The following is a 57,671-nucleotide window of genomic DNA, read 5'->3' as shown; positions in this document are numbered from 1 at the left end:
CGAAGAACCTTTCTGGAGCACTGAGAAAAGCATGGCTAAGATCCTCATTATCGATGACGACGCCCAACTCTGCGAAACCATGCAGAGTCTGACTTCACGTCTCAACCACGAGTGCCAAAGCGCCCAGACGCTGCACGAGGGACTCCAGGCCTTGAAAAACGACGATTACGACCTGGTCTTCCTTGATGTTCGCCTTCCCGACGGAAACGGTCTCGATGTCTTGCAAGATATCAAGGGCGCCCGGTCCCAGCCCGAAGTGGTCATCCTCACCGGACAAGGCGACCCTGACGGCGCTGAACTGGCCATCCAGCGGGGGGTCTGGGACTATCTGATCAAACCCTCGCCCATCAAACAGACCAAGCTGACCCTGACCCGGGCGCTGACCTACCGCGAAGAAAAACAGAATAAAAGCAATGTGGTCGCCCTGAATCTGGAAAATGTCATCGGACGCAGCGCGAAAATGAAGGCCTGTTTTGACCTTATCGCCCAGGGTGCCCCCTCCGATTCCAACGTCCTGATCACAGGAGAGACCGGAACGGGTAAAGAACTCTTTGCCCGTACCTTCCACAACAACAGCCCCCGTGCCAAAGGCCCCTTTGTCGTAGTCGACTGCGCCTCTTTGACCGAGAGCCTGGTCGAAAGCACCCTTTTCGGACACAAAAAAGGGGCGTTTACAGGGGCCCAGGAAGACAGGGACGGGTTGGTTAAACTGGCCCATGGCGGGACCTTGTTTCTCGACGAGATCGGGGAATTGCCGCTGTCCATCCAGAAAGCGTTTCTGCGCGTCCTGCAAGAGCGCCGTTTTCGCCCGGTGGGGGAAACCAAGGAAGTCCAAAGTGACTTCAGACTCATTGCCGCCACGAACAAGGACCTTGCCGCATTGGTGGAATCCGGGGAATTCCGTCAGGACCTGCTGTTCAGGCTCAAGACCATGCACCTCGATCTCCCTCCGCTCCGAGAACGCCCGGAAGACATCAAACCCTTGGCCATGTATTTTCTGGACAAGATGTGCGAAGAGCACAAACTCCCGACAAAAGGCTATGATGCTGATTTTTTTGCCACCCTGGCCGCCTATGGCTGGCCCGGCAATGTGCGGGAGCTTTTTAATGTCCTGGAGCGGGCCTTTGTGGCGGCTGGCGAGGAGCAAACCCTCTATGCCATGCACCTGCCACAGGACATTCGTATCAAGGTCACCAAAGCGACCTTGCGGCAGAGTTGTCAAAGCAATTCCTCTAAATCCCAGGGGGCAATGGAGGCGGCAAAGGACCTTACAAGTGGCCCGTCTGGACCTCAGGACGGCGTTTTTCCTTCCCCATTGCCGCCACTCAAGGAATTCCGCGCGCTTATGGAGCGACGCTATCTTGAGCACCTCATTCGCATGACCGAGGCCGACATCAAGGAAATTCTTGAAATTTCAGGCCTATCTCGCTCCCATTTCTACGCCATGGTCAAAAAGCACGGCATCACGTTCTAAGGCCGAGCCTGTGCTCTTGAAACGCAAACACAAGCTCCCCTGTCCCGGCCGGGACAGGGGAGCTTGTGTTTGGAAAACCCTCCATTCATGACAACTGCCATGTGGTCTCACTTGAGCTGCTGAGCCCGCAAACGGTGCCATCCACCCCAGAGCACCACGGCTGTGGTCAGTAACAACAGCGTTGGGACCACAAAGGCGGCCGAGAGTCCGGCGATTTCGGCCACGGCCCCGAGAATCAACGGACTGGAAAAGGTCGCCGCCGTGATAGTCGTAAAACGGAGCCCCATGGCCAAGCCGCTGTTCTCGCTGTGAGACAAATCCGAGACCATAACCATGGACAGCGGCTGCGATATGCCGAATCCAAGTCCGAAAACCACCAGTGCTCCGGCCACGCCCCATTGATTGTGCACCAGCGGCATCAGGGCCACGGGAATGGTGATCAGGACCAAGGCGATCGCGACAAGAAAAGGCCGACTCGTGGCCCCCATCAGACGACCAACCCAGACCCGCACCACGGTCATGGCCACAGCAAACAAAGAGAGATAGGCTCCGATCAATCCTGGAGAAAATCCCTTTTGGCGCAGCAAAAGGGGCAAGAACGATCCCCGCAGGCTGACGGCAAAAAGGATGCTCAAGGTAAATAGCAAAACCCCGAGAAAGCGCTTGTCTTTCAGCAAGGTTCCCGCTTCCCGCCATTGCGGAATCTGCCCCGGCGTGCCCGTTTTCTCGTGACGGACCCAAATGGCGCTCAAACCTGTCAGGGCAAGCCCCACGGCAAGGATAAAGACCGTGGTATATCCCGCCACCGAGACAATCCACCCCCCAACCACGGGTCCTGTTCCCTGCCCCAGGGCCGCGGCGAACGAGAGCAGTCCGAACCCCCTCTCCCGCTTGCCTTGTTGCGGTATCTGCGACACCGCCGCCTGGGAGGAAACGATCAGGAATAAAAACCCCAACCCGCCGGACAACTGGGCCACAAAAATCCCCCAAGGACCTTGCGCCACCAGCAACAACAGGCTGTAGACAATATTGCCCGCAGCCGCCACAAGCAGCATCGTCCGCACCGCCACCTTGTCCGCCACACGCCCCACATACAGAGCCAAACACAGGGAGAGCAGATTAAATCCCGAGACGATCACTCCGACAAAGGCTGAAGAGGCCCCCATTTCCGAAGCATACAACGGGACCAGGGGCAGGACCATGCCGTGGCGGAAAAAATGAAAGAAATACAATGCGGCCAACACCGCCAGGGTCCGTGCGGTCATGCCAGACTCCTGTCCCTGCGCGGGCTATGCAAGAAAGAAGCGGATGCGTGGGCATCCGCTTGCGAAAGTGGTGAAGGGCCTGTAGCGACCCCAGAAGGGGATTTGGGCGAAGATATGGTACAATTATTCCCGAGAACCAGGGAAGGAAAGCATTTTGAATGAATCATTGGAGAGTTTTTCCGGTGAAATATTCGCAAAAAAATGCGGGAAATAACTAAAAATTGAGGGATAGTATTTCTCGACCATCCGGTAATAGGTCCCGTCCCAGCGGATTTTTTCCATAAACCGGTTAAAGGCCTGCCGCAACTGTATATCGTGTGGCCGAAAAGCGCAGGCCATGTATTGCAGGGACGACACCGGCCCAAGGACCTTGAGTTGTCCAGGCCAATGGGACAGGGCCATGAGCACGCTGGGAACGTCAAGTAATACAGCTTCCACCTGCCCATCCAAAAGACGCGGCACAAGTTGAGCCGGTCGCAAGTCCCTCACCTTGAGCGGGGGCCTTGCCGATTTGACGCCATATAGTTCAGGGTCCAGGCAAGTGTCAGGAAGCCCTATGAGTTCCAGGTCGTGGAGTTTGCCCTTTGTGCGGGCGATATCCCCTTGTGCCGCCCCGGTCGGCTGGATAGGCTGCACCGGCGTATCGCCCCGCACCACAACCAGAACCTGAGTCAAAAAGGTCGGATTGGAGAATGCCACCAATTGTTTCCGCCACTCCAAGGCCGTGACACCGCTACACAGGACATCTCCGCTGATCGGCCGCTTCTCTCCCAGCCGCAGCGTGCCGTTTTTTTCAAGGACTTGCCGGCCAAGCAAATCCTCAACGGCTCGGGACCATTGGGTCGGAACGAATTGGTATTCCACTCCCAGCCAGGAGGCAAATTGCCGTATCAATTCGATCGACAATCCCTCACGACCGCTGGTGACGAAATTCGCATATTCCTCGACCCCAAGATGGCGAAGAACGCCCCGTTCACGAACAGACTCCAGCCCCGAGGCCGGAGCCGAAACGCTGAGCAAGAGAAGACACGTACTCCACAAAAAACTCAGCACGACCACCCGGAATGGGTGCAGCATAGAGAATAACTCCTTGGCCGTTGCACAGAAGACGAATCGTGCAGAGCGTGCATGAAGTCGTGCATCAATGTCAATGTCCCTTGCTGCGTGGCACCACTTCAGCCAAACGATCGGGAAGCCGTCCCCTGATCTTGCACCTCAGCCGCGGCGGTTGCCGCTTCCTCCGCATCGCCCAGATAATAGGAGCCAATCGCCTTCATGTCCGGACCGAGTTCATAGACCAGCGGGATGCCAGTAGGGATATTGAGCCCGGTGATGGCCTCGTCACTCACGCCCTCCAAATGTTTCACCAGTGCCCGCAGGCTGTTCCCATGCGCCACAAGAAGAACTCGGCGATTTTCCTGGATCCGGGGCACGATTTCTCGATTCCAATACGGTAGGACCCTGGCCACGGTATCTGCCAGACTCTCTGTCCGGGGACGTCCAGCCTGCTGGAGCCTCGAATAGCGCGGGTCGTGTTCCGGCAATCGGGGATCTCCTTCCGGCAGTGCTGGCGGGCGGACCGCATAGCCCCGCCGCCACTGGAATACTTGCTCCTCGCCGTACTGCGCAGCGGTTTGTCCTTTGTCCAATCCCTGCAACGCCCCATAATGGCGTTCGTTCAAACACCACTGCTTGACCACCGGCAACCACATGCGATCCATGGCTTCCTGGATCAACCACAACGTCTTGATAGCCCGCTTCAAAAAAGAGGTATAGCAGATATCGAAATCCAGTCCGGCCGCAAGGAGTTGCCCCGCCGCCCGAAGGGCCTCCTTTTCGCCTGCAGGGCTCAGCGGAACATCCGTCCAACCGGTAAATTTATTCTCCTTATTCCAAGTGCTCTGACCGTGGCGAACCAAAACGATTCGAAACATACCTGCTCCCTTTACATTGCTCATCCTATCCGGCTACCTTGCTTTGAAAATCCGAATCCATTTCGCCTTTGGCCACAAGGAGCGCCGCATGTCCCCGCTTTTTCGTAAAAAAGACGAGTCCAGCCAAGAACAGCAATGGTTTTTGCCCCAAGAGCAACAAACCTATCTCCGGGAACTCTTTCAACAACTCAACGCCCCGGTCCAGATCCATCTCTATACCGCCAAAGGGACAAACGACGCCTATAACGATTTTGCCCGCAAATTCTGCACCGATCTCGCCCGCCTTTCCGAGAGCATAACCGTCCACGAACACGATCTCCAGGAGGAATCGGCCCAAAACGGGAAGGTGACACGATCTCCGACACTACTGATCAATCCCGAGCAATTCAATATCCGCTTTACCGGAGCGCCGGCGGGCGAAGAGGGGCGGTCGTTCATTCAGACACTGCTGCTGGTCTCCACAAAAAACACCGAACTCGGGGCAGAAAGCAAGCAGTTGTTGCATGATCTCGACGACGAGCGGCGGATCCGGGTCTTTGTCAACCCGAACTGCCCGTATTGTCCTGGTCAATGCATTAACGCCATCAAGGCTGCGGTTCAGCGACCCGATCTGGTCAGCGCTGAATGCGTCGAAACTGTTGAAAATCCCGATCTTGCCGACACCTACGCTGTGGGCTCAGTCCCGCACACAGTGATCAACGAGTGGGAAGCGAGCAAAGGGTTGTTGCCCCTTGAGGCCTTCCTCTACGAATTGGTGACCCTCACTCCGGTCCAAGAAGCGTTGGACGCGTCTGAAGAGACCCATTCTCACGCTGAAAGACCGGTGGAATCGTGTGATGTGGTCATTGTCGGTGCTGGGCCGGCTGGGCTGACAGCCGCGATTTACCTTGAACGCGCCGGGCTGCAGACCGTTGTTCTCGAAAAAGACATCATTGGGGGACAGGTGGCCGTGACCCCGGTTGTTGAGAACTATCCCGCGTTCACCTCCATCGGTGGCAAACAACTCATGGAGATGGTTGAAAGCCAGGCCCGCGAATACGCCGACATCCGCGAAGGCGAGGAGGTCGAAGAGATCAAGGTTGGCAAAGCCATCGAAACCTTGACCCGCAGGAGTACCTACCACAGCAAGAGCCTTCTCCTTGCTACGGGAGCGACCTGGAAAAAACTGGACGTTCCCGGAGAAGACCGTCTTTTTGGCAAAGGCGTGGGCTATTGCGCAACCTGCGACGGGTATCTCTTCAAAGAAAAACGGGTCCATATAGTCGGGGGAGGCAACACCGCGGTCACTGAAGCCCTGCACCTCAAAAACCTCGGGGCCGAAGTTGCGCTCATTCATAGACGAGACGCCCTGCGTGCCGAGCCCCACCTCCAGCGGAGCCTGGAACACGAAAATATCCCCGTCCTTTGGAATACGATCGTCGAAGAAATTGTGGGCCAGGACAAGGTGACGGGGCTACGGCTCAAAAATGTCCAATCCGGAACACCTCAAGAAGTGGCGACCGACGGCATATTCATTGCCGTGGGGGAATCGCCCAACACCCAATTGGCCAGAGACCTGGGGATCACCCTCGACGCCCACGGCTATATCCAGGCCGACCGGTCCTGCCGGACCACTATTCCCCGGATTTATGCTGCCGGCGATGCCATCGGCGGGGTCAACCAGATTGTCACCGCCGTCGGTGAAGGAGCCACCGCGGCTTTGAGCATCTTCCATGACTGGCAAAAGACAAACCGGAACACGTAATTATTGCATGCAAAACCGCTTCTGGAATTCTGTCCACGGCCACAATACCCCGAGCAGAACTATTATGGCATAGCGTGGCTCGTCGACGATTTCGCTCCCCACTCCCAGGGGTGAGGAGCTACCGTAAGAGTCTCTACCCTCCCAGCGAATGGCTACCTCCCTTCCATACCGAGAAATTTGGAACAAGCACTCCGGCCGCCGCGATTGTATTTGGTCCAACAGGACTCCATTTCGGGCAAACGGCCTGGAAGGAAACCGATCCCGCGTCATTGTCCCACCAGCTGTAAGCTCCTCAGGATCAAGACAAAACCCCCAATAATCCTTTGCCCGCCTCTCGGATTGAATTCCCTTTGTCCCATTTTCAGCCCTCCAGAGAAAATTCGACCTGTTTTTCTAGCATCATGGCTGTTTAGTGGTTAAAAGCGTCAGAAAGCGCTCAAAAATGAAATTTTCCGGACGAATCCCCCCATTTCCACGAGTTGCCTTCTCCCCCCGGTTTCACGTATATAATAGCTGAAAGTGGCAGCAGGGTCCTGAAATCACCAACACAACTCCGTCCCTGCCGGACCCTCCGGATTACAGGAATCCGGTCGAGCTGTCGCTACCCCCAATATGCCGAATCTCAAGCGACCTTCTTTTCAGAGCTGTTTCTCCTCCCTTCACCGTGCCGTTCCTGCGTGCCAGCGGGATGGGTATGTGCCACCGCATACCTGGTTTTTTTTCTTCACCCTGTTTCGCTGACCACCGACCCGAACTGATGAAAAGATGTTCAGGGCAATTGTCCTGGCAATAGTTCAAGTCTTCACTATTCATATTGAAAACCAAGCCGCACGAGGCCGTATGATCACCTACGATTCAGTGAGCAAAATCTATGGTTCCGGGCCAGGCGCTGTAACGGCCCTGGATAATGTGTCCTTTCATATTGAAAAAGGCGAGGTGGTGGTTTTTCTCGGCCCATCGGGCTGCGGCAAAACCACCACCTTGCGCCTGACCAACCGCCTGGACAGCATCACCCGAGGGACCATTACCATTGGGGGGCGCGACATCAATGAACAGGATCCTGTCCGACTGCGCCAGTCCATGGGCTATGTCATTCAGGAAATCGGGCTCTTTCCCAACAAGACCATTGCCCAGAACATCGCTGTCGTCCCTCGCATGCTCGGTTGGTCCAAGGACAAAATCTCGGAACGCACCGATGAGCTCCTGCGCATGGTCCAGTTAGATCCAGCTTTGTATCGGGACCGCTATCCGGCCGAACTCTCCGGCGGTCAGCAACAGCGAATCGGAGTTGCTCGGGGGCTGGCCGCCGATCCAGAGATCCTGCTAATGGACGAACCCTTTGGAGCCATCGACCCTATCAACAGGGAACAAATTCAGGATGAATTTCTGAAGGTCCAGGAAAAACTGAAAAAAACTATCGCCTTTGTTTCCCATGACATCCACGAAGCGATCAAGATGGGGGATAAAATCGCTCTTTTCAGTGAGGGTCGCCTCATCCAATACGATACCCCGGAAATGATCCTGACCCAGCCCAAAAACAAATTTGTGGCCGACTTCGTCGGCTCCGACAGGGCCCTCAAAGTGCTGGGATTGATGCGGGTCCGCGATGCCATGAACCCTGTGCCGCTGAACATCATCCAGGGCGACACCCTGGCTCCGGCAGCCATAGGCTTTCTGGAGGAGAAAAAACGCCGCTACGGCGTCGTCGTGGACGGGGGCAAGCCGGTTGGCTTCGTATCCCTCAAGGACCTCAAGTTTGAAACCGGCCCTGTGCGTGACGTGGCCACCCCCTTTCCGGTCATGGCCCAGGGCCGTCAACCGCTCCGCGACGCCCTGTCCATGATGCTCATGCACGACCTCATTTTGCTCTGCGTCATCGACGGCAACGGCGACTTCATCGGCACCGTCAGCTATCAAAACATCCAGCGAGCCATCTTGGACGTCTATTCCGATGAGACCGAAGACCGGGACGTGACCCGCTAAGAAGGACGTATGCTATGGATATTCTAGGTTTTCTCCAAAGCAACGCCGACCAGGCCCTGTATCTGACATGGGAGCACATGTGGATCGTCGGCCTCTCGGTAGGCATCGCCACGGTGATCGGCGTCCCGGTGGGGATCCTGATCACCAAATACGAGACCTTGGCCAAGCGGGTTATCAACGCCGCCAATATCTTTATGACCATCCCCTCCATCGCCTTGTTTGGACTCATGCTGCCGATGCTGTCCTTGTTCGGCCACGGCCTGGGGAAAGTGCCGGCGGTTATTGCCCTGGTGCTCTACAGCCAGCTGCCAATTATCAGAAACACCTATGTGGCGATCAAAAACGTGCCGCCTGCAGTGGTCAATGCCGGACGGGGCATGGGCATGTCCAATTGGCAATTATTAAAAGAAGTCGAATTGCCCATCGCCATCCCGGTTATTTTAGCCGGCCTGCGAACGGCAGCGGTCATGAACATCGGCATTGCCGCCATCGCCACCTTCGTCGGTGCCGGGGGGCTTGGCGTCTATATCCAGCAGGGGATCGACCGGGTCTACGATGAAATGATCGTCGCCGGCGCCATTCTTGTGTCCGTGTTCGCCATTGTGGTCGACGGCGGAATGGCCGGCATCGAGCACGCCCTGACGCCGAAGGGCCTCAAGATCCAGAGGAAGCAGAGCAAATGAGTATTATTCTGCGTAAAATCTACCACACCGGCTTGATCGCCCTGTTATTGACCCTCGGCGTCGTGGCCGAACGGGTCGGGCTGATTGAGTATCTCTCGGACCCATATGAATACCCGTACATTGTAAAACTGTTGTACCAGCACCTCTATCTGGTCGGCGTCAGCATGGCCCTGGCCACCGGTTTAGGCCTGCTCATCGGCATAGCGCTTACCCGTCGCCGGCTGCGCAGATTTGCAGGTGTGGTCATGTACATCGTCAGCCTGGGACAAACCATTCCCTCTCTGGCGGTCTTGGCCCTGATGATGAGCGTTCTGGGAATCGGTTCCCGGACAGCGATTTTCGCCCTTTTTGTTTACTCCATCCTGCCCATTGCCCGGAACACCCTGGCCGGAATCACCTCCGTGTCCCCGGCCATGATCGATGCCGCCAAGGGCATGGGCATGCCGGATTGGCGTATCCTGCTTGAAGTGGAGTTGCCCAACGCCATGACTGTCATTCTGACCGGATTCCGGGTCGCTCTGGTGATCAATATTGGGACCACCGCTTTGGCGTATCTCATCGGCGCCGGAGGCCTCGGTGATCTCATTTTTACCGGCATCAATCTCATGCAGACGGAAAAACTGCTGGCTGGCGCCATTCCCACCACGCTCCTGGCCCTGCTCGGCGATTTCCTGTGTACCATCTTAAGCCTGTTGCTGGTGTCGCGAGGCCTGCGCCTCGCCGATTCCCAATAACCATCCGACACCCAAACCTATGGAGGCTCCAATGTTCAACATTCCCCGTTCATTTCTGACCCTTGTCTTGAGTGCCCTGGTGCTCATGGCCGGTAGTACCACGCTGAACGCCTCGCCGCTCATCGTGGGCGGTAAGAATTATACTGAACAGTATATCCTTGCCGAATGCGCCCAAATCCTCCTCGAAGACGCGGGAATCGAAGCCAAGACCAAGACCGGCGTCGGTTCCGCCCTGGCCCGTAAATCCCTCGTCAATGCCCAGTTTGATCTCTATTTCGAATACACCGGTACGGCCTACACCGTGTATTACGAGCAAGACGACCAGGCGGTCATGACTCATCCGGACAAGGTCTACGAGTGGGTCAAAAGCCACGATGCCGACAAGAATCTGGTCTGGCTCGACCCGATCCAGTTCAACAACACCTACACCTTGATGATGCGCGAAAAACAGGCCGACGCCCTGGGCATCACCAGTATCTCCGATTTCGGCGCCTATGTAGACGACAACCCGGATGAACTGCTCTTTGCCACAGACGTGGAATTCTGGGAACGTCCAGATGGGTTCAAGGCCCTGATGCGCACCTATGACTTCCGCATGCCGATCGATCAGATCAAAAAGATGTCCACGGGACTGACGTACAAGGCCTTGCGTGAAGGCCAGGCCGACGTGGCCATGGGCTTTTCCACCGACGGTCGCATCGCGGCTTTCGGATTCGTCCTCCTCGAGGACGACAAGCAGTTCTTTCCCGTCTACAATCCTGCGCCGGTCGTTCGAAAGGACGTTCTCGAACAATACCCCGAAATTCGGGACATATTGAAACCGCTGGCCCAAAAGCTGGATACCAACCAGATGCAGCAACTCAACAAGGCAGTGGATGTCGACCACAAAGAGCTCAAGGCAGTGGCCACTCAATGGCTCCAGGACAACGGCCTGATCGAATAACTTCGGCGCACACACGCGGTGTTTCCGAAACGCATTGCAACACGCCTGGGCTTGGCCCAGGCGTGTTGCAATGTTCATACGCGGACCTTTTTCCATCTCCCAAGGGAAAATCGCAAAAAACACGGCCCTCCGGGGTCGGCCTCTTGACCTCCAGCATGGAACCAATACACTCTGTTCTTCGCATCACACCACCGCCAAGGAACACCGCCCACTGCCGCGCATCGGCCCTGGCATTGAAACCAAGGACATTTGCTCCACCCCGTGGCCCCTCACTTTTCCACACTCAGTGTTCTTCTTCCGGTCTATAACGGCGCAACGACCCTTCCAGCAGCCCTGGACAGCCTTCTGGATCAGACCCGGCCCGATTTCGAGGTCGTGGCTGTGGACGATGGTTCGACCGACGACACAGCCACAATCTTGGAGCGCTACGCCCAACGCGACCCCCGTATCAAACCGATTTTCTCAGCCCACAACGGCATCGTCGGCGCGCTGAACCTGGGCCTCACACACTGCAATGCTCCTTATATCGCGCGCATGGACTGCGACGACATCAGCCACCCCCAACGCCTGGAACGCCAGGCAGACTGCCTGGAAAGCCAGACGGATATTGACCTGATCTCCTGCCGCGTAGAGTTTCCCCGTTGCCGAGCCAATTCGGGCTACGCCCGTTACGTCGACTGGACCAACCACGTCTGCACCCCGGACCAAATCCGCAATCTGCGTTTCATTGAATCCCCTTTCGCCCACCCCTCGGTCATGTTCAGAGCCGAACTCGTCCACCGTTTCGGGGGATATGCCGCGGGCGTTTTTCCCGAAGATTACGAATTGTGGCTGCGGTGGCTCGACAACGGCGTCAATATGGCCAAAACCCCAGAAACTCTGCTCACCTGGAACGATCCCCCTGACCGCCTCTCCAGGACCGATCCGCGCTGCAGCACTGAGGCGTTCTACCGCATCAAGGCTCACTATCTGGCCAAATGGCTGCAGACTCACAATCCACACCACCCGGACATCGTTGTCTGGGGGGCCGGACGCAAAACCAGGCAGCGGGCTTCGTTGTTGACCGAGCAAGGCCTTCGCATCCGGGCTTTTATCGATGTTGCTCCAAACAAGATCGGCCGCCCCATTCACGGCATTCCGGTCTGGGGACCCCACGACCTTCCTGCGCCGGGAAGCTGTTTTGTCGTACCTCTGGTCGCCTCCCGCGGCGCCAGGACAACAATCATGCGCTTTCTCGGCACGCAGGGTTACACCCTCGGCATCAATATCATTCCCGCTGCATGAGATAATGGCTGCCACCCGGTGCAAGGCACTTGCCCGCCGCATCGGGACATGATAGCAGCCCTAGCTGGCTCACAGCCACGAATGCAAACGATTTTGCGTCCAGCCGCGCTCGAATTTCGCGCCGACGCCCCACATACCACTCAAGCCCAATAATGCGGGCCCAGCAGGTTCTCATGATCGATATCGCTGAAATCGTCCGCCAGTTCGCCATATTGGCCGTCCCGGTCCTTATGGCCATCACCTTCCATGAGGTAGCCCACGGCTATGTCGCCTACTTACTTGGCGATCCTACTGCCAAACAGGCCGGAAGGTTGACCTTCAACCCCATCAAGCACCTCGACCCCATTGGCGCCCTGGCCCTGTTTATCGTCAAAATAGGCTGGGCCAAACCGGTGCCGGTCAATCCCGCTTATTTCAGCAACCCCCGACAGGGGATGATTCTCGTCTCTCTGGCCGGACCAGTGACCAACTTTGTGTTGGCGGTGTGTTTCGCCCTGGTGTTCCATGCCCTGTTCTGGCTGTTCGGCCAAAGCGCGTCGGAACAGGTCATTCGTGTCGTCCAGCCAGTAGTCTACATGGCCCAGGCCGGGGTGCTGGTGAACATCGGGCTCGGAATTTTCAATCTCCTGCCGGTCCCCCCCCTGGATGGGAGCAATATCCTCGCCGGCCTTTTACCGCCCCGATACGCCCAGATCTATCAACAACAATCCAAATACGGATTTATACTCCTGATCCTCTTGTTTTTGACCGGAGCGGTACAAAAAGTCATTGTCCCGGTCATATACGGACTGGCCTCCTTCCTGTTGCCCATGTAAAAGCGGGCACCAGATGAGGTGAACGCTGGTCCTGCAGGCCATACGCCTGGTGCTCCTTTCAAGAGCTCCGGAGCCAGTTTCACGGCAAGAACAACGACTGCTTTCGAGGCGCTGGCAACGTGCTGCGGCTTGAACCAAACCAGAACTGACTGTTGCAAAACTCCTTACAATGCAGGTCATTCAAAAATCCCAAGGGACGGCGATACAACGTTCAAGGTCGCAGCGTACGTATCTGTACGTACAATTTTGAACCTATTACAGCTGTCTCCCATTGGGAGATTTGCAACGACCTGATAAACCGCAAGGGTGTCCCCCACTATGTCTGATTCCAAACGTATCGTATCTGGCATGCGTCCTACCGGACCGCTGCACCTCGGCCACTATTTCGGAGTCCTGCAGAACTGGACACAATTGCAGGAAGAATACGATTGCTATTTTTTCATTGCCGACTGGCACGCCTTGACCAGCGAATACAATGACCCGACCCATATCAAATCCTTTGTACCCCAATTGGTCATGGATTGGGTCGCCGGCGGACTGGATCCTTCAAAATGCACCTTGTTTCTTCAATCGCACATCAAGGCCCACAGCGAACTCCACCTGCTGTTGTCCATGATCACACCGCTGGGATGGCTGGAGCGCAATCCGACCTACAAGGAAATCAAACAGGAGCTTGCGGCCAAGGATCTCAATACCTACGGCTTTCTTGGCTATCCGGTCCTCATGAGTTCAGACATCCTCATGTACCGCCCGGAGCTGGTTCCGGTGGGGCATGACCAACTTCCGCACCTGGAGCTCTGCCGGGAAATCGCCCGCCGCTTCAATCACCTCTACGGCGACTTCTTCCCGGAACCCCAGGCCAAACTGACCGAGACGGCCAAGCTTCCCGGTCTGGACGGCCGCAAAATGAGCAAAAGCTACGGCAATGCCATCCATTTGGGTGAGGACATGGAGACCATCAAGCCAAAAATCATGTCCATGCTCACGGACACGGCCCGGAAGCGGCTCAAGGATCCGGGGGATCCGGAAAATTGCAATCTGTTTCCCTACCTGGAACTGCTCGCCTCTCCCGAGGAAACCGCTGAGGTCCATGAGGGCTGCACCCAGGCCACTCGGGGCTGCATGGCCTGCAAGAAATCCCTTTTAGCCCATATGGACCGCTTCTTGACCCCCATACAGCAACGCCGCCGGGAACTCGAAAAAAATCCCGACGAAGTCTGGGATATTATCCATCAGGGCACAGCCCGAGCCGCTGAAGAAGCCGCTCAAACCCTGCAGGCCATCCACGAACGGCTGAACATGGATTATTGATCTTAATCCTTAGCAATTCTTGATAAAAATCAGCCCCTGGATTCAATGAATTGAATCCAGGGGCCGCCATTCCAGGAAGAACCCCCGCTGGCACTGTGTGCCAGCGGGGGTTCTTCCTGGAGTTTTCAGCTTTCGGTCTCAAAGGCGGTCCCGAAAGCGCTCTACTTTGCGCCGCCCGGTTGTCAGGTCCCAGTCAATGCGCACGGCTCCGGCGCGAGCAGTCGTCTCGACGGGGATATCCTGCGCCGCAAGGGCCGTTAGGACCTCCTGGTGCGGAAAACGAAAGGGGTGCAGAAAACCGGCGCTGACCACAGCCAGATCCGGTTCAACAGCTGCATACAAATCCGGCGAAACACTGCTACGGCTACCGTGATGGGGCACGACGAGAACCTCGCTGCGAAGCCCGGCGGTATTTTGCAACAAGGTGGTGAGACCATTTTTCTCAATATCACCGCACAACAGGGCCAGCCCCCGTCCCTCGGCGCACAGACGCAGAACCAATGAATGGTCGTTTTTCCCAGAAGCCCCCCATTGCCGAGGGGGGTGGAGCACCTCCAGACAACACGAACCACCCAATGGGATCGTTTCACCTCGAGAAACAACCGATACCCCCACCTCCCTGGACTGCAGGGCTTCTTCCAACTCCTTCCCGTCACGTCCCTTCGGCCAGTCGCCGTTGAAGACAAACCTGTTGACCTGACAGCGCTGGGCCACCGTTATCAGCCCCCGGTGGTGATCAAAATCCGGGTGGGTCAAAACCGCATACTCCAAAGCAGGTCCGTCTCCCCAGGTCAGAGGTGGCAAAACGGCAAAGCGGGCCAGATCGAAATCCGGATTCCAGGACCCGCCACCATCAACCAGGACCCGGCGCCCGGTCGGCCCCTGGAGCAAGATGGCTTGTCCCTGGCCGACATCAAGGACGGCCATTTGGACATGACCGTGGTGCGTCCCCTGCCACAGCGATGGGAGCACGAGCAGCATGAGTCCGACACCGACCAGGGGCCAGATCCGTTTCCGAGCGCACAACCCCAGAACGAGCGCGCCAAGCAGCAGCCAGTAGCCAAACGCCTCCGGCCACCAGGGCCGCAAGACAGTGAGATCCTCAAGCCAGCCGTGACCATCCAGCCATTGCAACCCTGCGATCATGTGATCTGCCAGAATTGCGGCGGACTTGAAGCCAACAACGGACAAAACCTCTGCATGGGGCACCACCCACCCCAAAACGCCCACAAGGGCCAAAGGCAGGACGCCCAACCCCAATAGCGGCAACCAAAGACTGTTGAGGTAGAGATGGGGACTGATAACGCCGAAGGTCGACGCCAGAAGCGGCAGGAGAACCAGGTTGGCCAGAAAGCTCATACCCAAAACAGCCAGGGCATAGCGCACCGGTGCCAGCCATGCGGGCCAGGACGCGGCCGCACTCCGCCACAGCGGTCCAAGCGCGCGTCCCAACAAGATCAATCCGGCGACGGCAACCACAGAGAGTTGGACACCAATATCGTACAGGGAGAGGGGAGAAAGACAGAAAAGTACCAAGACCGCCCAGAACAAGCCGTCCAGCAGGACCTGGGAGCGCCCCTTCCACAGCAGCACTCCCCAGGCCCCGAACATGACCGAGGCCCGGATCAACGATGGCGCGGCCTGCCCCAGCCACAGATATCCGCTGACCAACGGGACGCACAGCAAAACGGCCAGTTTGGAACGCGGCAAATGGAGATACACTCCCGGAACGATCCATCCCAGGCCCCAGGCCAGGGCAAATCCGATGGAGACGATAAACCCGACATGCAGCCCGGACAAAGCCAGGCTGTGGGCCAAGGAACCGCGCCGGACAAGATCCAGCGTGGCATAGGAAAGCTCCGAACGATCTCCCATAAGCAGGGAAAGGGCCAGCCCCCGCCCGGGTCCAGGCGGGGTCAACTCTACTATCCGCTGCCGCAGAGCGAGTCGAAAGCGCCATCCTGGTGAAGGCTTTCCGGTGAGAGTGATTGCTCCGTCTTCACCCTTTGTATAGGTCCGGTACCAGACATTGCGCCGGGCCCAATACGCCTCGGTATTCCAGGTCCCGGGGTTGGCAAAACCGTGGACCGGCTTGAGTCGGGACTGCAAGCGCACCCTTTGGCCAGGCCCGGGCCACGCCGAGGGGTGTTCCCAGGTCCAGACAACCGATGCAGACCATTGCTGCCAGGGCGCCCCAGGAGAAGGGCGTACCTGGACATCGGTGAGGATGATTTTCGCTCGCTGCTCTGGCTTGAAAGCCACTGTGTCCACTGTGCCTCGCAGCTCCACAGTCTTCCGGGCAGCCATCCAATCCGGCAGGCCGCGCGATGGTTGGCGGGGCAGCAGCAATACCCCCATAAGGCCACCAAGAACAAAGACACACAGCCAGCCCCCGAGATGAGCCCGCTTGTCTTGTCCTCGGGCAACCGCCCAGAGCAGACCCATGCCCGTCGCAGCCGCCAGTGGGGAGCGCGCGCCAAAGACCCCTGCACTGAGCGCGAGAAAAACGAAGTGCCACGGCACTACTCCGGGCAAGAACTGTCGTCGCCCATCCAGTGATCGCCACGGATCCATTGTCGCGTCCTTTACAGTTCCCGTCCGGAGAGGGGACTTTCGCACCAGGCCGAAAACCGAGCTTCAGCACCGTGTAAAGACGTGCCTGCCCTGGGTCCCGGTTGACCAGAACCTTATTCTGAAGCGCGCCAAATCCTGGCCCCGAGTTGGCGCAATTTCTCCTCCATCCGGACGTAGCCCCTGTCGAGGTGATAAATCCGCCGCACTTCGGTCCTGCCCTGGGCCGCCAGCCCCGCAAGGACAAGCGATGCTGAAGCACGAAGGTCCGAGGCCATGACCGGCGCGCCGTACAAGGAAGACACGCCCCGAACCATAGCGCTTTGTCCGGAGAGCTTGATCTCCGCGCCGAGACGAACCAGTTCCGAGACGTGCATGAACCGGTTTTCGAAGATCGTCTCCTTGATCAACCCGGAGCCGTGGGAAATAGCCATCAAAGCCATTATCTGGGCCTGCATGTCCGTGGGGAACCCCGGGTACGGCTGGGTGGTCACATCCACTCCGTGTAGCTCCTTTCCCCGGCTGGCTACAAGGCCCTCGGGCCGCTCTTCAATGTGCACCCCCATTTCCTGGAGTTTGGCAGCCACGGCCTCAATATGCTCCAGTTGACCGTTTTCGAGGACGAGTTTGCCGTCGGTGATAGCCGCCGCGGCCAAATAGGTTCCGGCCTCGATCCGATCCGGCATGATTGTGTAGTCTGTCCCCCGCAACGAGGTGACGCCTTGGACCCGGATAACACTGGTGCCGTGGCCCGTAACCCTGGCACCGCAGGCATTCAGGAACCGGGCCAGATCAGTAATCTCAGGCTCCCTGGCGGCGTTTTCCAATACTGTCTCGCCTTCGGCCAGGACCGCGGCCATGAGCACATTCTCGGTCCCGCCGACAGTGGGAAAGTCAAAAGCAATGCGAGCGCCTCGCAGCCTGTCACAACGCCCTTTGATGTCCCCGCCCTTGAGGGTGAATTCAGCCCCCATCTGTTCCAGGGCCCTGAGATGCAAATCCACGGGCCGGGCCCCGATGGCACATCCCCCCGGCAAGGAGACTTCCGCTTCCCCAAGACGGGCCAAAAGAGGCCCCAGGCACAACACAGAGGCCCGCATGGTCCGCACCAATTCGTAGGGCGCTTGTGGATGCAGACCCTCACCGGCCGTGACTCGCACTTCAGGTCCCTCCTGATCGACCTGGCACCCGAGGAGCTGCAGCAATTTGATCGTGGTCGTGATATCGCGAAGCGGCGGGACATTTGCAAAGCAGACCTTTTCGGGGACAAGAATGGCAGCCAGCAATATAGGCAAGGCGGCATTTTTGGATCCGCTCAGGGCCACATGGCCGTGAAGCGGAACTCCGCCTTCGATAACGAGTTTATCCATAAGGGAACTCCCGAAAACAAGGTTGGCGGATCGTTGAAAATATCCCCATGCCAGGAAGGTGGCAAAAAGTTCTCACACCGAGTCCCGAATACACACACGGCGTCAACGAACTTTGTGGCACCATTCCTCAGGGCTTTTCAATGATCTGCGGGATGTGGTGGTTGTCACTACCCGGTTAGGTTCTGAAAAACCAATTGGTTGTATTTTTTTCTTGACAGGGGCGCAAGTGTTGCATAGAAATATGGGTCTCGCGCGGTGGGTGTAGCTCAGTTGGTAGAGCGCCTGGTTGTGGCCCAGGTGGTCGCAGGTTCAAATCCTGTCACTCACCCCAGTTTTGCAATTTCCGAGGGTTAGGCTTCACGCCTGACCCTCTTTTTTTTGTGTGCCGCGGCGCAAAAGCGCCGCTCTGGGCGCAGCCCACTCGCCCCAGTTCACCCTTGGCGCAACTGCCGGACGTCGCCAACCCGCATGGTCACTTTTTCGCGGTCCAGAAATTCTAAAAGGGGAATCGTATACTTGCGCGACAATCCTGTCAGCTCCTTGAAATCCGTGGGGTGCAGGGTTTCGTTGGCCTCAAAATAGGAGCGGACCTGGTCCTTGAGGCCTTTGATGGCCACCGGATCGAAGTAGAGTTCCTCTTTGACCTTCACCAATTCCCCACCCTCGATCAGCATGCGCAAAAGCGGAGCAGCCTCCTTGGCGGTGACGTCGAGTTCCTCCAGTACCTCGCGCAAATTTGGGGGCCGTAACCCTGCCTCCTTGTACCGCTGGACAAGCAGGGTCTTGAATTTCTCCTGATCCGCTGCCAGAGAGACACGGTGCTCCGGCAGGCGAAACGTCTCCCCTTCCTTGATGACCAGGCTGTCTCTGGCCGCTCGCTCCAGAAGAAAATGAAGCAATTTCTGTGGCATTCCCTGCCCCCAGCCAGAGGCGAGTTCACTGCGGGTCACACCGGCCCGCATGGGGTGCTTGGTGTGGTACGTTTGCACATAGGCATGCAAGCGGTGTTTCAATTCCTCAAGGACCTGGCCATGGACATAGGCCCGCTCTTCACGGTCGAAAAGCAACGCCTCCTGTTTGCTGCCCAGATCCTGGAGATGGTTTTCCAAACGCTTGCCAGGGATTCCGGTCATGACACGCAACCGGTGCATGTCCAGCCCGCTTTGCCCGGCTCGGGCCAGTTGGAAGGCCACCACCCCTCGCTCACCGCTTTTAGCCAGGGCCTGCAATTGCTCGACGCCGCTTGAATGGCGCTTGATTTTTGTGGCCGCCGGACCCAGAACCCGACCGCCACCAATGGTTCGCAACGGCGCATACGCCCTGAGGACGAACCGGTCGCCGAAGACGCCAGCCATCGGCTCGGTGAAGCGGACCTGTGCCAAGGCAGTATCACCAGGCTGGAGCTTGTCGCGATCCAAAAGAAAGATCCGGGCCAGGACCTCACGCGATCCATGGTGAAAATGGAGTTCTGTTCTGTGCCGTAATGGCCGTGGGGCTGAAGACAGACACGTCAGCTCCAGGTCCCACATCTGACTGGGGATCAATGTTCCGGGTCTGGCGAGCACATCGCCACGCTGGAGGCTGGAAACCTCCACCCCCGCCAGGTTACAGGCCGTTCGCTGCCCGGCCAAGGCCCGCTGGACCTCCTGGCCGTGGACCTGAAGACCGCGTACACGAGTCGTCTTGAGCTGGGGGTAGACCTCAACGTCGTCCCCAACATCGATCTGGCCGGAAACGAGTGTTCCGGTGATCACCGTGCCATGTCCGCGCATGCTGAACACCCGGTCCACCGGGAGACGGAAGAGGTCAGTCTCCCGGACGATCTGGACCGAACCGCACAAGGAGACCACGGCCTGGCGCAAAACATCCACACCTTCGCCGGTATGGGCCGAGACCGGAAAGATCGGAGCCTCCTCCAGAAATGTGCCCTGTAAATGGTCCCGGACATCCTCCTGGGCCAGTTCCATAAGATCCGGCTCCACCATGTCCACCTTGGTCAGGGCCACAAGGCCGTGCTTGATCCCGAGAATAGAACAGATTTCCAGGTGCTCACGGGTCTGGGGCATGACCCCTTCATCAGCCGCGACGACAAGGAGCACAAAATCAATGCCCGCGGCCCCGGCTACCATATTCTTCACGAATTTCTCGTGCCCGGGAACGTCTACGATCCCCAGTCGCTGTCCGCCCGGCAGGTCGACGTAGGCAAATCCCAATTCGATGGTGATGCCCCGTTTTTTCTCTTCCTTGAGCCGATCACAGTCGATTCCAGACAAGGCCTTGATAAGATTGGTTTTGCCGTGGTCGATATGCCCGGCCGTGCCCATGATCACCGGCATGAAAGCTACTCCTTGCTGCCCAGAAACGCCTGAAAGGCCTTGATGGTGGCGTACAGATCCGCCTTGGAACTGAGTTCAAACGGGCTGTGCATCCCGAGCACACCTGGCCCGAAATCGATGATGTCCATACCGTAGATGGCCAAATGCTTGGCCACAGTTCCGCCGCCTCCTTTGTCTACCTTGCCGATTTCAGCCATCTGCCAGGGGATGGACGCTCGGTTCAACAGCCGCCGCCACCAGGCCACATATTCGGCATGGGCATCGTTGGCGCCGACTTTACCCCGGTGACCGGTAAACTTGCAGAAAACCGGTCCATACCCCAGCCGGGAGGTATTGTACTTGTCGTGCAGGTCCTGAAAATCGGGATCCAGGGCTCCGTGGACGTCCCCGGAAAGGGCCTTGGTCGCGAAAAAGAGTTCGGACAGTGCAGTCTCCGGTTCCCACGCCCGGAGCATATCCTGAAGACTGTACTCCATAAACAGTGATTTGGCACCAGTGGCGCCGTCGGAGCCGATCTCCTCCTTGTCCCAGAAAATAACCACTTGGGTGAATTCGGGGTCTTCTTCAGCCAGCAGGGCCTTGAGACCACAAAAAACGCAAATCCGGTCGTCCTGACCGTACCCGCCGATAAGCGCTTCATCGAGGCCCACACACCGGGCCGGGCCAGCTGGAACAGCCTGGAGTTCCGCAGAATACAGATCTTCTTCAATAATCCCATATTTGGCGTTAAGTAGCGTCAAGACCCGTTTTTTGACCCGGTCGCCCTCTTTGGAGTCCCCTTCGGAAGAGGGGTCCTGTCCTTGGGGCATATGGCCCAGAACAATATTCAGCTTTTCGGCCTCAAAGGCCTCGGTGACCTTGCGCTCGTTTTGCTCCTGGGCCAGATGGGGAAGCAGGTCGGCGATGGTCAGCACCGGATCGCCTTGGTCTTCGCCCAGACAAACCCGCACCGTCTCTCCATTTTCCTTGACCACCACTCCATGCAGGGCCAGGGGCCTGGCCAACCACTGGTATTTCCGGATGCCGCCGTAATAATGGGTCTTGCCCAGGGCCATACCGCCGTCTTCATACACGGGGTGTTGTTTGAAATCCAAGCGGGGCGTATCCGCGTGGGCGCCGAGAAGCCGAACTCCTTCGCGAAGGGGGCGACGTCCACGCCGGGCCAATAATACGGTCTTGCCCTTGAGCTCGCGATAGACGGCCCCTTCCGCCCACTCTTGCCGAAAACCGGCAGCTTCAGCCTGTTCAACGACCCACTGCACGGTTTCCCGTTCGGTCTTGCAGCGGCTTAAAAATGCAATATATTCAGTAGCGGCTTCTTCCAGAGCCACCCGCTCTTCCTGACTGGAAAAGATATCCCAGCAACTTTTCGGCGTATGAGCCAATTCCACAGGCTTTCTCCTCTCTCGTTAGCAGGTGAAAAACGTCTCTCGCGGCCCGCTCGCAAATCCCAGGAAGCGGCAACACGACCTGCCTGATCCTGTTGTCCCCGTGTAATCGCTTTGCCTTCCCCCGAGCGTATTGATCGAGGGGACGCAACGGTGTAAAGGGGGGGCGCTTTGCTGCCATGGGAACATATGTATCGGGACTGTACGGTATTCCGGCAAAAATAGGGGTGACCAGTCGCTCAGGGACAGGTCCTAAGGACCGCCCCCGATCCCACAGGCCAGGCGCGCTTGCTCCAAAAGGCCGGGCACCACACGGAGTTCTTCGCTTTGCAGCGTTCGGGGATCCAGACAAAAGGCCCCGTCCTCAATGCGCCCCACCAAGGGCGGATCCGTTTGCAAAAGCGCCTCGCGAAACGGTTCGAGTCGGTTCCCGGGCAAAGGGATCTGCACCAGCGTGGTCGGCAGATCCTTTTCCGGACTCGCTCCACCACCGACCCGGGACGACCCGGCCCGAGTACGAACCGGCAGGTGCTGCTGCCACTGCCGCCGCAATGTGCTGGCCAGCCGTTTTGCCCGCCCCTGGATTGTCTCCGGAGACAGCGTGATCATGGCCAGGGTCGGAATTTCACGTCGGGCCCGAGCAGGATCAGTATACAGGCGTAAAGTGGCTTCAAGCGCCGCAAGGGTCATTTTGTCGATTCGCAGGGCCCGGTTCAGCGGATTGCGTTTGATCCGCTCGATCTCGTCTTTTCGACCCAGGATCACCCCCGCCTGCGGCCCTCCCAACAATTTATCGCCGCTGAAAGTCACCACTGAAGCCCCCTCGCGCAGCACAGACTGAGCGGTCGGTTCATCAAGGGGAACGTAGGGCGTAAAGTCAAACAGATTCCCGCTTCCCAAGTCCTCAATCACCGGAAGATCGTATTCACGGCCCAAAACAGCCAATTCCCGCAAGCCGACTTCCTTGTGGAATCCGATCACCTTGTAATTTGAGGTGTGCACCTTCATAAGGGCCCCGGTCTCGGGGCCGATGGCCTGCTCGTAATCGCTCAGATGGGTCCGGTTCGTTGTCCCCACCTCACGCAAAATCCCGCCGCTTTTGGCCATAACGTCCGGTATACGGAACGAGCCCCCGATTTCGACCAATTGGCCACGTGAAACCACAGCCTCCTTGCCTTTGACCAGCGTATCGAGGACCAGCAAGACGGCGGCGGCATTGTTGTTGACCACCAATGCGGCTTCCGCCCCGGTCAAAGAACACAGCAGGGACTCGACGTGACTGTACCTGCTGCCGCGTTTGCCGGTTTCCAGAGCGAATTCGAGATTGGAATAAAATCGGCAGGACTCTTCGACCGCCTCCCGTGCGGCCCGGGCCAGCAGGGACCGCCCGAGGTTGGTATGCACGACCACTCCGGTGGCGTTGATGACTCGGCGGAAATGGGGGCGAACCAGGCCACGGACCGTTTCCTGCGCCCGAGGCAAGAGGGCCGTCAGAGCGAGTTCCTCGGGGTCGGTCACTTCCTGACGGCGAATGGCTTCACGGCAGCGGTCCAAAAATTGCGTTACGGCATCGCGCAGCATGGGACGAGGGATTCCGGTATTTTCGTCCAGATCCTCCAATTGGCGCAAAACATCGTCCGTTGCCGGCAATTTCCGAAACAATTCTTTCACGGCGGGCTCCTGTGGCGCTGCAATCAAGTGGATAAATCCGACGTCGGGGGCACCAAAAACCGGGGATGGAGTCTAAAAAACTCGGCCAACAAATACAAGGAACCGCAGATGAGGACCCTGCCCCCAGCTTCTTGTGCGCACTGCAAAGCATGGCCCAGCGTCGCCACAGCCGTGCCTCCCACCTGGGACGCCAACTGTCGAGCCGGCAGATTGCGGGGCCCGGCCGCTATCTCCGGAACCCATACCGCATCCATGTTGAACTGCCGGATCTGCTCCAGCAGCCCGGCGGTGGCCTTGTCAGACAGGCAGGAAAAAATGAGCTGCCGCGGCGGGGCTTCCAATGCCTCGACAAACTGCTGCAGGCATTCCAGAGCCGGCAGGTTGTGAGCCCCGTCCAACAGGACCTCCAATTCGCCGAGTCGACACCATTGCAGCCGTCCGGGAAGCCAGGCCAGCTGAGCTCCCCGGCGCAGGATTGCAGGAGATGTCTCAGCCCCAAGCTGTTTGGCACAAGCGCTCCAAGCAAGGGTGGCCAGGCGAAAATTATCTTGCTGGTGGGTCCCTGGCAGCCGTTCGGCCAGACAGGAGGGAACATCGCAGGGCGGGTCTGAAGGGACAAAACGCAATGGACTACGGCACTTCTCGGCGGCACCTTCCAGCACGTTCCGAACTTCAGCCGATTGCCGGGCACTGAAAACCGGGACGCCCGGGCGAAACGCTCCGGCCTTGTCCGCAGCAATACGCTCCAGACCCGGCCCCAGAATGTTTTCATGATCCTCGCCAATAGGGGTCACGACCGTTCCATCGACGGCCACTGCAGTCGTCGCATCGTGGCGTCCCCCGAGACCGGCCTCAAGAATGAGGACGTCGACGTCGTGGATGGCGAACAATTCCAGCGCCACAGCCGTCATCCATTCGAAATAGGTCAATTCAGGATCGCACGCGGCAACACTGTTGGCGGCTCGAAGCCACTGCTGCTCATCAAGCAGTGCTCCGTCAATACGCACTCGCTCTCGCAAGGAAACAAAATGGGGGGAAGAGAAGACGCCGGTTCGCCTCCCTTGAGCGCGAGCCAAGCCTTCAAGCATACTGCTTGTCGAGCCCTTCCCGTTTGTGCCCAGGACCTGGAGGGTCAAGCCCTGCGGACGCGTGCGTTCCAAACAGGTCAAGACCCGGTCCATCCGCTCCAAACGCAGATCCATATGAAAAAGCCCCAATGTATTGACGTGGGCTTCAAACGCGGCAAACGAGGAAAAGAGGGTCATCAGGGCTCCGGGTGGCGCGGCTATGATAGCATCAACATTGCCTGATCCGGAAAGTTCGGACCGAGACAGGATCTTGATTTTTTCACCGTCGGCGGATAAATTCAAGTGCTTTGCGCCAGTAGCTCAGTAGGATAGAGCAGGAGCCTTCTAAGCTCTTGGCCGGGGGTTCGAATCCTCCCTGGCGCACCAAACCGAAACGAAAAGGGGTGCCGCACCAGCGGCACCCCTTTCCCATTTTCTGAACCTTTCAACTGGCAGTTGCTCCCTTATCCCACCGCGCGTTGGCAACTCCCAAACCACGGCGGTTACAGGTCAATCTCGCAGTTGCCCCGAAATTTCTTTGTATTTCAAACGGATCTCCTTGAAGTCCGTAAGGGCTCGCACGCTATACGACTTGCTGTAACAGGAAAAAGGGGGGTTAACGAAGGACCAACACCGGGCAATGGGCGTACCGCAATACCCGTTCGGCCACAGAGCCAAGCAGAAGGTGTTTGACCCCCCGCCTGCCGTGCGAGGGCATGACAATCATGTCCACCCCGAGTTCATCGGCGTGTTTGGCAATCTCTTCTCCCGGATCACCAAAGGTCACCGTCACATTGACCTGGTCGTATTTGTCGTCCAGATGGTCCCGCAACGCTTTGGCGTGGACCTGGATACGTTTTTCACTTTCTTTGCCGGCAGTGGTATCCCCAGTTCCCAGCCGCAGGCCCTGGAGATGGATCCGCTGCTCCTCACTGAGGGTTTCCCAGATCATATCCAGGTCCGTCGGCCGCAACGGCCGCACGACGTATATGAGATAGAGTTGGCTCGATTCCCTGACAAATTCACCGGCGACGTCAAGGGCTTCAAAGGATTTTTTGGAAAAGTCGATGGGAACCAGGACCTTTTGCTTTTCATACCAAGCCATGACAGCTCTCCTTGGTTGTCGGGTTCAACCGGGTCACAGCTGACCCGGACCGGCAAAGGCCTCATTGAAAACTCCACCTTTCTAAGGTGTTGCTTACCTCAATCCCAGGAGTGTGTCCACCCTTTTCCATTTTTGATCCACTGCGCGCAGCACTTCTTTCAGCCTTCGCCTGTGTCAGCACCTCCTCGAGGCACTGCCCTCATCCATCCTGCCTCCTTACGCTCAACCCCGTCGCCGGGCAGAACAATACAGGGCGATACCCGCCAGACCCAGGATATAGCCGAGACCGCCCACAACATCCTGCACAGAAACGCGGTCCTGTTCCAGACGGCTCAATTTCTGGTGAATGGGACGCAGCTTGCGCTCCAATGCCGCCTCCAGTTCTTTTGGGGTCAACTCCGCCGCATTGGAAGCAGCCACCTCCCTGTCCGTCCTGTCAGTCCCTGCGGCTTGCGACTGACTCGCAGTGGTTTTAGGTGATGAGCCGCTGGTAGCAAACTCACTGGCCTGGACCATCCAAGAATTGACGTGGCCCACGCCGGCATCGATCTCCACCCTGAGGTCCCAGGCATTGTCGATGGCTTGTTTGGGAATGCGGAAACGAAAACGCCCTTGTGTGTCAGTGCTGCCTTCAAGCAATTTCCTGTCCGCGTCTTCAGCAAAAACGCGAATGGTGCCTTCATGGACAGGAGTACCGGAGGGAAAAGCGCTCTCGCTGACCACCTCCTTTCCTTCCACCCAACAGAAAATATTCACTCTATGTGCCCAGCCGTCTACAGCAAGAAGCAGTGCGAACCCCACGATGCCAGCCAGAACACCATACCTTTTCAGAGTTCTCATACTATACTCCACTCTCCGAAGTTGCAGCAAATATCTCCGGGCGTATCCGTTTCAAGGATCCAACGACAATCGCTGTCACCCCTCCTTCCAGGAGAGCCACCGGCAAATGGGCCGCGACTAACAGTTGCGCCGCACTCAAAAACTCTTCACCCGAGGCGTAGAGAGCCAGGGCCGCAACACAACCGGCACCGATGACACCGCCCATGCCGACGCAAAACGACGCCGCGACAGCCACGACCCCTCGGCCTTGAATGACGGGACGCAAGACGAGTCCCAAACCAAGCGCAGGAGCGGCCATGATCACCGTGTTCACTCCCAGGACCGTCAACCCGCCGAACTGGAACAAAACCGCCTGGAGGCCGAGTCCCACCAACAAAGCTGGGACACAGGCCCATCCCAATAAAGCCCCCATAAGCCCGTTCAGGATGAGATGCACACTGGCCGGGCCGAGCGGGATATGGACAAGCGAGGCAATAAAAAAAGCCGCGGCCATGACAGCCACGACAGGAATACGGTCCTGGTCCGTTTTCTTCACCCCCACACCCGTAAGCCCTGCGGCGGCAACCGCTCCGACGAGCAGTACGGGAGCAGAAAGCACTCCTTCAGCGATATGCATCTGACTTTCCCTTTTCCCAAAGAGGTCACCGGGACAGGCCGGTCTCCTGCTGGATTGTGAACAAACGGGCGTTTTTCACCCAAACGCCCGTTTGCAGTCCATCTTAGTGGTTCTGCCACTTGCTAAAACGCGTCCAAAGCACGCCGCCGAGTTCGACGTCCTTGGCTTCACCCTCGTGCTCCATGGTGTAATCTGCCGTATGCAAAGCGGCGAAGCCCCACCATCCCGCCTTGGGAGCGGCATAGCTGAACACGCCGTTGGCGTCGGCCTTGACCACCTGAGTGACCATGTACGGCGTCGGGGCTGTGGCGTCTCCCTCGCGATTGTAATATTCGACTTCCACCTCAGCGTGGGCCAGCGGCTCTCCCTTGTACAAGACCTGTCCTTGAAAGACGTTGCCGGCATACAACCCGAACGGCCGGGTCAACGGGACGATTTCCATCGGATACCCCGCAGGGGCATCCCATCCGGACTCCGCCCCATACGCTGCAACAAGGGTTTTGGTATAGTGGATAATAAAACAGTCCTCAGCCGGTTCCCAATACGGCTTGGGCTCCATGCCGATGGTGTAGACCCCCGGACGGCGAACAGCATACTCGAGCTGCCACCCCTTTTTGTCCATGATTGTCGTTGAGACCAGTTCCGAGGTCACATCGGTGACCTGGCCCTGCTTGACGATTGTGACCCGCTCAGGGCGCTCCAGAACCATGCCCACACCTTCAAAGGGATGGGAAAACGAAAAGTCCACAGTGAGTTGACGATGATTTTGGTCGACCATGGATTGCGACGGGATGACCATCCCGAAATGGGCCCAGGCACCGGCAGGAAAGACCACGAGAAACAAAAGAGACAGGCACAGGCACCGCTTCAGCATACGACTCCTCCTTAATGCATATAAAAAGTGAAAAGATATGCACTTCTGGTATACCTATGCTGATTTCATGTCAACGCTCGCTGATTTACGGCCACCTGATTCTCTCCAATCCCCTGCACAAAAACGGTCCCGGGAACATACCGCTCTCAGATGGTCTTCCACGCGGGGCAAACCGGCACCGCGTCTTCTCCCGCCTTGCCTATAGAAGCGGCGGAATCGTCGACCAGGCGCCCAGGCGCTTCTGCAGAATGGGAAGCGAGTCCCCAAACCAGCCCCCAAAAACCGGACACACCGCTCTTTTTAAAGCCCCATCCAGTTCCCTGCCGCCCTCGCCGATGGCACAGCCGGTGTTGCAGCCGCGCCGTACAAAAGGGGATCAGGCCAGGCCCCCCATTGCTCTTCGAGATAACGCCCAGCCACGCACAACGCGGCTGCCTGGGCCACATAATCCAACAAGGCCGGGGTATTGAGCCGGCTGTTGAACTCGCCGAGATGCGGCCCGCTGGCAACCGGGATCTCCTCACCGCGTTCCCAGAGCCGGTTGGCTTCTCCCTGTTCGACGCCTCGAGCGCTCAGGTAGGCCAACACGCCCTCCCGGCCCATATATTCCAGGTCTTGTTGGCGCAAGATTTCCACCATATGGAGGTCGCGCCCAAAGGCCTCAACCAATTCCCGGGCTATCCGCGCCACCGGAATCGGACACTGCCCTTGATAGCTCGTCTTTTGCGTAAAGCCCGCATAATACGAAAAAAAACACCCCTCCAACCACTCGGCCAACATCTCGGCGTCAAAAAGATCGCGGGTGTCGACCGGTTCACCGCTGCCCACCGTGCCCACCCGCTCAGGAGCCTGAAACCGGAAACAGCTGCCCGCCACCAGGGCCAGACTCAGGAAATGGTCACCCAAGGCGTGGAAAAAACGTCGCCCTCCCCCTGTGCAAGGAACCAGATGCTCAAAATCACGCAGTCCATCCAACCCCAGATTCGGGTGTCGGCAAGAAGCCAGCCATTGATCAAGTCGCCCGCCCCGATACCATTGGTAGCGGCCGCCATCGCCGCGGCGCCAGTACTGGATCTGATTGTGGAAAAGCGCAATGGGATCGGTATGGACCACGCCATACCCGGCGAGCAGACCGAGTTCATAGGCACAGCGACGCAGCCCCCTGCCACATCGCTTTAGATCCAGCTTTCCCTCCCAGGGGGCATTGAGGTACGCAAAATACCGGGCCGGAGCCCAAAATCCGAGACAGGCCGGTTTTGAACCGATATCAGGTGGCACTCCTGTCTCCTTGGACAGATCGAGTTCAAAGAGCGGATGCCCGTCCACCGTCTCGAGTCCAAAAACGCCAAATTGCTCCGCCATTGACGTGGACAGCCAGTTCAGCCAAGCGGCCTCGCGATACAAAGTTTCCGGGTGCCCACCTCGGCGCAGGCACTTGCAGACGAAGACCCGCCCGTCGCGCATCGGCGCCCACAGACTGCGCCCTGCCCAGCGCCACGGCCCCCGGCGCTCTCCCTCGCCACCGCCGGGGATTCGGTCAGGGGGATAGACACCGGCGCAGCCGGAGACGAACGATTCGGGGGACGGCCCCGCCAGATTCAAGGGCAAGGCGCCGGCGGCCTCGGCCGCTGCGTGGCGCGACGTTCCCTGTCCGGCAAAAACACACCGCTGCAATGCCAGCAGGGCCTGCTGCCGGATATGCGGCGTCCCGAACCGCACCAGAAGGGCCAAGGTCTGGGTGGCCTCGCGAAAAATAAAGAAGGCTTTGGACTGGGTTGCGAATTTCGGTGAGGCCAAAAGCGCCACGATGTGTTCGACAACGAGATCCTCAACGGATTCGGGAGCCTGCCGCACAGCCTCGTTGAGCCGTTTGAGCCCCATATAGACACCTGCCGGGTCGCTGTGACAGCGCCGTAGCGATGCAAAGGCCTGGGCTGGACATTCAGTTGTCATGGAGAGGCTCCAGCCGAACCCGCTGTTCATAATACGCCGTGCCGCCACCCAGGTCGGTGGTCTGGGATTCGATCAATTGGTTGGCACCGCCGCCAAGCGACATCCAATCTCCGCGGCGATACAAAACCGCATCGGGGTGGAGATCTCTGGATGGAACGCAACGCACACGCAAGACACCCAGCGGAGAGACCAGTCGCGCCTGCTGACCTGGGGCGATCTCCTTCCAGACCGGGGAGTCCGGCCCAAGCCAGACCTCAGGCGTGCCCTGTTCTTCTTGTCCAATCTGCGAATGGACCGAATCGCGACGGACAGCGGTAATGAACCGCAAGGGATAGGCCGGATCACAAGGGATGGGCGGCGAACACGAGGGCAGGCAATGAAAGCGGCCGTCAAAGTGGGCCGTTTTCCCCCCGGCAAAGGCCAGACGAGGATGGTCCCCGATCACGAAGCCCTGGCGCTGCATCACGTTCCAGGCCTGCTCCGGGAGAGAAGGACTGTGCTGTAACGTCGTTGTCAGGCAGGCATCTTCTTCAGGAAGGGGGGCGTCAGGCCGCAGACGCTCGCTCAGGGCCCGGATAATGGAGTAATCGCTGCGCGCCTGCCCCGGCGGGGGCAGGACCTGCCGCGACAATTGCACGCCGTCGTGCAAACAGGAGCCCACGATCTCGCTCTGTTCGAGCATGAGCGCCGCGGGCAGAACAAGATCAGCACACTGGGCCGTATCGGTCATAAATCCATCCACAACAACGGTGAACCGGGAGCGGCGCAAGGCCTCAGCCGTGCGCTTCGATTCCGGGGCCTGATTGACCACATTGCTGCCTGCGATCCAGACATACTCCGGCCGCATACGCGACAGCGCCCGCCCCACCTCGCTCCAGCGAAACGGCTGTCGGGGTGCTGGCGCCTCGGGATACAGCCAATCCAGGGGCAAATGGCGCATGGAACCGATGTTGAAATAACTCCCCCCGCCCGGGATGCCGATCTGCCCGGAAGCATAGGCCAGGGCGTTGATGGCCCTGACATTCTCTCCCCCATGGCGATAACGCTGCATACCCCAGCCCAAAAGCGAAACCACCGGGCCGTCGGCATACAGCCGGGCCAGATGTTCAAGCTCTTCGGGCCCGCACCCCGTCTGTCCGAGAAGCGCCTCCCAGGACATCGCTTCGAGCCAAGCGAGGTAAGCGCTGCCTTGTGAGGCCGCCTCCAGCCGCCGCCTGCACGAGGGGTCGAGTTCCAGGACCCGCTTGAGTACCGCCGCGGCCACAAACCGGTCACTGTCCGGTGCAATACGGATATAACGGTCCGAAAACGCCCGATTGCCGTCCCCTCCAGGAGAGATGGTCGTCACCTGGGCACCGTTGCGTTTCGCCCGGCGCACCAGGGCTGCGGTATGCACGGAACTACGAGACAAGTCCTTGCCCCAATTGATGATAGTCCGGGCTGTCTCCAGTTCGCGAATATCGTTGTGTTCCAAGCTCCCAAAATCCGTTTCACAGGCGGCGATTCCGGCGCTGTCACACAAAGACCCGGCAGGAGAAATCGCGTCCAGGGACTGAAAAAACCGCTTGCAAGCCGCATGCAGCACACCGCGCCCGGCTTCGCCCTGCAGGTGAACCATTATAGCCTCGCGCTGTAGCGTCCACTGGAGGTGCTCGGCGCAAAGATCCAGCGCCGCTGTCCATGAAATCGGCTGCCACCGGTCGCCCTGGCGTAAGAGGGGTTCCCTGATCCGATTGGGAGCCCACAAGCGCCGAAGCCAGCTGTGGATCTTGCCGCAGACAAAACCCTGGGTATACGGGTGAGCTGGATTGCCCCGCACTGTCAGCCGGTGGCCTTCACGAACTGCCAGCAGGGAACAGGTGTCCGGACAATCAAGTGTGCACGCAGTGCAGATACGAGACGGGTCCACAACACTCCTTTTGGTTCTGGGTTGCCCAAAACCGAGGTTGGTATTCAAAAAAATCACTGCTGCCCGGCACGTTGTCCTTGGCGACAGAAAAAGGGCCAAGGGGGATAAGCTGTCCAGGCCGCAGGGAGAATCCCAGGGCCGGGGCCCAGAGCCAGTTTTTTCTAGTGCCCAATGGGCAGCTCACCGGTTCCCCCTGAGCCGACTCCGCTCCCCATATTGACAACCCGCTTTGCCTGTCTATTTTTGTCAGGTTGTGGTCAGGCCCGGCCGATATAAATCGGCCCCAAGAAACACTCCCCAAATCTCTTGCAGGAGCATTCGCATGAGCGAGCAGCACAGTGAACAATACGAATTCAAAGCGGAAATCAAGAAACTGCTGGATATCATCATCCACTCCCTTTACACCCACAAGGAAATCTTTCTCAGGGAGCTTATTTCCAATGCCTCCGACGCCCTGGACAAGGCCCGGTTTGAACAAAGCCGCTCAACAGAGATGGCCAGCGCCGATGCTGAACTCGCCATCACCATTACCACAGATGCGGAGGGGAAACGGCTGACCATTACGGACTCTGGCATCGGGATGGATAAAGACGAGGTCGTAGACAATATCGGGACCATCGCCCATTCCGGCTCAGCCGAATTTTTGCGCAAGGTCGCCGAAGATCAGGCCCAGCCGGACAATATCATCGGCCAATTCGGTGTCGGATTCTATTCCGTATTTATGGTCGCCGCCGAAGTCACCCTTACCAGCCGCTCCCACCATCCGGATGCCAAGCCGGTCCGCTGGCACTCCGACGGCTTGGGCAGCTACACCATCGAGGAACTTGACGAGGACCTGCCCCGCGGGACGAGCATCGAAATCGTTCTGCGCGAAGGAGAAGAAGAGTACGCGGAGAAAGAACGCATCGAAGCGATCATCAAACGCCACTCGAATTTCATCTCCTTTCCCATTTTCGTCGACGGGGAAAAGGTCAACACCATCCCGGCCTTATGGCGCGAACCGCGCTTCAACGTCAAAAAAGAACAATACACTGAATTCTATAAGTTCCTGACCTACGACACCGAAGAACCGTTCGAGACCCTGCATATTTCCGTCGACGCCCCGGTCCAGTTCAACGCCCTGCTCTTTATCCCCCAGAAAAGCCCCATGCTTTTCGATGTCAATAACATCGAATATGGGCTTGATCTCTATGTCCGGCGGGTTCTTATCCAACGGGAAAACAAGGAACTCCTGCCGCAATATCTTGGATTTATCAAGGGGGTGGTGGACACCGAGGATCTGCCCCTCAACATCTCCCGGGAGAACATCCAGGAGAATGTCCTGATCCGCAAGATCGCGGCCAATATCCACAAACAGATCCTCGACCGCTTGTTGAAAATCGCCAGCAACGAGCCCGAACGCTACGAGCAATTCTGGCGGGAACACAACAAACTGTTCAAACTTGCCTACGCCCAGTTTGAACACCAAGACAAGATCAAGGACCTGGTCCGCTTCAATTCCTCCCACTGCGAGGACGCCTCGGGCCTCGTCTCTCTGCAGGACTACGTCGAGCGCATGCCCGAAGGGCAAAACGAAATCTACTACATTTCCGGGCAAAGCCGTGAGGCCATCGAATCCAGTCCCCACCTGGAAATTCTGAAACGCAAGAATCTCGAAGTCCTCTATCTTTTCGAACCCATCGACGAGTTCGTCCTTGAATCTCTGCGCGCCTACGGTGAACATGCCTTTGTTGCCGCTGAGCATGCTGACCCGGCCCAGTTGGAGGCCATCAGCAGTGATGAAGAGGAGTCCAAAGAGGAACTGACCGAAGAGGAACAGCGCGACATCGACGGTCTGCTCAAGGCCATGCAGGACATCCTTGGCGACCGGGTCACCGAGGTCCGCAGTTCCAAGCGGCTCCACAACAGCCCGGCCTGTCTCGTGAACCCAGATGGAGGCATGTCCTCGCAGATGCAGAAGATCATGCACCTCGTCAACAAGGACGAATCGATCCCGCAAAAGGTCCTGGAAATCAATCCCCAGCACCAGCTGACACGCAATCTGCTGCACATCTATCAGCAGGAAGGCAGCAACGACTTTATCCGCAAGACCACGGAGCAATTGTTCGAATCCGCCTTGCTCCTCGAAGGGTACCTGAATGACCCGCACGCTCTGGTCAACAGGACCTTCGAACTGCTCCAGCAGTCCAGCGGCTGGTACGCCGAAGCCCACCAGAAAGAGTAGCCCAGGTCTGGGTTTTCCAGACCGTCATCCAGGCCCCAGACACACAACAGCCCCCGCCGGTTAACCGGCGGGGGCTGTTGTGTGTCTGGGCTACGCCCCGAGAACGGGGAAGGAACGTCCTTCGAGGCGCAGCAGGTTTTGGGAAAACATCAGACACCACGGGCATTGTGCGCCCGGGAGTGCTTCAACCGACGCAGGGGCGTCCTTGAAGTCGAAAAGAGAGCTTTCCACCGCTATACGGCGATCGGGAGCAGGTCTCGCGCTTTCCTTGCTCTGCGCGCAGGCTTCCGGCAAATCCGCAGGCCCGTGCCAGGCTTACCGCCGGAGCCAGAAAACGCCAGAGCTGACTCAGTCCGCCTGCTTGCGGATAAAGGAGGGGATCTCAAACTCCTCTTCGTCGAAAATAAATTCCTCTTCGCCGGGCTTGGGATTGTTGTGCGCCGGTTGTTGCTCTTCCTGCTGGGTGCTTCGGTGTCTGAGGTAGGTCGGCACACTCAGATCTTCAGAATCCTCTGGCAATAAGGGCCGGCGCGCCTTCTGCGGCCATTGGTTTTGTTGCGAAGCATTGCCGCTGCTTTGCTGGGCCTGTTGTTGTGCCGGTTGCTGTTTTTGCTTTTTCAGATTCAGCAATTGGCTGATATTGCCTTTGGTATCCTCGACCTGTTCCGGCTCTTCGATACCCGTGGCGATCACCGTGATCCGCAACTCGTCGCTGCTTTCCTGGCCAAAGACGGTCCCAAAATAGATCTGGGCGTCCTCATGGGCGGCCTCGTAAATAATATTGGCCGCTTCGCTGACCTCATCGATGGTCAAATCCTGGCCAGCGGTCACATTGATCAAGACCCCCTTGGCACCGTCAATGGAGACATCCTCCAGTAATGGACTGGTGATGGCCTTCATCGCTGCTTCACGGGCCCGTCCTTCACCTTGCGAGATCCCGGTGCCCATCATGGCCAGCCCCATCTCGCTCATGACCGATTTCACGTCGGCAAAGTCGAGGTTGATCATGCCGTGGACCATGATCAGATCGGAAATGCCCTTGACCGCGTAGAAGAGGACCTCGTCGGCCTTTTTGAGCATTTCCAGGAAGGTGGCCTTTTTCGAGGCCAGGGACAGCAAACGGTCGTTGGGAATAGTGATGATTGAGTCCACGACATCGCGCAGGGCCTTGATGCCCTTATCCGCCTGTTGCTGGCGCCGTTTGCCCTCGAAATAAAATGGTTTAGTGACTACAGCCACGGTCAGGGCGCCCATATCCTTGGCCGCCTTGGCGATGACCGGAGCAGCGCCGGTTCCCGTACCGCCGCCCATCCCGGCGGTGACGAAAACCATATCCACACCTTCGAGTTGGGCCTGGATCTGCTCCAGACTCTCCTGAGCCGCGTCTCGACCCACTTCAGGGTCGGCACCCGCGCCAAGCCCTTTGGTCAATTTCTCGCCGAGTTGGATCTGGGTCTCGGCCTTGGCGTCTTTGAGCGCCTGAACATCAGTGTTTGCGGCAATGAACGAAACACCCTGTAACGAAGAAGTGATCATGTTGTTGACGGCATTGCCGCCGCCACCGCCGATACCGAAGACCTTGATCCGAGCCGCGCCTTCGCGTTCGAGTTCTAAAAATTCCATGTGCTCCTCCTTCCCCTTTTTGCTTTCCCAAAACGAAAATATTCTCTCGGAACGTGTTCCGTGGAGAGCCGTTCAGCTCACGTCTTCAAACCACCGTTTCATCCGGGCCAGAATCCGATTGAACATGTTTTCTTCCCGGATCCTGAAGCTTTGATCGGTCTTGCGCTGCTGGGCGCCAAAGTTGAGCAGACCGACCCCTGTGGCGTACATGGGATTCATGACCACATCTTTGAGTCCGCCGACCTCCTGGGGGTACCCCACCCGGGTCGGCAGGTTGAAGATCTGTTCCCCCAACTCCTGGATGCCCTCAATCAGGGTGGTGCCGCCGGTCAAAACAACGCCGGATCCGACCAGGTTCTTGTATCCGGAACGGACGAGTTCCTGGTCCACCAGGGCCAGAATCTCTTCCAGGCGGGGTTCGCAGATCTCGGCCAGCACCTGGCGCGAAAGCTTGCGCGCTCCGCGTCCTCCCACACTGGGCACTTCAATGACCTCATCCCCCTGGATCAACTCTGACAAAGCGCAACCATGCTTGATTTTGATCTTTTCCGCGCTGAGCATCGGCGTGCGCAGACCAAAAGCGATATCATTGGTCAGATTCATGCCGCCTAAGGCCAACACGGAGGTATGACGAATGGAGTCATTGGTGAAAATGGCGACATCCGTTGTGCCGCCGCCGATATCGACCAAAGCCACGCCGATCTCTCGCTCTTCTTCGGTCAATACCGCCTGCGAGGAGGCCAGGGATTCGAGCACAATATCCGAGACATCGAGCCCCGAACGGTGGCAGGAGCGAATGATATTCTGGGCGCTGGTCACCGCTCCGGTGACGATGTGCACCTTCACCTCCAGTCGAACCCCGGCCATGCCCAGGGGATCGGCGATACCGCGCTGGTCGTCGACGATGTATTCCTGGGGCAGAATATGGATGACTTCCCGGTCCAGAGGGATAGCCACCGCCTTGGCCGCGTCGATGACGCGGTCGACATCCTTCTGGGTTACTTCACCGCCTTTGACAGCGATCACCCCATGACTATTGAAGCCCTTGATATGGCTGCCCGCAATGCCGGCGTAGACGGACCTGATTTCACAACCGGCCATCAACTCCGCCTCTTCCAGGGCCTTCTTGATTGAGCGCACCGTCTGCTCGATATTGACGACCACCCCCTTGCGCAACCCGGTGGAAGGGCTGGTGCCGATGCCGACGACATCCACTCCTTCGGAAGAGGCTTCGCCGACCACGGAGCAGATTTTCGTTGTCCCGATATCCAGGCCGACTATGAGATCAGATTTGGATTTCGCCATGACTCGCATCCTTTTGTTTGCCAGGGGCACATCGCCCCGCTTGTCCGTTACCGCATCCTGACTCTCAAAACCGGGCCCAGGCCTTATCCCGAAAAAAGACCAACGAGGACGCCTCGTCCAATTCATCGCGTTCGTTGAGATCCCGCCACACCGCGAGAAGCTTTTGACAATGCCGGGCCAGATCGTGGGTCTCCAGAACAACTCGTGGTCCGGAATCGCGGAGTTGGGCTTCCAGGACAAACTCGGAATCGAAACGCACCCAATCCACTTCCGCGGCGCTAAACGGCAGGCGTCGCTGTTGGAGACGGTCGGCGAAAAGGGCCACTGTCTCCCGGTGCTCGTGCTGCGTACCGAGGTCCAAAAGCGGCAGGGAGACAAAACGATCCCTGCTCACCGGAGCAATCGCCTCCCCTCTGCGATCGGCAAAATACAGGCCATCCTGCTTGCGGACCCAAAAGACCGCTTTGCGTTCCTGGACATGGATCTGAACCTTGTCCGGCAAAATCCGGCGCAACAAGACCCGTTCGACCCAGGGATTCTGCATCAGGCGGTTCTTAGCCCGCCCCATATCCACGGCCAGGCTGTTCTCCCCGGGAGCGATGCCCGCAAGTTGGAGGACAGCGGTATCGGTGAGCCGTTCGTTGCCTTCAATACTGACTTCCCGCAGCGTAAAATACGGATGCGACGTCAGATACCGGTAGCCAGCTAAAAGGCCCCAACTCACTGCGACCAGAAAAACAGTGGTCCCCCCGAGCCACAAACATGTGGTTGCAAACCGCACCAAGCTTCCACCCTGGCGGCCTCCGCCCCTGGTGTTTTTCGAGGCGGCACTTGATTTCCTTCCCAAACTTCCTCGCCGCTGTACGGAGCCGGTTTGTCTCTTCATTGGACCACCCGAACCTCCAAGCGCAGTGCAAGACTGTACCGTTTGGCAACCGCTTGCCGTGCCGTTTCAATGAGTTCCCATGCTGCCGCGCTCGAGCCGCCGCCGAGGTTGATCAAAAAATTGGCGTGCCGTTCGGAAAAAGCCACTTTGTGGTGTTCCATTCCGCGTAATCCACAGGAATCCAGCAACATGCCCGCGGGCATGTCTGGTGACGGATTGCAGAACACGCATCCACAGGTCCAGGCCAGGACCGGTTGCGTGCGACGCTTATGGGTATAATGCCCCAGCATGGTCCGCCGGATAGTTTCCTTCTCGCCGGGAACGACCTGAAGCCTGACCGCCGTAATCAGGTGAAACATCTCCTGCAATCCTATAAGACCGAGACGGCGGTAGCTAAATTCCCAGGCGCTTGGCTCCAGCCAGCGCACCCCTCCCTGCGGCGTCCAGATCTCGATTCCCCGCACGGCCTGACCAATGGCCACACCATATGAACCGGCATTCATGGCCACCGCCCCGCCAACGGTTCCGGGGATCCCAGCCAATCCTTCCAGGCCGGACAAACCGCGAGTTTGAAGCCAGCCCAAAAGCCGCGGCAGGGAAATCCCGCCAGCAACTCGGACAAGGACACGGCCGTCATCGGTTTCAGACTCCACGACCGGGGTACCACGTCGGCTGTCCCGCACCAGGATGTGCGGCAGACTGCCATCAGCGGCCAACAGATTGCTTCCCCGGCCCAACGCCATAGGCACACCTTGATGGTGTTCCAGAAATCGACTCGCCGCCTCCCAATCCGCATCACGTTCGATACCGATCTCGGCCCGGGCGGTGCCCCCGAGACGAAGTGTAGTGCGCTGAGCAAATGGCGGGCGGTCAATAATCTGCATCGGGCGTCCTGTGGTGTAGGGAAAAACGCACCTTCTGTTGCAGGGTGTTTAAACATCTTGAGGCACGGGGCACCAAACGGTGGAACTCGCAGCGTGCATGACTGTCATAAAGCGGCTGCCCATTCAGCCGTTTTGCTGCCATTGAACGCTTCAACAGGCGGCTAGGGGTGTTGCAAAAAATGCTCTCCGACTTTCCAGACGCTTCCAGCGCCCAGGGTGATCAACAGATCACCGGGACGGAGCATTCCGGGCAAGGCCTCTTGTGCTGCCTCGAAATCGTTAAAGAATTCGACCCGGGTCTGACTGACCTGGCGGATCCCCTGGGCCAGGTTGGCACCGGTCACCCCCGGGATGGGGGTTTCCGAGGCCGGATAAATTTCTGTGAGCAAAAGCAGATCCGCCTCTTCAAAGGCCCGGCAAAATTGCCCGAACAGGGCCTGCGTCCTTGTGAACCGGTGGGGCTGGAAAAGCACTACCAGTCGGCGTTCGGGGTACGTTTCCCGGGCCGTGGTCAATGTGGCTGCGATCTCCGTGGGATGGTGACCATAATCGTCGACCACCAGCACGCCGTCACGTTCGCCCTTGGTTTCGAAACGGCGCCCCACACCGCCGAAACAGTCCAATCCATGGATGACCGCGTCTTCGGAAACTCCGGCTTCCAGGGCCAGTGCCGCAGCGGCCAGGGCGTTGAGGACATTGTGCCGGCCTGGATGTTTGAGATGGAGTTCACCAATGGGGCGTTCCTGATAGATGAGCCGGAAATGGCTTCCCCCGTTAAAGCCCAGAATTTCAGCTCGCACGTCGTTGTCTTCTTCCAAACCGTAGGTGACCACCGGGCGTTTGATGCGCGGCAAAAGCCGCTGGACGCCGGGGTCATCGCCGCAGACAACGTTGAGACCGTAAAACGGGATCTGATTCATGAAATGCACGAAACTGTCATCAATCGCCGTCTGATCGGCATAAAAGTCCATGTGGTCGGCGTCGACATTGGTGACCACGGTCATGATCGGCAGCAGGCAGAGAAAAGTCCCATCGGATTCATCGGCCTCGGCGATCAAAAATTCGCCCTGGCCCAAAAAGGCGTTGCTGCCGTACGAATTGAGCCTCCCACCGATAATGACTGTCGGGTCGAGGCCGGCTTCCTTGAAAATGGTCCCCAGAAACGAAGTCGTTGTTGTCTTACCGTGGGTCCCGCCCACAGCAATGCCCGTTTTGAGGCGCATCAACTCGGCCAGCATCTCCGCGCGGGGAATGACCGGGACACTGTCTTCCCGGGCCTGGATCAGTTCGGGGTTGTCGTCGGCTACGGCTGAGGAGCGGACGACGACCTCCGCGTCCCCCAGATATCCACGAGCATGGCCGGGATAGATGGTGGCCCCGAGTTCGCGAAGCCGCCGTACGGCGGCGTTTTCGGACAGATCGGAACCGGTCACTGTGTACCCCAGGCTGAGCAGGACTTCGGCAATACCGCTCATTCCGGCCCCCCCGATGCCGATCATGTGGATGTGTTGGATCTTGAATTGCATATGGATTCCTTGCTCACGTGGAGCGAGAGTATTTGAAGGTCTTCTTTTTCCGGCGCGTATTGGCCAGTTCTTCCAGTTGATCGACGACCTTTGCGGCCGCTTCAGGCCGCCCGATCTGCTTTGCGGCGCGGCCCATCTCCTTGAGTTTGCCCGGCAGGTCGACCAGATCCCCGATGGCCCGGGCCAGATTGACTTCCTGGAGATAATGCTGACCGAGGACCATGGCCGCACCGGCGGCTTCAAGCGAGGCCGCGTTGCGCTGCTGGTGGTTGTGTGTTGCATGAGGGAACGGAATAAGAACCGAAGGCTTGCCCACTGCAGTCAGTTCGGCGATGGTCGTCGCGCCTGCCCGGCAGACCACGAGATCCGCCCACTCATAGGCCTTGGCCATGTCCTCGATAAACGGTTCCACACACGCCCGCTCTCCCAGCCCGGCCTCGGTGTAGGCGGCCTGAATATCCGCAAATTCCCGGGCTCCTGTCTGGTGCCACAGTTGCATCTGGCTGCGGGCAAAACTCGGCAAGGCCTGGACCACGGCGGCGTTAATGCCCTTTGCCCCCTGGCTGCCCCCCAAAATCAAAACCCGGTGTTCCGCATCCCTTGGCAACCGCTCTGACTGGGAGGCGCGCAGAGCTAAAATCTCCCGGCGGACCGGATTGCCGGTAAAGACCACTTTATTATTGGGAAAGAACCCGTGCTCGTCGGCAAAAGAAACAAAGACCCGGTCAACGCGTTTGCCCAGGATTCTGTTCGTGACCCCAGGGATACTGTTTTGCTCATGGATTGCGCAGGGGATACGGCTCAAGGTCGCGGCCAGAGGCGGGACGAACCCGGCATACCCTCCAAGGCCGAGAACCACATCCGGACGCCGCTTGTGAAACTGCCACCAACATGCTGCCAGACTCCGGCTCAACCAGACCAGCGAAGCGGCAGAACGCAGGCCACGGCCGAGCACCCCTTTGGCCGGCAAGGCATGAAATTCGAGACCGGCTGCCCGGGCCAGACGCCCTTCAGGGCCCTGTTTGCCGCCGAAAAAGAGCAGATCCGCATCAGGATAGCGACGCCGGACCTCTTCGGCCACAGCTAGGGCCGGAAAGATATGTCCTCCGGTGCCGCCGGTGGCAAAGACTACGCAGCGCATCACCCGCGCTCCTGACGTGAAATATTGAGCAGCACTCCGGCGCAGAGACAGGAGACGACCAATTGCGTGCCTCCATAGCTGATAAACGGCATCGGTGTTCCTTTCGGCGGAACAGCCCCCAAAACGACAGCGGCGTTGAGCAACCCCCCCAGGACCAGAATCAAACCCAGCCCGTACGCAGTCAGCCGGTCCTGCATATCCTGTTGCCCCAGGGCGATGGCCAGAGAGCGCCACAAGACCACGGCCAAGCAAGTAAAAACAATCGAAACCCCGAGAAATCCCAATTCTTCGCCCAGCACCGCCAAAATGAAATCGTTGTGGGCCTCGGGCAAAAACAACAATTTCTGCCGACTGGCGCCCAGTCCAACACCCCATAAGCGCCCGGACCCCAGGGCATACAGAGATTGAACCAATTGATACCCGGCGTCCTGGGCATCCTGGAAAGGGTCCAGAAAAGCCAGCCACCGTCTGACTCGATACGGTTCCTGCCAGACCAGCAAGGCCCCGGCGAATCCGGCAAACACGAACGACGGGATCAGGTACTTCAACCGCGCCCCGCCAACGAGGCTCATGAAGAAAAACAGTGCCGCGATGTAGACGGTACCGCCGTAGTCCGGTTGCAAAAGCAGCAAAAGGCCAAAGACCGACGTCACCAGGACCGGGGGCAGAAAACCGACGCTGAAGGACTTGATCTGTTCCTGTTTGCGACTGAAGAAATACGCCAGGTACAGGACAAGTGCGACTTTGGCCACTTCCAGCGGCTGAAAGCTGACCAGGCCGAGGTCGACCCACCGCGCCGCGCCGCCAGCGCTGGTGCCCCATGGGCTCATGGTCGCGGCCAGGCTCAGACACGCCAGCCCCAGCCACACATAGATCAATTTGTAGACCACCCGGCGTGAGACCCAGGCCGCAGCCAGGAGGGCCGCCAGGCCGATGGCGACATAGACGAGATGGCGGCGGAAAAAATGGTATTGGTCTTCCCACAGCCGTTCAGCCATAACCCCACTGGCGCTGAGGACCATTAATAGTCCCACGCAGAGCATGACCAGTACGGCTCCGAAGAGCCAATAATCCATGCGACCGGATGCGTCCCGGCTATTGCGCGGTTGGTGCGCCATCCGAGGGTCCACCTGCTGCTGTTGTCAGGCACCGCCGGGCGGCTTCCTGGAAGACCGCCCCGCGGTGCTTGTAATCGGTAAACAGATCGAAACTGGCCGTGGCCGGGGACAAGAGAAGCACATCCCCGGATTGGGTTGTTGTGGCTCCATGATCCACGGCATCTTCCAGGGTCGGGAACCAACGCATCGGTGCCAGCCCCTGCCAGGCCGATTCAAAAACGTCGCGATTGTCGCCAAAAAGGACCACTTCTTTGACCCTGGTACGGATCAAATCCGCCACCAGGCTTGGATCGCCCCCCTTGAACTGGCCGCCAGCCAACAGAACGATCGGTTCCTCGAAACTGCGTAAAGCGGCCTGGAGGGACTCGATGGTCGTGGCTTTGGAATCGTCCACCACTTTCACCCCGTTCCAGGTCCCGACGATCTGCAGGCGATGCGCCTGGGGCTGATAGCTGGCCAGCGCCTCAGCCACAGCCTGTTCGTCAACACCAAGATAACGGCAGGCGAGATAGGCGGCCTCAATATTGGCCTGATTGTGTTCCCCCGGCAGTTGGGGACAAGAAAAACGATCATTGGGAACAAAATAGACCCGGTCGGCTGCTGAGAAGTGGCGGCTTTCAAGATCCTCTTTCAACGCATACGGCGCGATGGCCAAATCTCCAGGCTGCTGTTTGGCGAAGAGTTTGAGCTTGGCCAGGACATAGGCTTCCATCTCCTCGTGGTAATCGAGATGATTGGGGGCCACATTGAGCAAGACAGCCACCTTAGGGTGGAAACTGCTGGCATGGACAAGCTGAAAACTGCTGACTTCCAAAACCAGCACGTCGGCCTGGTCCTGAGCGAGGACATATTCCGAGAGGGGCGTGCCCAGATTTCCACCACTGAAGACCCGGCGCCCGGCCGTTTCCAGAATATGGGCAATCAAGGTCGTCGTTGTGGTCTTCCCCGCCGAACCGGTGACTGCGACAATCGGTTCATTGACGAACCAGGAGGCGAGTTCGAGTTCGGAGATGATCTGCACCGTCTGAGGAAATAAATGGACCAGACGGTGTACCGGCACACCTGGGCTCGGGACCACCATCTGCACGCCATCAAAATCCGCCGCCGCATGCTCCCCGGTCCGCACCGTCCATCCCTTGGTTTGGGCCTCCTGCTCCACGTCGGACGAAAGACGCTCAGGGGATTTTTCCAGCAAACGGATATCCGCCCCGAGAAAATCCAAAAGCCGGGCGGCTCCCAAGCCGGACCGACCGGCTCCGAGCACTGCGGCGCAATGCCCTTTAAGTTGTCCGGGATGCAGCAAACCGTGCACGATAACTCCTTAACGTAATTTCAAGGTGCTCAAGGCAACCAGGGCAAAAAGGATGGACAGGATCCAGAAACGAACGATGATTTTGGATTCCGGCACCCCCTGCTTCTCAAAATGGTGGTGCAGTGGGGCCATTCGGAATATCCGCTTGCCGCCACTGAATTTAAAATACCCGACCTGCAGGATAACCGAGAGGGTTTCGATGACGAACAACCCTCCGACGAGGACCAGCAGGAGTTCCTGCTTGCTCAGGATGGCCACGAATCCGAGCGCGCCGCCGAGGCTTAGGCTCCCCACATCGCCCATAAAGACTTGCGCCGGATAGGCGTTGTACCAGAGAAACCCGAGACCGGCCCCGACCATGGCCCCGCAGAAAATGGTCACTTCCCCGACACCGGTTACAAAAGGCACCTGGAGATAATCCGCGAGTTCGGCATGCCCGGCCACGTATATAAAAATGGTGAAACACGCTGCAGCCACCACCGTGGGGCCGATGGCCAGCCCATCCAGGCCGTCGGTCAGGTTAACCCCATTCGAGGAGCCGACCATGACCAGAATAGCGAACGGGATGTACAGCCAGCCCAAGTCAGGCCGGAGCCATTTAATAAACGGCAGGGACAATTGGGTGGAGTATCCCGGCAAAGTGATCAGCACCCCGACCACCACAACGGCGATCACCACCTGGCCCAGAAATTTGCTCCGTGCAGAAAGCCCCATATTGCGGCGTTTGATGACCTTGAGATAGTCGTCAGCAAAGCCGATAGCTCCAAACCCGGCGAACAAAAACAAGGCCAACCACACGTAGAGATTGGTCAAATCGGCCCACAACAGGACACTGCCGATCAGGCTCATGGCTATCAGCAGTCCTCCCATGGTCGGGGTGCCGGCCTTTTCGTGGTGAGCCGGGCCGTCCTCCTGAATGAATTGCCGGCATTTGACCTTTTGCAGCCAGGCGATACACCGTGGGCCAATGACGATGCTGATAATAAGGGCCGTTAAAAAGGCATAAATGGAGCGAAACGTGATGTACCGGAACACGTTGAACAAGCCGACATATTCAGCCAACGGGTAGAGCAGGTGGTAGATCACGCGCCAAACTCCTTCTGCAAAACCTGAATATACTGCTCCATGCGGCCCGAACGGGATCCCTTGACCAGGACCAGCGGAGAGCGCTTTGCAAAAGCCCCCCAAGCGTTTTCCAGGTCCTGGGGAGAACGCACCCGCTGAATGCGCAGATCTGGATCGACTTCCCGGGCACCACAGTCTACGGCGTCGGCGTGTTCACCCTGGTAGTAGACAGCAGTTGGGGCCACAGCCCCCACCACCCGTCCGAGTTGGGTATGGGCAGCCTCGGCATCCGGCCCAAGCTCGGCCATCTCCCCGAGCACGAGGACCAACGGCCGCTCTCCAGCCCGTCTTGCTGCGGCGCGAATCGCCCGCTGCATGGAGTGGGGGTTGGCATTGTAGGCATCGTCTATGACGATTCCGCCAGGCAAGGTCAGCAATTGGCCGCGATGTTCGGGAAGTTCCGCGGTCTGCAGTCCGGCCACGATCTCCTCCACCTCCAGGCCGAGGCGGTGTCCGACACAGGCGGCCGCCGCGAGATTCTCAGCCATGTAATCTGCGGCCCAGGGCAGATCGAATTCCGTCCGCACCCCGTCGCAGGACAATTGAAAACGGCCATAGACCTCAGGATCTTGAATCGGCTCACACCAGTACGGGGCCTTCTCGGCCTGAACCGAAAAATAGGTCTTCGGGCACACTGCCGAGGCGGCTCGTTGACTGAGTTCTGGATAGTCGACGCTGAGAACGAGCGTGCCGTTGTGGGTCAGGTGATCGCAAAGGTGGAGCTTTTCCTCGACCACTGTAGGCACATCGACCAATCCCTCGAGGTGCACCGGGGCCACATTGGTGACGACAGCCACATCCGGGGCGATGATGGACGCCAAGGCAGCCATTTCCCCCGGCTCGCTGATCCCGGCCTCCAGGACCCAGAATTCTTCCTCCCCGCTGAAGCTCAGTATATTCAGCGGGACACCGAGGCGGTTGTTCCAGTTTTTGTAGCTCTTTGCGGCTTGCCCGCGGCGCCCCAGCACTCCAGCAATACACTCTTTGGTCGATGTCTTGCCGGCCGAACCGGTGACCGCAACCACTGTTCCCCCGAACGTCCGTCGCCAATAACCGGCCAATTGCCCCAGCGCATGAAGCGTATCTTGGACCAACAGCACTGGAATTCCGGCCGAAAGGTCAAAAAGGGGTTGTTGGGCGATGATCGCTGAAGCCCCTTTGGAGGCGGCCTCATCCACAAAATTATGACCATCGAACCGCTCGCCAGACAAACAGACAAACAAATCGCCCGGCTGCACAGCCCGGCTGTCCGTCTGAATGCGGCACACCGGTGGTGTCTGGGGATCGAAATCCCCGACTGCGCCGGTGGCGTTGGCTATTTCATGCAGGGTCAATTGCATTGGATCTGCTCACAAATGGCCCGGATATCGCTGAACTCCACCCGGACACCACCGATATCTTGATATGTTTCGTGGCCTTTGCCGGTCACCACAAGGATGTCGCCGGGCACCATTTCCTGCAGGGCAAGGGCAATGGCGGCTTTCCGGTCACTCTCCTCGACAACCCGCGGACAATCGGCAAGGCCGGGCCGGACGTCGGCCATGATAGCCTCAGGGTCTTCGTGCCGGGGATTGTCTGAGGTCAAGATCGCCACATCGGCATACCGGGCGACGGCTTGGCCCATGGGAACGCGCTTCGTCCGGTCGCGATCACCGCCACAACCGAAAACCACCAGCAGCCGGTTCCCATCGAGAGCGGTCATGGCCTGCAGAACATTCTCCAGGGCATCCGGGGTATGCGCATAATCCACAAAAATATCGAGCCCCGCGGCGTTCTCCACTCGCTCCAGCCGGCCCGGCACCGGAGGAGCATCGCTTAAGACTGCGGCATCTGCGGGCCCAAAGCCAAGGGCGAGCAAGGTGGCCTGGGCCGCCATAAGATTGGCGCCGTTATGCCGTCCAACCAGCGGCGAAGGCAGCACCCATTGTTGCCCCTGCCAGAGACAGGAGAGCCGGATGCCCTTGCGGTCCATGCCGGCGACTGAGGCCTCCACCAACAACGGGTCCTGCGCCTTTTCGGAGTGGAGCGAATACCCCCAGGCGCCGGGAAAACCGGTTCGCAGGCGCCGGCCATACGGATCGTCGGCATTGATGACCCGCACACCGTTTTCCGTAAGGTGCGAGGGATTGAACAATGTTGATTTGGCCGTAAAATAGCTCTCCATATCCCGGTGGTAGTCGAGATGGTCCTGAGAGACATTGGTCAGCACTGCGGCAGAAAAACGGAGACCGGCCGTGCGCCGCTGCGCCAAGGCGTGAGACGAGACCTCCATACAGACCGTGTCCACGCCATCGGCAGCCATGCGGGACAAGCAGGCGTGCAGATCCCAGCACCCCGGCGTTGTCAAAGCCGCCGGCTCTTCATGCCCCGGCCACCGGTTGGCGATGGTGCCGATCACGCCGACCCGGCGCCCCATCCGCTGCAAGGCGTATTCAAGCAGACCGACCACCGTTGTCTTGCCATTCGTGCCGGTCACGCCGATGAGTTCAAGCCCCAGGCGCGAGGTGCCGAAATGCGCTTCGGCCAAGGCCCCGAGCGCCTCGCGGGGATCGTCATGCACAACGCAGTTTTGTTGCGACAGAGTGGCTGGCAGCGTTCCCGGGGCTGCAACGACCGCCGCCGCCCCCCGCTTTAGGGCCTGGGGGGCGAAATCGCTGCCATGAACCGTGCTGCCGGGCAACGCCACAAAGACATCGCCGGGCTCCACCTGCCGCGAATCTATCCGGGCCCGGTGGCCCGCTGCCACATAGTCCAGCACTGCTGGCCAGGTCGTTAGCAAAGGACGATCTTGAGGCAATCGCGACTCCTGTTCGGTTCGCTCATGAAGCGGGCTTGAGCCACAGCGTCCACCGTTTGGTGTTCGCCTGACGTCCCGCCGCTGGGTATTGTTTGACCACCACTTGGCCCTGCCCTTTGAGAACCGGCATCTGCCCATAGGCATGCGCCAATTCCATGGCCCGGCGCAGTGAGGCTCCGGTCAGATCCGGCATGACACCCTGCTGAACCGGAGGCACGGCTTTTTTGGCCACATGCCGTTTCGGACGAATGGTGGTGGATTTGTGGGAAACGGTCTCGGTCGAGGTGTTCGTCTTGAATTGCAAAGCGAAGTGGGGGGCGGCGGCCATTTTCTGAGCCACTTCCCGGACCACTGGCGCTGCAACCACCCCGCCGTAATGGTTGCGCCGGGGCTCGTCGACAAGGGTAACGATCATGTATTCAGGGGAAATGGCCGGGAAAAAGCCGACAAAGGCCGCCACGTAAGTGTTACCGTACCCGCCTTGAGGCGAGGCCTTTTGCGAGGTGCCGGTTTTGCCGCCCACGGTCAAGCCGGACACACGAGCCCGAGTGCCGGTGCCGTTTGACTCCACAACCTGTCGCATCATTTCTTGAACGGTGCGGGCCGTGGACCGGGAAAACACCTGTCTGGAAGCAGTGCTGGAAGTTTCCGGTGAATGAACCAGACGAAGCGGGATGCGCACGCCGTCATTAGCCAGACAGAGATAGGCCTGGGCCAGTTGGAGCATGGTCACCCCGATGCCTTGCCCGAAAGAACTCGTCGCCAACCGGACTTGGCGCCATTTTCCGGGCTCGGGCAGGATGCCGCTGCCCTCTCCCGGCAAGGGCAGGCCGGTAGGCTCGCCGAAACCGAGTCGGCGCAGGTAGCGATAATAGCGAGCGACGCCCAAGTCCAGCCCAATCTTTGCAGCACCTATATTACTTGAATATTTTACTATTTCACTAACGGTCAGTTCTTTGTACGCGTGCGTGTCCTTGAAGGTGTGCCCCCACCGCCGCCAGCGCCCGTTTTCACAGGAAAATGTATCCGCAGGGGCGCAGACCCCCTCTTCCAGCGCGGCGGCCACGAGAAGGGGTTTGATTGTTGATCCCGGCTCAAAAACATCTAACGCGGGACGGTTCCGCCAAACAGCGGCCCGGCTGCCTTGGAATTCGTTCGGATTAAAAAAAGGATATTGGGCCCAGGCCAAAATCTCGCCGGTGGGAACATGAATTGCGAGACTCGTGCCATAGCGCCCCTCGTACTTCTTGACCACCTTGGACAGGGACTCTTCGACCACCCCCTGCAGCCAGGTATCAAGGGTAAGACGGACATCCTGTCCCTTGGCAAGGGCTGGATCGAGGCCTTGGCCGTCAAGGAGCCGTCCGGTCGCGTCGCGCTGCATGCGAATTTTCAGCGACCGTCCTTTGAGGCGGTCCTCAAAGGTTTTTTCCACACCTTCCAGGCCGTTGTTATCAACACCAGTAAACCCGAGCATCTGGCCGGCCAGATGCCCTTGTGGATAATACCGGTCCTGTTCTTCGGTCAGAAAAATTCCGGGCAATTGAGCCTCCGCAACGGCCTTGGCCATGGGGTCACCGATTTTTCGTGCCAGCCAGACGAATGAAGAGGTGGAGCGCAGAGACCGTTCAAGTTTCGCGGTGTCGACCCGCAAGATCGGCGCCAGGTGAGCGGCAACCTCCTTGGGCTTGGCGATCTTCTGCGGGCGGGCAAAAACGGACTGCGCGGCAACGCTTTGCGCCAAAAGGCGCCCTTCCCGGTCAACGATCTCCCCGCGGAGACCGCGCACTGTTTGTTCCGTCCAGTATTGGTCTCGTGCCTGGGCAGCCAGAGCTGGCCCCTTGTAGATCTGCACCCAAAAGGCTCGCGCCCAAAGCGCTCCCAGGGCCAGGAAGAACACGATCCCTACGAGAACGATCCGGACCTTGGTCCAATCTCTTTGCTTTCTGCGCTGCGCCATGACTGGCTCCCTCCGCTGCGGCTGGCCTTATTGGGCGAGGCGGCGGACGGTCCCTTGCTCAGCCGGTTGCAGGCCGTGTTCCTGGGCCAATGTCTGCAACCGCGCCGGAGCGAGAAGATGATTGTACTCCACTTCGAGTTTAGCGTTGAGATCCTGATTTTCCTGCAAGGAATTCTGCAATCGCTTCAAGTCGTAGGAAACGTCCACCAATTCAATATTGACCCAGACCAACGCCAAGCACAGGCCAAGGGCGCTTACCATTCCGGCCAGGCATCCGAGAACCCAGTATTGTCTAATCATGAGGGTACTCCGGTTCAATCCGCTCTGCGACGCGGAGTTTGGCGCTTCTGCTGCGTGAATTCGCCTCCATTTCCTCAGCCGACGGCAAAAGAGGTTTCTTGGTCAACACCTGAAGCCTGGGGCGATACCCGCAGACACAAATGGGTTGTTCCTTGGGACACCGGCACCCCCGGGCCTCGCGCCGCAAACGGTGCTTAACGATTCTGTCCTCTAGCGAATGAAAGGAAATCACGGCCAGCCGCCCTCCGACGCACAATCGGTCAGGAATGGCCTCCAAAAATGCTTCAAGTTCCTCCAGTTCCTTGTTGACGGCAATCCGCAAGGCCTGAAACGTTTTTGTCGCCGGATGGTTCCGGGACTGGGCTCTTCGTTTGGCCGGATAGGCCTGTTCCACCACGTGGGCTAACTGCAAAGTGGTTTCCAAGGGGGTTTTTTCACGGGTCATGACAATCCGTTTGGCAATCCGGCCGGCCATGGGCTCTTCGCCGTAGTCGCGGATGATCCGCCGCAACGTCTCCTGGGAAGCCTTGTTCAACAGTGACTTTGCCGGCGGCACTCCCATGCCCGAGTCCATGCGCATATCCAAAGGACCGTCATGCAAAAAACTGAATCCCCGTTCGGGGCTATCCAATTGCAGGGATGAAACTCCGAGATCGATCAGGGCGCCATCCACTGTCTCCCACCCGAGTTGATCCAATGCGCTGACAAAGCGGCTGAACGAAATCTGGGCCATGTGCACCCGGTCTCCAAACCGGTCCAAGCGGGCTTCGGCCGCATCCAAGGCTGCGCCATCTCGGTCCAGACCGAGAACTTCGCTATCCGGAGCATGTTCTAAAATGGCCTCGGCATGACCGCCGAGCCCCAGGGTCCCGTCAAGATACCGTCCGCCGGGGCGTGGCTTGAGGGCCTGAAGAACCTCGGCCAGCAGCACCGACTGGTGCAGGGGGCGAGTTTCGATCCCAGAGGGAGTGGAGTTGTCGTGATCGCTCACAACCGCATCCCCATTCCGTTTGCGGCCAACTCATCCATCACGCTGTCAAAATCCTCCTCGACTTCCTGGCGTTGGGCTTCAAAAAGGGCCTGACTCCAGATCTCGAATTTCCGCCCCACCCCGGCCAAAACCACTTCGCGGTCGAGGGAGGCATATTGACGCAGATACGGGGGGACCAGGATCCGGCCCTGCTTGTCTAATTGGACATCCATGGCCCCGCCGATAAAAAACCTTTGGAACGCTCGGATCTTTTTGCTCGAATTATTGGCCTCGTAAAAGCTGCGCTCGATGGCCTCCCACTCGGGAACGGTGTAGCCCACCACGCAACCGTCAAAGTTGGTCAGCATCAGGCGGCCGTCATCGTCTCCGGCAACAATGTGGTCGCGGAATTCCGGGGGCAGCATGAGCCGTCCCTTACTGTCCATATTTCGATAGCTGTGTCCTCGAAACATAGCCGCCCCCAACACTGTTTACCACTTCTAACCACCTTTACCCACCTCCTTCCTTCACAACAGGACAGGGAAAAGTCAAGCGCTCATGCAAAAAATATTGCTTCTGATACATATTTTTTTCCCGCCATTGGCCTGCTCGCTTGAAACGGTATTCCGTTGTGCCGCGCTGTCGCTACCAATCCAAACGAAGATACATAACCAACCAGCTGAAATATTGAAATTCAGGGCCTGAACACCGAAAATGCTTCCAGGCACACATGACGAAAAAAGGAGGGCCGCCAGAGCGACCCTCCTTGCTATGCAAACGACACCTCGCGTCTCGAGCTGTCAACGACCTTGAACGATTTCCCATCTGGGTCCGGTGAATCCACTACAGGGGCGGTGCCTTCTGCGCCACGCCCGGCAATGCGTACCGCACTCCGCTTTTTTCAGGTGGTAAACACACCTTCAGCCCCGGCCCCCAATAGCTTCCGCTCCGCCGTCCGCCAGGGGAAAAAGTGGGAGGGGCGTTCATTTCAATTTCCTGAAGCGGTGTCAATCGAAATCCGCCAGCAGGGCTCCGATATGGAGTTCGCCCAGGGAAACCTGGCTGTATTGACTGCGCAAACGCCACAACGCCTGTTGTAATTGGTCGGTGTTGATACCGTTGCGGGTGGAGGTATAGGCCTCGATAAACGCGGCCAGATGGTCGCAGACCTTCACCACCCGGCCGTCCTTGGGGTCGAGTTCGTCACGATCCCACTGGCTGGCGAAATTGTCCCACTCCACCCTGCGCACCACCCCGTTTTCGCGCACCGTATCCGCGAACTCCGAACCGGCCTCCAACCCCAGATAATAGGACAAGGTTTGGGCAACATCGCTGTGCCCGCCACTTTGAAGCGGAGACAGGACCCGCCGAGTCAATTCCTGCTCTTCGTACTCCTTGATCATCTCCCCGATCGGCTGCACCGACCGTTTGACCGGGGAAATGATGTCCCGGGTCAGCAATTCGGGCAAATCGTGAAACAAACCGGAAAAGAACGTATTCATCCGCCGCCGTTGTCCTGTCTCCAACACGAGATTCATGCAAAACGCATAACTGGCCACGATAAACATGTGCCCGAGGACCGATGTTTCAGGGATGCGCGGAATCTGCGACCACCGTTTTTGAAAACGCAATTGCCCACAGAGGTGGGCCAACCGCCCCAGCGCGGAGTGGGGACCGGCCGTAATCTCCGAGACCCCGTGGAGATGGGATTTGGCTTCCAGTTTCTCCGCGAAATTGGCTTCGATGGCCTCGAGTTCGTCGTCCCATGGATTGACCCCCTTGATGAGTTGGAACTCCCAGGAACTGGCCCACATATGGGCAGCCTCGAGGATGTCCTCGGCCAGGGTGTGTTCGGAAGGCAAAAGAAAATACGCTTCCAGGCGTTCCCAAAATGCCCCGCCCAGGGGCCGAACCCGGGGATGGAGTTGGGACAGGACCCACTTGGTCAATTGCTCGTAGTGTTCCGGGTTGGCTTTGATCTGGTAAAAGACCGGGGGTTTGATATCGGTGATCACCAAGCGGTAAAAATACTCAAAGAGCCCCCCTTCGATAATTCCATTGCCCACCTCAGTTCGCTGGGCCTCAGACATGGAGCGGGTGTTGCAGAGAAAAAGCAGCCAGGCCACGATCATTTTGTGGGCCTGCTTGTCGACCTCCCACAATTCCATGGGCCGGAGCTTGTCGTTCCAGCGTTTCATATAGGATCCGGAAAAAACAAGCTGCAATAGCCCCTTGCGAATACTGGTCATGGAAGTGCTCCTGCTCCGCCCGCCCTGAACCCAGGAAGGGGGGTGATAAAAAGGTCAAATGCGAGACCTATCCGAGCCTCAACCGTGCTCGGTCCCGTGCACGGTTCGCCGAGAAAGCCCCCTCGTGCGCGTGGTACGCTGGGGCGACACATCGTTGACGAGAAGTCTGCGCCTGGGCGATCTTTACCTTGCAATCAAGGGCCAAGACAACCTTGACAACAGCGCGTTTATAGTATTTATTCACCTGCTGCCTCGGTACATTTCTGTCGGGTCCTTCCCCCGGCAGCACATGAGCGCATAACCATGCGAAGGATTTCGGATTGTTAAGGAGTAGGACCATGAAGACCTGCAAGACATATAGCCCCAAGCCCGCTGAAGTGGAGCGCCAATGGCATGTGGTGGATGCCGAAGGCGAGATCCTCGGGCGGCTGGCGACCGTGATTGCCCGCAAACTGCGGGGCAAGGACAAGCCAGAATTTGCTCCCCATGTGGACACCGGTGATTTCGTCGTTGTCGTCAATGCCGAAAAGATTCGGGTAACCGGCACCAAGATGAATGACAAGATGTACTACCGCCACTCCGGGTATCCCGGGGGGCTGAAAGAAGCCAGCCTGCGGGAAATGCTGGACACAAAGCCGGAAAAGGTCATTTACGAAGCGGTCAAGGGCATGCTGCCCAAGAACCGCTTGGGCCGGGCCATGCTCAAGAAACTCAAAGTGTACGCCGGCCCCGAGCACCCGCATAAGGCCCAGGAACCTGCGACGCTGGAAATCTAAGCTGAGCTTTTTGGGGAGACATCTATGAGCCAAGATTTTTATTATGGAACCGGGCGCCGCAAAAATGCCATCGCTCGGACACGTTTGTACGAAGGATCGGGCAAAATTGAAATCAATGGCCGCCCGGAAGAAGATTACTTTCCGCGGGAAACCCTGCAGATGGTTTTGCGCCAGCCCTTGCGGCTGACCAACAGCCTGGACAAGTTCGATATCAAGATCACTGTTGAAGGCGGTGGGCTTTCCGGACAGGCTCAGGCCGTCCGCCACGGTATCAGCCGGGCGCTGATCGACTTTGATCCTGATCTGCGTCCCGCTTTGAAAAAAGCCGGAATGCTGACCCGTGACGCTCGGGCCAAGGAACGGAAAAAGTACGGCCGCCGCGGCGCCCGTGCCAGCTTCCAGTACTCCAAGCGTTAAAACGGTCTGTATCGTATGCCGCAAAGGCAGGGCTGTCACTGCGGCAGTCCTGCCTTTTTTATTGCCCGGCGGGCAGTTTGCCGGGAAAGGAAGCCCCATGGCCAAAAAACGGATCCAACCCAGCCTCCTTGTCGCTGACAACGAGGGACAGATTTACGACCACCCGGAATTGCTGATGCTCGTTCGCCGGGGGCATGAATTGACCTTGCCCCGCCCAGACGAACTCATCGAACTCCCGGCCAGCAGTGATATCTTTCTTCTGCCGGAACGAAATGCCCTGGGGCTGAACCAGGAAACCGCCGAAATCGAGGCCATGGACGAACAGCCCGTGGCCGCATTTGCCTGCCCTGGGTACACCCTCTCGGCTCATACCGCCTACCAGACCGGGGACAACGCCCCCGTTTTGCCGCTTTTCGCCTACGGCGCCGTCGGCTACGCCCAGGGTCGGTTCTGGATTTGCGCCAAGCGGGTGGACACCGACCAGCGGCAGCAATTCGAACGCATTCCCCAAAAACGGATCGACGATGGCGCTCACCGCCTGCTCAAACGCTACCCGGAAAACCGTCTTCTGCGCCATTTGAGCAAATGCGCCCTGACCTATTGCTGTCCGGCGGCCAAGAATCTTGCCCTCGGTCGATTTGAAGCCCCGATCCCCACGGCGCAGGCCTGCAACGCCCGGTGTGTCGGGTGCATCTCCCACCAGGAAGACGAGACCGGCTTTCCGGCCACGCAACAACGAATCGCCTTTCGCCCCACGGTCCGCGAGATCACAGAGTTGATGCACGAACACGCCCGCCGGGAAAAACGCCCCATTTTTTCCTTCGGCCAGGGCTGCGAAGGGGAACCCCTGACCGAAGCCAACCGGATCACCGAGGCCATTGATGCCTACCGCCGCGCCGGCGGCCGGGGAACCATCAACATCAACACCAACGCCAGTCTGCCCGGAACCATTCCCGCCCTGGCTGAAGCGGGCCTGGATTCCATCCGGGTCAGCCTCAACTCCATGCGCGAGCCGATCTACACCCAGTACTACCGGCCTCAGGGATACAGCTTTTCCGACGTCCTGGAGACGATTCGCACGGCCAAGGACCATTCTCTGTTCGTATCGCTAAATTACCTGTTTTTCCCCGGCATCGGCGATAGCGAAGCGGAATTTGCAGCCTTAGCCGAACAGATCAACGCGTTGCAGATCGATTTCATCCAGATGCGCAATCTCAATCTCGACCCGGAGTACTACCTCGCCCTATTTGAGGAACCGCTCTCCCCGGTCATGGGGCTGCCCCATTTCCTGAAACGGCTGAAAAAGGCCTGCCCCCATCTTGGCATCGGCTATTTCAATCCCTTTCTCGAATCGCGGGACACAGCGTAAACCGAAACTCTTGCCCCCACCGAAAACCTGGCATCAAAAAAGCCGGCCCCCTGAAAAAGGAGACCGGCGTATAGGCATGCACCGCTCGGACGGCGCGCAATGTCAGGAGCAGGTTTGCTGGGCGAAGGTCACATCCACCAACGGGGCTTTGTCCCGCATGGAGCGGATATCGCCGATGACCCAGGCCTGTTCGCCCAGTCCGTGGACCCTGGAGAGCACATCGTCGGCGCTCTCCCGCGGCACCACCAGAACCATCCCGATACCACAATTAAAAATGTTCAACATCTCCGGCCAACTGAGTTCTCCCGCCTTTTTGAGCCACTGGAAGACTGGCGGGATGTCCCAGGTCCCGAAATCGAATTGGGCTCGGACGCCTCGGGGCAAAATGCGATCGACATTGTCGTAGAAGCCACCACCAGTGACGTGGACCATGCCTTTGATCTTGAGATCACGAAGCAGGGTGCGCACGGTCCGGGCATAGATTTTCGTAGGTTCGAGGAAGACTTCTGCGGCCGGCGTCGAGGTCCCGGGCAAGGGGGCGGAAAGGTCCAGCCCGGTATCTTTGATCAATTTGCGCACCAGGGAATAGCCATTGGAATGCAGCCCGGATGAGGCCAGCCCGATCAATTTGTCGCCGACCGCAATCCCCGATCCGTCGACGATTTTGGCATTGTCCACCAAGCCGACGCAAAAACCAGAAAGATCATATTCACCCTGGGCATAGAAGTCGGGCATCTCAGCGGTTTCACCGCCCAAAAGAGCGCACCCCGCCTGCTTGCACCCCTCCGCTATGCCGGAAACCACCTGTTCCGCCACATCGGGCCGCAACTGGGAAGTGGCGAAATAATCGAGGAAAAAAAGCGGCTTGGCCCCTTGAACCAGGATGTCATTGACGCTCATGGCCACCAGGTCGATGCCAATGGTGTCGTGCTTGTCCGCCAGGAAGGCCATCTTCAATTTGGTTCCCACCCCGTCCGTGGACGCCACCAAAACCGGGGCCTCCATGTCCGCGGTGTTCAGTTTGAACAAGCCACCAAACCCCCCGATCTCAGAAATGACCCCTTTGGTATAGGTCTGGGCCACAAGCCCCTTGATCCGGTCGACAAATGTATTGGCCGCCTGGATATCCACTCCGGCCTCGGTGTAGGCCTGACTCCGATCTGCCATTGGCGATTTCTCCCTATCGATTTCGTGGACGGAAAGCATACGTTTTTTAGGGGCCAAAGACAAGTCCGCCCCGCTCTGCGGCCCTCAATTGACACCTCCACTGCGGGTTTTTAATCTTGGCTGAAATAGTTCGCGTCAAGCGGGTCCCGAGTGCTTCACGACTTTCGCGGCAGGCTCGTCCGGCCAGGAGTTGACTGTTGAAAAATTCCGTACAACGCTGGTCTGTTCAAAAACCCCAAGGGCAAGGGCCCCAAAAAGCGCAAGATCGCAGGGTACGTATTCGCACGGACAAATTTGAACGTATTGCGGCTTTGTTGCCATTGGGAGATGTTCAACGGCCTGGTAGCGGCTTTTCCCAAAGCCGGAGCCAAACAGGGAACACGAGTTCCCTCTTTACCATGATCCGGAAATCAGCCTATAGGGAACAGGTGGAGGAAAAAAGGAGTGGGCCCATCGGAAAAAATCTTGCCGGGACACTGAAGACGACCATCTTCCAAGACTGATACGCTGCAGCAGGACAGAAAAAGGAGTCTTCCATGCACAAGGCCAGGATCTGGAAACCGCTGACGGACAAGAGGGTCCAATGCCGGCTGTGCAGCCATTTCTGCCGAATTGAGCCCAATGAGCGCGGCCATTGCGGTGTCCGCTGCAA

General features: G+C 58.3%; 46 protein-coding genes and 2 tRNA genes (1 of these 48 cut by a window edge). 16 read left to right on the top strand and 32 right to left on the bottom strand.

Going from position 1 to position 57,671, the window contains the following annotated elements:
* Positions 1-31 precede the first annotated feature (31 nt).
* On the top strand, positions 32-1,474 hold the full coding sequence (locus tag DRET_RS03905; protein ID WP_015751226.1) for a sigma-54-dependent transcriptional regulator: 1,443 nt from the start codon (positions 32-34) through the stop codon (positions 1,472-1,474).
* Positions 1,475-1,581: 107 nt separating this feature from the next.
* Here DRET_RS03905 and DRET_RS03900 read toward each other — a convergent pair whose 3' ends face one another.
* From DRET_RS03900 to gpmA, 3 genes are all read right to left on the bottom strand, one after another.
* Positions 1,582-2,739 carry an MFS transporter gene (locus DRET_RS03900; RefSeq protein ID WP_015751225.1) on the bottom strand — a complete coding sequence of 386 codons (1,158 nt, stop codon included), beginning with the start codon at positions 2,737-2,739 and terminating at the stop codon, positions 1,582-1,584.
* 123 nt (positions 2,740-2,862) lie between these two features.
* Entirely contained in the window at positions 2,863-3,816 is a 954-nt protein-coding gene (locus DRET_RS03895) for a substrate-binding periplasmic protein (RefSeq protein WP_015751224.1), read from the bottom strand.
* 98 nt (positions 3,817-3,914) lie between these two features.
* Complete coding sequence (gpmA, locus tag DRET_RS03890; protein ID WP_015751223.1) at positions 3,915-4,673, bottom strand: 2,3-diphosphoglycerate-dependent phosphoglycerate mutase; 759 nt, start codon at positions 4,671-4,673, stop codon at positions 3,915-3,917.
* A gap of 88 nt (positions 4,674-4,761) precedes the next feature.
* On the opposite strand from gpmA, the gene DRET_RS03885 reads away from it, so the two are divergent.
* The 8 genes from DRET_RS03885 to trpS all read left to right on the top strand — a co-directional run bounded on the left by DRET_RS03885 (position 4,762) and on the right by trpS (position 14,170).
* Positions 4,762-6,417, top strand: coding sequence for an FAD-dependent oxidoreductase (locus DRET_RS03885; protein ID WP_015751222.1), 1,656 nt, complete (start codon positions 4,762-4,764; stop codon positions 6,415-6,417).
* A gap of 840 nt (positions 6,418-7,257) precedes the next feature.
* Positions 7,258-8,400, top strand: coding sequence for an ABC transporter ATP-binding protein (locus tag DRET_RS03875; RefSeq protein WP_015751221.1), 1,143 nt, complete (start codon positions 7,258-7,260; stop codon positions 8,398-8,400).
* Positions 8,401-8,414: 14 nt separating this feature from the next.
* Positions 8,415-9,083 (top strand): ABC transporter permease, encoded by a 669-nt coding sequence (locus tag DRET_RS03870; RefSeq protein WP_015751220.1) that lies wholly within the window; start codon positions 8,415-8,417, stop codon positions 9,081-9,083.
* Positions 9,080-9,817 carry an ABC transporter permease gene (locus tag DRET_RS03865; RefSeq protein ID WP_015751219.1) on the top strand — a complete coding sequence of 246 codons (738 nt, stop codon included), beginning with the start codon at positions 9,080-9,082 and terminating at the stop codon, positions 9,815-9,817. Before DRET_RS03870 ends, DRET_RS03865 begins: the two co-directional genes overlap by 4 nt.
* A gap of 31 nt (positions 9,818-9,848) precedes the next feature.
* Complete coding sequence (locus tag DRET_RS03860) at positions 9,849-10,760, top strand: ABC transporter substrate-binding protein (protein ID WP_015751218.1); 912 nt, start codon at positions 9,849-9,851, stop codon at positions 10,758-10,760.
* A 261-nt stretch (positions 10,761-11,021) separates the two neighbouring features.
* Complete coding sequence (locus DRET_RS03855; RefSeq protein ID WP_015751217.1) at positions 11,022-12,044, top strand: glycosyltransferase; 1,023 nt, start codon at positions 11,022-11,024, stop codon at positions 12,042-12,044.
* Positions 12,045-12,217: 173 nt separating this feature from the next.
* Positions 12,218-12,859, top strand: coding sequence for a site-2 protease family protein (locus DRET_RS03850; RefSeq protein ID WP_015751216.1), 642 nt, complete (start codon positions 12,218-12,220; stop codon positions 12,857-12,859).
* A gap of 318 nt (positions 12,860-13,177) precedes the next feature.
* Positions 13,178-14,170 (top strand): tryptophan--tRNA ligase, encoded by a 993-nt coding sequence (gene trpS, locus DRET_RS03845; RefSeq protein WP_015751215.1) that lies wholly within the window; start codon positions 13,178-13,180, stop codon positions 14,168-14,170.
* A 138-nt stretch (positions 14,171-14,308) separates the two neighbouring features.
* Here trpS and DRET_RS03840 read toward each other — a convergent pair whose 3' ends face one another.
* Together DRET_RS03840 and murA are read right to left on the bottom strand one after the other, a co-directional pair.
* Positions 14,309-16,744, bottom strand: coding sequence for a DNA internalization-related competence protein ComEC/Rec2 (locus tag DRET_RS03840; protein WP_015751214.1), 2,436 nt, complete (start codon positions 16,742-16,744; stop codon positions 14,309-14,311).
* A 113-nt stretch (positions 16,745-16,857) separates the two neighbouring features.
* Positions 16,858-18,111 (bottom strand): UDP-N-acetylglucosamine 1-carboxyvinyltransferase, encoded by a 1,254-nt coding sequence (murA, locus tag DRET_RS03835; RefSeq protein ID WP_015751213.1) that lies wholly within the window; start codon positions 18,109-18,111, stop codon positions 16,858-16,860.
* A 255-nt stretch (positions 18,112-18,366) separates the two neighbouring features.
* Between murA and DRET_RS03830 the strand changes: the two genes are divergently transcribed.
* Positions 18,367-18,442: transfer RNA gene (locus tag DRET_RS03830), tRNA-His, on the top strand.
* Between the two features lie 100 nt (positions 18,443-18,542).
* Here DRET_RS03830 and selB read toward each other — a convergent pair.
* The 4 genes from selB to DRET_RS13295 all read right to left on the bottom strand — a co-directional run bounded on the left by selB (position 18,543) and on the right by DRET_RS13295 (position 24,771).
* On the bottom strand, positions 18,543-20,447 hold the full coding sequence (selB, locus tag DRET_RS03825) for a selenocysteine-specific translation elongation factor (protein WP_015751212.1): 1,905 nt from the start codon (positions 20,445-20,447) through the stop codon (positions 18,543-18,545).
* A gap of 5 nt (positions 20,448-20,452) precedes the next feature.
* Positions 20,453-21,838, bottom strand: a complete 1,386-nt coding sequence (locus DRET_RS03820; RefSeq protein WP_015751211.1) for an aminopeptidase — start codon at positions 21,836-21,838, stop codon at positions 20,453-20,455.
* Between the two features lie 249 nt (positions 21,839-22,087).
* Positions 22,088-23,506 carry an L-seryl-tRNA(Sec) selenium transferase gene (gene selA, locus DRET_RS03815; protein ID WP_015751210.1) on the bottom strand — a complete coding sequence of 473 codons (1,419 nt, stop codon included), beginning with the start codon at positions 23,504-23,506 and terminating at the stop codon, positions 22,088-22,090.
* A gap of 23 nt (positions 23,507-23,529) precedes the next feature.
* Positions 23,530-24,771, bottom strand: a complete 1,242-nt coding sequence (locus DRET_RS13295; RefSeq protein WP_015751209.1) for a bifunctional folylpolyglutamate synthase/dihydrofolate synthase — start codon at positions 24,769-24,771, stop codon at positions 23,530-23,532.
* A gap of 112 nt (positions 24,772-24,883) precedes the next feature.
* Here DRET_RS13295 and DRET_RS03805 point away from each other — a divergent pair.
* Positions 24,884-24,960: transfer RNA gene (locus DRET_RS03805), tRNA-Arg, on the top strand.
* Positions 24,961-25,189: 229 nt separating this feature from the next.
* Here DRET_RS03805 and DRET_RS03800 read toward each other — a convergent pair.
* The 6 genes from DRET_RS03800 to DRET_RS03775 form a co-directional block, all read right to left on the bottom strand.
* Complete coding sequence (locus DRET_RS03800; protein ID WP_015751208.1) at positions 25,190-25,678, bottom strand: universal stress protein; 489 nt, start codon at positions 25,676-25,678, stop codon at positions 25,190-25,192.
* A 222-nt stretch (positions 25,679-25,900) separates the two neighbouring features.
* On the bottom strand, positions 25,901-26,518 hold the full coding sequence (locus tag DRET_RS03795) for a hypothetical protein (protein ID WP_015751207.1): 618 nt from the start codon (positions 26,516-26,518) through the stop codon (positions 25,901-25,903).
* Position 26,519: 1 nt separating this feature from the next.
* Positions 26,520-27,134 carry a cobalt transporter CbiM gene (gene cbiM / locus DRET_RS03790; RefSeq protein WP_015751206.1) on the bottom strand — a complete coding sequence of 205 codons (615 nt, stop codon included), beginning with the start codon at positions 27,132-27,134 and terminating at the stop codon, positions 26,520-26,522.
* Positions 27,135-27,237: 103 nt separating this feature from the next.
* Positions 27,238-28,008, bottom strand: a complete 771-nt coding sequence (locus tag DRET_RS03785; RefSeq protein WP_015751205.1) for a DUF4198 domain-containing protein — start codon at positions 28,006-28,008, stop codon at positions 27,238-27,240.
* Positions 28,009-28,308: 300 nt separating this feature from the next.
* Positions 28,309-29,961 carry a SidJ-related pseudokinase gene (locus DRET_RS12885; RefSeq protein WP_015751204.1) on the bottom strand — a complete coding sequence of 551 codons (1,653 nt, stop codon included), beginning with the start codon at positions 29,959-29,961 and terminating at the stop codon, positions 28,309-28,311.
* A complete protein-coding gene (locus DRET_RS03775; RefSeq protein ID WP_015751203.1) occupies positions 29,951-31,870 on the bottom strand; it encodes a molybdopterin-dependent oxidoreductase in 1,920 nt (639 codons plus the stop codon). The genes DRET_RS12885 and DRET_RS03775 overlap by 11 nt, the downstream gene beginning before the upstream one ends.
* A 322-nt stretch (positions 31,871-32,192) precedes the next feature.
* Between DRET_RS03775 and htpG the strand changes: the two genes are divergently transcribed.
* Entirely contained in the window at positions 32,193-34,094 is a 1,902-nt protein-coding gene (gene htpG, locus DRET_RS03770; protein WP_015751202.1) for a molecular chaperone HtpG, read from the top strand.
* 348 nt (positions 34,095-34,442) lie between these two features.
* On the opposite strand, the gene ftsZ is transcribed toward htpG, so the two are convergent.
* From ftsZ to DRET_RS03690, 16 genes are all read right to left on the bottom strand, one after another.
* Positions 34,443-35,717, bottom strand: coding sequence for a cell division protein FtsZ (gene ftsZ / locus DRET_RS03765; protein WP_015751201.1), 1,275 nt, complete (start codon positions 35,715-35,717; stop codon positions 34,443-34,445).
* Between the two features lie 72 nt (positions 35,718-35,789).
* Positions 35,790-37,022 carry a cell division protein FtsA gene (gene ftsA / locus DRET_RS03760; protein WP_015751200.1) on the bottom strand — a complete coding sequence of 411 codons (1,233 nt, stop codon included), beginning with the start codon at positions 37,020-37,022 and terminating at the stop codon, positions 35,790-35,792.
* A 64-nt stretch (positions 37,023-37,086) separates the two neighbouring features.
* Positions 37,087-37,803: a cell division protein FtsQ/DivIB gene (locus tag DRET_RS03755; protein WP_052293268.1), complete on the bottom strand. Its 717-nt coding sequence runs from the start codon at positions 37,801-37,803 to the stop codon at positions 37,087-37,089.
* Positions 37,804-37,904: 101 nt separating this feature from the next.
* Entirely contained in the window at positions 37,905-38,792 is an 888-nt protein-coding gene (gene murB, locus DRET_RS03750; protein ID WP_015751198.1) for a UDP-N-acetylmuramate dehydrogenase, read from the bottom strand.
* Positions 38,793-38,953: 161 nt separating this feature from the next.
* Positions 38,954-40,318 (bottom strand): UDP-N-acetylmuramate--L-alanine ligase, encoded by a 1,365-nt coding sequence (gene murC / locus DRET_RS03745; protein ID WP_015751197.1) that lies wholly within the window; start codon positions 40,316-40,318, stop codon positions 38,954-38,956.
* 13 nt (positions 40,319-40,331) lie between these two features.
* Positions 40,332-41,459, bottom strand: coding sequence for an undecaprenyldiphospho-muramoylpentapeptide beta-N-acetylglucosaminyltransferase (gene murG / locus DRET_RS03740; RefSeq protein WP_015751196.1), 1,128 nt, complete (start codon positions 41,457-41,459; stop codon positions 40,332-40,334).
* Positions 41,459-42,577 carry a putative lipid II flippase FtsW gene (ftsW, locus tag DRET_RS03735; RefSeq protein WP_015751195.1) on the bottom strand — a complete coding sequence of 373 codons (1,119 nt, stop codon included), beginning with the start codon at positions 42,575-42,577 and terminating at the stop codon, positions 41,459-41,461. The genes murG and ftsW overlap by 1 nt, the downstream gene beginning before the upstream one ends.
* Entirely contained in the window at positions 42,555-43,889 is a 1,335-nt protein-coding gene (gene murD, locus DRET_RS03730) for a UDP-N-acetylmuramoyl-L-alanine--D-glutamate ligase (RefSeq protein WP_015751194.1), read from the bottom strand. Before murD ends, ftsW begins: the two co-directional genes overlap by 23 nt.
* Before the next feature lie 9 nt (positions 43,890-43,898).
* On the bottom strand, positions 43,899-44,975 hold the full coding sequence (mraY, locus tag DRET_RS03725; protein WP_015751193.1) for a phospho-N-acetylmuramoyl-pentapeptide-transferase: 1,077 nt from the start codon (positions 44,973-44,975) through the stop codon (positions 43,899-43,901).
* Positions 44,972-46,354 carry a UDP-N-acetylmuramoyl-tripeptide--D-alanyl-D-alanine ligase gene (locus tag DRET_RS03720; RefSeq protein ID WP_015751192.1) on the bottom strand — a complete coding sequence of 461 codons (1,383 nt, stop codon included), beginning with the start codon at positions 46,352-46,354 and terminating at the stop codon, positions 44,972-44,974. Before DRET_RS03720 ends, mraY begins: the two co-directional genes overlap by 4 nt.
* Complete coding sequence (locus DRET_RS03715; RefSeq protein ID WP_015751191.1) at positions 46,345-47,811, bottom strand: UDP-N-acetylmuramoyl-L-alanyl-D-glutamate--2,6-diaminopimelate ligase; 1,467 nt, start codon at positions 47,809-47,811, stop codon at positions 46,345-46,347. Before DRET_RS03715 ends, DRET_RS03720 begins: the two co-directional genes overlap by 10 nt.
* Positions 47,812-47,833: 22 nt before the next feature.
* Positions 47,834-49,771 carry a penicillin-binding transpeptidase domain-containing protein gene (locus DRET_RS03710; RefSeq protein ID WP_015751190.1) on the bottom strand — a complete coding sequence of 646 codons (1,938 nt, stop codon included), beginning with the start codon at positions 49,769-49,771 and terminating at the stop codon, positions 47,834-47,836.
* 27 nt (positions 49,772-49,798) lie between these two features.
* Positions 49,799-50,071 (bottom strand): hypothetical protein, encoded by a 273-nt coding sequence (locus tag DRET_RS03705; protein WP_015751189.1) that lies wholly within the window; start codon positions 50,069-50,071, stop codon positions 49,799-49,801.
* Entirely contained in the window at positions 50,064-51,062 is a 999-nt protein-coding gene (gene rsmH, locus DRET_RS03700; RefSeq protein WP_015751188.1) for a 16S rRNA (cytosine(1402)-N(4))-methyltransferase RsmH, read from the bottom strand. The genes DRET_RS03705 and rsmH overlap by 8 nt, the downstream gene beginning before the upstream one ends.
* Positions 51,059-51,514, bottom strand: coding sequence for a division/cell wall cluster transcriptional repressor MraZ (gene mraZ, locus DRET_RS03695; RefSeq protein WP_015751187.1), 456 nt, complete (start codon positions 51,512-51,514; stop codon positions 51,059-51,061). Before mraZ ends, rsmH begins: the two co-directional genes overlap by 4 nt.
* A 534-nt stretch (positions 51,515-52,048) precedes the next feature.
* A complete protein-coding gene (locus DRET_RS03690) occupies positions 52,049-53,290 on the bottom strand; it encodes an HD domain-containing protein (RefSeq protein WP_015751186.1) in 1,242 nt (413 codons plus the stop codon).
* A 338-nt stretch (positions 53,291-53,628) separates the two neighbouring features.
* Here DRET_RS03690 and rplM point away from each other — a divergent pair, with 338 nt between their 5' ends.
* The 3 genes from rplM to DRET_RS03675 all read left to right on the top strand — a co-directional run bounded on the left by rplM (position 53,629) and on the right by DRET_RS03675 (position 55,852).
* A complete protein-coding gene (rplM, locus tag DRET_RS03685; protein WP_015751185.1) occupies positions 53,629-54,066 on the top strand; it encodes a 50S ribosomal protein L13 in 438 nt (145 codons plus the stop codon).
* 24 nt (positions 54,067-54,090) lie between these two features.
* Positions 54,091-54,483 (top strand): 30S ribosomal protein S9, encoded by a 393-nt coding sequence (rpsI, locus tag DRET_RS03680; RefSeq protein ID WP_015751184.1) that lies wholly within the window; start codon positions 54,091-54,093, stop codon positions 54,481-54,483.
* 97 nt (positions 54,484-54,580) lie between these two features.
* Positions 54,581-55,852, top strand: coding sequence for a radical SAM family protein (locus DRET_RS03675; protein ID WP_015751183.1), 1,272 nt, complete (start codon positions 54,581-54,583; stop codon positions 55,850-55,852).
* A gap of 102 nt (positions 55,853-55,954) precedes the next feature.
* On the opposite strand, the gene purM is transcribed toward DRET_RS03675, so the two are convergent.
* Positions 55,955-57,019 (bottom strand): phosphoribosylformylglycinamidine cyclo-ligase, encoded by a 1,065-nt coding sequence (gene purM, locus DRET_RS03670; protein ID WP_015751182.1) that lies wholly within the window; start codon positions 57,017-57,019, stop codon positions 55,955-55,957.
* Positions 57,020-57,555: 536 nt separating this feature from the next.
* Between purM and amrS the strand changes: the two genes are divergently transcribed.
* Positions 57,556-57,671: the start of an AmmeMemoRadiSam system radical SAM enzyme gene (gene amrS, locus DRET_RS03660; RefSeq protein ID WP_015751181.1), read on the top strand. 913 nt of this gene lie beyond the right edge of the window; the window shows 116 of its 1,029 coding nt (coding positions 1-116); it begins with the start codon at positions 57,556-57,558; its stop codon lies beyond the right edge, outside the window.

This window comes from Desulfohalobium retbaense DSM 5692 (genome assembly GCF_000024325.1).
Lineage (GTDB): Bacteria > Desulfobacterota > Desulfovibrionia > Desulfovibrionales > Desulfohalobiaceae > Desulfohalobium > Desulfohalobium retbaense.
This window is presented reverse-complemented; position numbering and strand designations above follow the sequence as displayed.

Coding starts and splice junctions, on each gene's coding strand:
- DRET_RS03905 (WP_015751226.1), top strand. CDS start 32: ATGGCTAAGATCCTCATTATCGATGACGACGCCCAACTCTGCGAAACC.
- DRET_RS03900 (WP_015751225.1), bottom strand. CDS start 2,739: ATGACCGCACGGACCCTGGCGGTGTTGGCCGCATTGTATTTCTTTCAT.
- DRET_RS03895 (WP_015751224.1), bottom strand. CDS start 3,816: ATGCTGCACCCATTCCGGGTGGTCGTGCTGAGTTTTTTGTGGAGTACG.
- gpmA (WP_015751223.1), bottom strand. CDS start 4,673: ATGTTTCGAATCGTTTTGGTTCGCCACGGTCAGAGCACTTGGAATAAG.
- DRET_RS03885 (WP_015751222.1), top strand. CDS start 4,762: ATGTCCCCGCTTTTTCGTAAAAAAGACGAGTCCAGCCAAGAACAGCAA.
- DRET_RS03875 (WP_015751221.1), top strand. CDS start 7,258: ATGATCACCTACGATTCAGTGAGCAAAATCTATGGTTCCGGGCCAGGC.
- DRET_RS03870 (WP_015751220.1), top strand. CDS start 8,415: ATGGATATTCTAGGTTTTCTCCAAAGCAACGCCGACCAGGCCCTGTAT.
- DRET_RS03865 (WP_015751219.1), top strand. CDS start 9,080: ATGAGTATTATTCTGCGTAAAATCTACCACACCGGCTTGATCGCCCTG.
- DRET_RS03860 (WP_015751218.1), top strand. CDS start 9,849: ATGTTCAACATTCCCCGTTCATTTCTGACCCTTGTCTTGAGTGCCCTG.
- DRET_RS03850 (WP_015751216.1), top strand. CDS start 12,218: ATGATCGATATCGCTGAAATCGTCCGCCAGTTCGCCATATTGGCCGTC.
- trpS (WP_015751215.1), top strand. CDS start 13,178: ATGTCTGATTCCAAACGTATCGTATCTGGCATGCGTCCTACCGGACCG.
- DRET_RS03840 (WP_015751214.1), bottom strand. CDS start 16,744: ATGGATCCGTGGCGATCACTGGATGGGCGACGACAGTTCTTGCCCGGA.
- murA (WP_015751213.1), bottom strand. CDS start 18,111: ATGGATAAACTCGTTATCGAAGGCGGAGTTCCGCTTCACGGCCATGTG.
- selB (WP_015751212.1), bottom strand. CDS start 20,447: ATGCCGGTGATCATGGGCACGGCCGGGCATATCGACCACGGCAAAACC.
- DRET_RS13295 (WP_015751209.1), bottom strand. CDS start 24,771: ATGACCCTCTTTTCCTCGTTTGCCGCGTTTGAAGCCCACGTCAATACA.
- DRET_RS03800 (WP_015751208.1), bottom strand. CDS start 25,678: ATGGCTTGGTATGAAAAGCAAAAGGTCCTGGTTCCCATCGACTTTTCC.
- DRET_RS03795 (WP_015751207.1), bottom strand. CDS start 26,518: ATGAGAACTCTGAAAAGGTATGGTGTTCTGGCTGGCATCGTGGGGTTC.
- cbiM (WP_015751206.1), bottom strand. CDS start 27,134: ATGCATATCGCTGAAGGAGTGCTTTCTGCTCCCGTACTGCTCGTCGGA.
- DRET_RS03785 (WP_015751205.1), bottom strand. CDS start 28,008: ATGCTGAAGCGGTGCCTGTGCCTGTCTCTTTTGTTTCTCGTGGTCTTT.
- DRET_RS12885 (WP_015751204.1), bottom strand. CDS start 29,961: ATGACAACTGAATGTCCAGCCCAGGCCTTTGCATCGCTACGGCGCTGT.
- htpG (WP_015751202.1), top strand. CDS start 32,193: ATGAGCGAGCAGCACAGTGAACAATACGAATTCAAAGCGGAAATCAAG.
- ftsZ (WP_015751201.1), bottom strand. CDS start 35,717: ATGGAATTTTTAGAACTCGAACGCGAAGGCGCGGCTCGGATCAAGGTC.
- ftsA (WP_015751200.1), bottom strand. CDS start 37,022: ATGGCGAAATCCAAATCTGATCTCATAGTCGGCCTGGATATCGGGACA.
- murB (WP_015751198.1), bottom strand. CDS start 38,792: ATGCAGATTATTGACCGCCCGCCATTTGCTCAGCGCACTACACTTCGT.
- murC (WP_015751197.1), bottom strand. CDS start 40,318: ATGCAATTCAAGATCCAACACATCCACATGATCGGCATCGGGGGGGCC.
- murG (WP_015751196.1), bottom strand. CDS start 41,459: ATGCGCTGCGTAGTCTTTGCCACCGGCGGCACCGGAGGACATATCTTT.
- ftsW (WP_015751195.1), bottom strand. CDS start 42,577: ATGGCGCACCAACCGCGCAATAGCCGGGACGCATCCGGTCGCATGGAT.
- DRET_RS03720 (WP_015751192.1), bottom strand. CDS start 46,354: ATGCAATTGACCCTGCATGAAATAGCCAACGCCACCGGCGCAGTCGGG.
- DRET_RS03710 (WP_015751190.1), bottom strand. CDS start 49,771: ATGGCGCAGCGCAGAAAGCAAAGAGATTGGACCAAGGTCCGGATCGTT.
- DRET_RS03705 (WP_015751189.1), bottom strand. CDS start 50,071: ATGATTAGACAATACTGGGTTCTCGGATGCCTGGCCGGAATGGTAAGC.
- mraZ (WP_015751187.1), bottom strand. CDS start 51,514: ATGTTTCGAGGACACAGCTATCGAAATATGGACAGTAAGGGACGGCTC.
- DRET_RS03690 (WP_015751186.1), bottom strand. CDS start 53,290: ATGACCAGTATTCGCAAGGGGCTATTGCAGCTTGTTTTTTCCGGATCC.
- rplM (WP_015751185.1), top strand. CDS start 53,629: ATGAAGACCTGCAAGACATATAGCCCCAAGCCCGCTGAAGTGGAGCGC.
- rpsI (WP_015751184.1), top strand. CDS start 54,091: ATGAGCCAAGATTTTTATTATGGAACCGGGCGCCGCAAAAATGCCATC.
- DRET_RS03675 (WP_015751183.1), top strand. CDS start 54,581: ATGGCCAAAAAACGGATCCAACCCAGCCTCCTTGTCGCTGACAACGAG.
- purM (WP_015751182.1), bottom strand. CDS start 57,019: ATGGCAGATCGGAGTCAGGCCTACACCGAGGCCGGAGTGGATATCCAG.